General features: G+C 66.6%; 56 protein-coding genes, 2 tRNA genes and 2 pseudogenes (1 of these 60 cut by a window edge). 33 read left to right on the plus strand and 27 right to left on the minus strand.

The annotated features are described in order from the left end of the window. Positions 1–76: 76 nt before the first annotated feature. Positions 77–367: pseudogene (locus tag ACTHQV_RS14075) on the minus strand (LysR family transcriptional regulator); the annotation flags it as partial. Positions 368–466: 99 nt separating this feature from the next. Between ACTHQV_RS14075 and ACTHQV_RS14080 the strand changes: the two are divergent. From ACTHQV_RS14080 to ACTHQV_RS14110, 7 genes and pseudogenes are all read left to right on the plus strand, one after another. Then, complete coding sequence (locus ACTHQV_RS14080) at positions 467–784, plus strand: nuclear transport factor 2 family protein (RefSeq protein WP_440491374.1); 318 nt, start codon at positions 467–469, stop codon at positions 782–784. 74 nt (positions 785–858) lie between these two features. Continuing rightward, positions 859–1,569 (plus strand): annotated as a pseudogene (locus ACTHQV_RS14085) (SDR family oxidoreductase); the annotation flags it as partial. Positions 1,570–1,860: 291 nt separating this feature from the next. After that, the gene (locus ACTHQV_RS14090) at positions 1,861–2,196 is read left to right on the plus strand and encodes a hypothetical protein (protein ID WP_440491131.1); all 336 of its coding nucleotides are present in this window, start codon (positions 1,861–1,863) and stop codon (positions 2,194–2,196) included. Then, positions 2,178–2,306 carry a hypothetical protein gene (locus ACTHQV_RS14095; protein ID WP_440491133.1) on the plus strand — a complete coding sequence of 43 codons (129 nt, stop codon included), beginning with the start codon at positions 2,178–2,180 and terminating at the stop codon, positions 2,304–2,306. Before ACTHQV_RS14090 ends, ACTHQV_RS14095 begins: the two co-directional genes overlap by 19 nt. Then, on the plus strand, positions 2,307–2,843 hold the full coding sequence (locus ACTHQV_RS14100) for a DNA-methyltransferase (RefSeq protein WP_440491135.1): 537 nt from the start codon (positions 2,307–2,309) through the stop codon (positions 2,841–2,843). It begins immediately after the preceding gene. Next, entirely contained in the window at positions 2,840–3,181 is a 342-nt protein-coding gene (locus tag ACTHQV_RS14105; RefSeq protein WP_440491137.1) for a DUF5681 domain-containing protein, read from the plus strand. The genes ACTHQV_RS14100 and ACTHQV_RS14105 overlap by 4 nt, the downstream gene beginning before the upstream one ends. Next, positions 3,178–3,630, plus strand: a complete 453-nt coding sequence (locus ACTHQV_RS14110) for a hypothetical protein (RefSeq protein WP_440491138.1) — start codon at positions 3,178–3,180, stop codon at positions 3,628–3,630. The genes ACTHQV_RS14105 and ACTHQV_RS14110 overlap by 4 nt, the downstream gene beginning before the upstream one ends. A gap of 485 nt (positions 3,631–4,115) precedes the next feature. Here the strand turns inward: ACTHQV_RS14110 and ACTHQV_RS14115 are convergent. After that, positions 4,116–4,206 (minus strand) — tRNA-Ser (locus tag ACTHQV_RS14115). Positions 4,207–4,296: 90 nt separating this feature from the next. Here ACTHQV_RS14115 and ACTHQV_RS14120 point away from each other — a divergent pair. Then, the gene (locus ACTHQV_RS14120; protein ID WP_440491140.1) at positions 4,297–5,160 is read left to right on the plus strand and encodes a peptidylprolyl isomerase; all 864 of its coding nucleotides are present in this window, start codon (positions 4,297–4,299) and stop codon (positions 5,158–5,160) included. A gap of 3 nt (positions 5,161–5,163) precedes the next feature. On the opposite strand, the gene ACTHQV_RS14125 is transcribed toward ACTHQV_RS14120, so the two are convergent. Genes ACTHQV_RS14125 through ACTHQV_RS14145 form a run of 5 tightly spaced genes read right to left on the minus strand, consistent with a single transcriptional unit; the run spans position 5,164 to position 9,309 of the window. Then, positions 5,164–5,778: a LysE family translocator gene (locus ACTHQV_RS14125; RefSeq protein WP_440491142.1), complete on the minus strand. Its 615-nt coding sequence runs from the start codon at positions 5,776–5,778 to the stop codon at positions 5,164–5,166. A 12-nt stretch (positions 5,779–5,790) separates the two neighbouring features. Continuing rightward, the gene (locus ACTHQV_RS14130; protein WP_242119013.1) at positions 5,791–6,369 is read right to left on the minus strand and encodes an ABC-type transport auxiliary lipoprotein family protein; all 579 of its coding nucleotides are present in this window, start codon (positions 6,367–6,369) and stop codon (positions 5,791–5,793) included. A 23-nt stretch (positions 6,370–6,392) separates the two neighbouring features. After that, positions 6,393–7,358: an MlaD family protein gene (locus ACTHQV_RS14135; protein ID WP_440491143.1), complete on the minus strand. Its 966-nt coding sequence runs from the start codon at positions 7,356–7,358 to the stop codon at positions 6,393–6,395. Beyond that, positions 7,358–8,203, minus strand: coding sequence for an ABC transporter ATP-binding protein (locus ACTHQV_RS14140; protein ID WP_440491145.1), 846 nt, complete (start codon positions 8,201–8,203; stop codon positions 7,358–7,360). Before ACTHQV_RS14140 ends, ACTHQV_RS14135 begins: the two co-directional genes overlap by 1 nt. After that, on the minus strand, positions 8,200–9,309 hold the full coding sequence (locus ACTHQV_RS14145; RefSeq protein WP_440491147.1) for an ABC transporter permease: 1,110 nt from the start codon (positions 9,307–9,309) through the stop codon (positions 8,200–8,202). The genes ACTHQV_RS14140 and ACTHQV_RS14145 overlap by 4 nt, the downstream gene beginning before the upstream one ends. Before the next feature lie 56 nt (positions 9,310–9,365). Between ACTHQV_RS14145 and ACTHQV_RS14150 the strand changes: the two genes are divergently transcribed. Then, positions 9,366–10,046: an HAD family hydrolase gene (locus ACTHQV_RS14150; RefSeq protein ID WP_440491149.1), complete on the plus strand. Its 681-nt coding sequence runs from the start codon at positions 9,366–9,368 to the stop codon at positions 10,044–10,046. A 103-nt stretch (positions 10,047–10,149) separates the two neighbouring features. Here the strand turns inward: ACTHQV_RS14150 and ACTHQV_RS14155 are convergent, their stop codons facing one another. Then, complete coding sequence (locus tag ACTHQV_RS14155) at positions 10,150–10,593, minus strand: hypothetical protein (protein WP_440491150.1); 444 nt, start codon at positions 10,591–10,593, stop codon at positions 10,150–10,152. A gap of 128 nt (positions 10,594–10,721) precedes the next feature. Here ACTHQV_RS14155 and ppc point away from each other — a divergent pair, with 128 nt between their 5' ends. After that, positions 10,722–13,397, plus strand: a complete 2,676-nt coding sequence (gene ppc, locus ACTHQV_RS14160; RefSeq protein ID WP_440491151.1) for a phosphoenolpyruvate carboxylase — start codon at positions 10,722–10,724, stop codon at positions 13,395–13,397. A 296-nt stretch (positions 13,398–13,693) separates the two neighbouring features. After that, entirely contained in the window at positions 13,694–14,428 is a 735-nt protein-coding gene (locus tag ACTHQV_RS14165; protein ID WP_440491153.1) for a MauE/DoxX family redox-associated membrane protein, read from the plus strand. Between the two features lie 209 nt (positions 14,429–14,637). Here ACTHQV_RS14165 and panC read toward each other — a convergent pair whose 3' ends face one another. Beyond that, complete coding sequence (panC, locus tag ACTHQV_RS14170) at positions 14,638–15,477, minus strand: pantoate--beta-alanine ligase (protein WP_440491155.1); 840 nt, start codon at positions 15,475–15,477, stop codon at positions 14,638–14,640. Positions 15,478–15,559: 82 nt separating this feature from the next. Here panC and ACTHQV_RS14175 point away from each other — a divergent pair, with 82 nt between their 5' ends. From ACTHQV_RS14175 to ACTHQV_RS14195, 5 genes are all read left to right on the plus strand, one after another. Further along, a complete protein-coding gene (locus ACTHQV_RS14175) occupies positions 15,560–16,357 on the plus strand; it encodes a division plane positioning ATPase MipZ (protein WP_440491157.1) in 798 nt (265 codons plus the stop codon). Between the two features lie 14 nt (positions 16,358–16,371). Then, positions 16,372–16,626, plus strand: coding sequence for a J domain-containing protein (locus tag ACTHQV_RS14180; protein WP_440491158.1), 255 nt, complete (start codon positions 16,372–16,374; stop codon positions 16,624–16,626). 233 nt (positions 16,627–16,859) lie between these two features. Further along, on the plus strand, positions 16,860–18,227 hold the full coding sequence (pgmG, locus tag ACTHQV_RS14185) for a phosphoglucomutase/phosphomannomutase PgmG (protein ID WP_440491160.1): 1,368 nt from the start codon (positions 16,860–16,862) through the stop codon (positions 18,225–18,227). A gap of 85 nt (positions 18,228–18,312) precedes the next feature. Next, the gene (locus ACTHQV_RS14190) at positions 18,313–19,071 is read left to right on the plus strand and encodes an exonuclease domain-containing protein (protein WP_440491161.1); all 759 of its coding nucleotides are present in this window, start codon (positions 18,313–18,315) and stop codon (positions 19,069–19,071) included. After that, entirely contained in the window at positions 19,068–19,463 is a 396-nt protein-coding gene (locus ACTHQV_RS14195) for a hypothetical protein (RefSeq protein WP_440491162.1), read from the plus strand. Before ACTHQV_RS14190 ends, ACTHQV_RS14195 begins: the two co-directional genes overlap by 4 nt. 173 nt (positions 19,464–19,636) lie before the next feature. Here the strand turns inward: ACTHQV_RS14195 and ACTHQV_RS14200 are convergent, their stop codons facing one another. The 4 genes from ACTHQV_RS14200 to ACTHQV_RS14215 all read right to left on the minus strand — a co-directional run bounded on the left by ACTHQV_RS14200 (position 19,637) and on the right by ACTHQV_RS14215 (position 23,397). Then, positions 19,637–20,119 (minus strand): DUF1440 domain-containing protein, encoded by a 483-nt coding sequence (locus ACTHQV_RS14200; RefSeq protein ID WP_440491163.1) that lies wholly within the window; start codon positions 20,117–20,119, stop codon positions 19,637–19,639. 202 nt (positions 20,120–20,321) lie between these two features. Beyond that, on the minus strand, positions 20,322–20,960 hold the full coding sequence (locus tag ACTHQV_RS14205; RefSeq protein ID WP_440491165.1) for a 2-dehydro-3-deoxy-6-phosphogalactonate aldolase: 639 nt from the start codon (positions 20,958–20,960) through the stop codon (positions 20,322–20,324). Beyond that, on the minus strand, positions 20,957–21,826 hold the full coding sequence (locus ACTHQV_RS14210) for a 2-dehydro-3-deoxygalactonokinase (protein ID WP_440491167.1): 870 nt from the start codon (positions 21,824–21,826) through the stop codon (positions 20,957–20,959). Before ACTHQV_RS14210 ends, ACTHQV_RS14205 begins: the two co-directional genes overlap by 4 nt. Beyond that, positions 21,817–23,397, minus strand: a complete 1,581-nt coding sequence (locus tag ACTHQV_RS14215) for a sodium/sugar symporter (RefSeq protein WP_440491169.1) — start codon at positions 23,395–23,397, stop codon at positions 21,817–21,819. Before ACTHQV_RS14215 ends, ACTHQV_RS14210 begins: the two co-directional genes overlap by 10 nt. Positions 23,398–23,497: 100 nt before the next feature. Here ACTHQV_RS14215 and ACTHQV_RS14220 point away from each other — a divergent pair, with 100 nt between their 5' ends. Next, a complete protein-coding gene (locus ACTHQV_RS14220; protein ID WP_440491171.1) occupies positions 23,498–24,208 on the plus strand; it encodes a FadR/GntR family transcriptional regulator in 711 nt (236 codons plus the stop codon). Here ACTHQV_RS14220 and fghA read toward each other — a convergent pair whose 3' ends face one another. Continuing rightward, the gene (fghA, locus tag ACTHQV_RS14225) at positions 24,209–25,048 is read right to left on the minus strand and encodes an S-formylglutathione hydrolase (protein ID WP_440491172.1); all 840 of its coding nucleotides are present in this window, start codon (positions 25,046–25,048) and stop codon (positions 24,209–24,211) included. A 105-nt stretch (positions 25,049–25,153) separates the two neighbouring features. Between fghA and ACTHQV_RS14230 the strand changes: the two genes are divergently transcribed. Further along, complete coding sequence (locus tag ACTHQV_RS14230; protein ID WP_440491173.1) at positions 25,154–25,702, plus strand: pseudouridine synthase; 549 nt, start codon at positions 25,154–25,156, stop codon at positions 25,700–25,702. Between the two features lie 102 nt (positions 25,703–25,804). On the opposite strand, the gene ACTHQV_RS14235 is transcribed toward ACTHQV_RS14230, so the two are convergent. After that, complete coding sequence (locus ACTHQV_RS14235; protein ID WP_440491174.1) at positions 25,805–27,235, minus strand: sigma-54-dependent transcriptional regulator; 1,431 nt, start codon at positions 27,233–27,235, stop codon at positions 25,805–25,807. Positions 27,236–27,401: 166 nt separating this feature from the next. Here ACTHQV_RS14235 and ACTHQV_RS14240 point away from each other — a divergent pair, with 166 nt between their 5' ends. From ACTHQV_RS14240 to ACTHQV_RS14270, 7 genes are all read left to right on the plus strand, one after another. Then, positions 27,402–27,527, plus strand: a complete 126-nt coding sequence (locus tag ACTHQV_RS14240; RefSeq protein ID WP_440491176.1) for an aa3-type cytochrome c oxidase subunit IV — start codon at positions 27,402–27,404, stop codon at positions 27,525–27,527. A 1-nt stretch (position 27,528) separates the two neighbouring features. Next, positions 27,529–28,656: a Re/Si-specific NAD(P)(+) transhydrogenase subunit alpha gene (locus ACTHQV_RS14245; RefSeq protein ID WP_440491177.1), complete on the plus strand. Its 1,128-nt coding sequence runs from the start codon at positions 27,529–27,531 to the stop codon at positions 28,654–28,656. A gap of 19 nt (positions 28,657–28,675) precedes the next feature. Continuing rightward, positions 28,676–29,044 (plus strand): PH domain-containing protein, encoded by a 369-nt coding sequence (locus tag ACTHQV_RS14250; protein WP_056452913.1) that lies wholly within the window; start codon positions 28,676–28,678, stop codon positions 29,042–29,044. Between the two features lie 125 nt (positions 29,045–29,169). Then, positions 29,170–29,604, plus strand: a complete 435-nt coding sequence (locus ACTHQV_RS14255) for an endonuclease domain-containing protein (RefSeq protein WP_440491376.1) — start codon at positions 29,170–29,172, stop codon at positions 29,602–29,604. 3 nt (positions 29,605–29,607) lie between these two features. Continuing rightward, on the plus strand, positions 29,608–29,886 hold the full coding sequence (locus ACTHQV_RS14260; RefSeq protein ID WP_055757824.1) for an NAD(P) transhydrogenase subunit alpha: 279 nt from the start codon (positions 29,608–29,610) through the stop codon (positions 29,884–29,886). 5 nt (positions 29,887–29,891) lie between these two features. Next, entirely contained in the window at positions 29,892–31,373 is a 1,482-nt protein-coding gene (locus tag ACTHQV_RS14265; protein ID WP_440491178.1) for an NAD(P)(+) transhydrogenase (Re/Si-specific) subunit beta, read from the plus strand. 9 nt (positions 31,374–31,382) lie between these two features. Beyond that, a complete protein-coding gene (locus tag ACTHQV_RS14270) occupies positions 31,383–32,369 on the plus strand; it encodes a winged helix DNA-binding protein (protein ID WP_440491180.1) in 987 nt (328 codons plus the stop codon). Here ACTHQV_RS14270 and ACTHQV_RS14275 read toward each other — a convergent pair. The 8 genes from ACTHQV_RS14275 to ACTHQV_RS14310 form a co-directional block, all read right to left on the minus strand. After that, positions 32,327–33,964: a methyl-accepting chemotaxis protein gene (locus tag ACTHQV_RS14275; protein WP_440491181.1), complete on the minus strand. Its 1,638-nt coding sequence runs from the start codon at positions 33,962–33,964 to the stop codon at positions 32,327–32,329. The two genes, ACTHQV_RS14270 and ACTHQV_RS14275, sit on opposite strands and share 43 nt — an antisense overlap. Further along, a complete protein-coding gene (locus tag ACTHQV_RS14280) occupies positions 33,954–34,238 on the minus strand; it encodes a hypothetical protein (protein ID WP_440491183.1) in 285 nt (94 codons plus the stop codon). Before ACTHQV_RS14280 ends, ACTHQV_RS14275 begins: the two co-directional genes overlap by 11 nt. Before the next feature lie 327 nt (positions 34,239–34,565). Continuing rightward, positions 34,566–35,099 carry a translation initiation factor IF-3 gene (gene infC / locus ACTHQV_RS14285; protein WP_242119809.1) on the minus strand — a complete coding sequence of 178 codons (534 nt, stop codon included), beginning with the start codon at positions 35,097–35,099 and terminating at the stop codon, positions 34,566–34,568. Positions 35,100–35,162: 63 nt separating this feature from the next. Next, positions 35,163–37,175 carry a threonine--tRNA ligase gene (gene thrS / locus ACTHQV_RS14290; protein ID WP_440491184.1) on the minus strand — a complete coding sequence of 671 codons (2,013 nt, stop codon included), beginning with the start codon at positions 37,173–37,175 and terminating at the stop codon, positions 35,163–35,165. An 82-nt stretch (positions 37,176–37,257) separates the two neighbouring features. Next, a complete protein-coding gene (locus ACTHQV_RS14295; protein WP_440491185.1) occupies positions 37,258–38,055 on the minus strand; it encodes a hypothetical protein in 798 nt (265 codons plus the stop codon). A 111-nt stretch (positions 38,056–38,166) separates the two neighbouring features. Further along, positions 38,167–39,276: an acyltransferase family protein gene (locus tag ACTHQV_RS14300; RefSeq protein ID WP_440491187.1), complete on the minus strand. Its 1,110-nt coding sequence runs from the start codon at positions 39,274–39,276 to the stop codon at positions 38,167–38,169. A gap of 220 nt (positions 39,277–39,496) precedes the next feature. Continuing rightward, positions 39,497–39,682, minus strand: a complete 186-nt coding sequence (locus ACTHQV_RS14305) for a hypothetical protein (RefSeq protein ID WP_440491188.1) — start codon at positions 39,680–39,682, stop codon at positions 39,497–39,499. A gap of 502 nt (positions 39,683–40,184) precedes the next feature. After that, positions 40,185–40,259 (minus strand) — tRNA-Gly (locus ACTHQV_RS14310). 146 nt (positions 40,260–40,405) lie between these two features. On the opposite strand from ACTHQV_RS14310, the gene ACTHQV_RS14315 reads away from it, so the two are divergent. Genes ACTHQV_RS14315 through ACTHQV_RS14335 form a run of 5 tightly spaced genes read left to right on the plus strand, consistent with a single transcriptional unit; the run spans position 40,406 to position 42,989 of the window. Further along, a complete protein-coding gene (locus ACTHQV_RS14315) occupies positions 40,406–41,314 on the plus strand; it encodes a tetratricopeptide repeat protein (RefSeq protein WP_440491189.1) in 909 nt (302 codons plus the stop codon). After that, a complete protein-coding gene (locus ACTHQV_RS14320) occupies positions 41,311–41,928 on the plus strand; it encodes an LON peptidase substrate-binding domain-containing protein (RefSeq protein WP_440491191.1) in 618 nt (205 codons plus the stop codon). Before ACTHQV_RS14315 ends, ACTHQV_RS14320 begins: the two co-directional genes overlap by 4 nt. After that, positions 41,925–42,119, plus strand: a complete 195-nt coding sequence (locus ACTHQV_RS14325; RefSeq protein ID WP_440491193.1) for a Trm112 family protein — start codon at positions 41,925–41,927, stop codon at positions 42,117–42,119. The genes ACTHQV_RS14320 and ACTHQV_RS14325 overlap by 4 nt, the downstream gene beginning before the upstream one ends. Then, entirely contained in the window at positions 42,116–42,523 is a 408-nt protein-coding gene (locus ACTHQV_RS14330; protein ID WP_440491194.1) for a hypothetical protein, read from the plus strand. Before ACTHQV_RS14325 ends, ACTHQV_RS14330 begins: the two co-directional genes overlap by 4 nt. Before the next feature lies 1 nt (position 42,524). Further along, entirely contained in the window at positions 42,525–42,989 is a 465-nt protein-coding gene (locus tag ACTHQV_RS14335) for an NUDIX domain-containing protein (protein ID WP_440491195.1), read from the plus strand. 148 nt (positions 42,990–43,137) lie between these two features. Here the strand turns inward: ACTHQV_RS14335 and ACTHQV_RS14340 are convergent, their stop codons facing one another. Continuing rightward, complete coding sequence (locus tag ACTHQV_RS14340; RefSeq protein ID WP_440491378.1) at positions 43,138–44,355, minus strand: UbiH/UbiF/VisC/COQ6 family ubiquinone biosynthesis hydroxylase; 1,218 nt, start codon at positions 44,353–44,355, stop codon at positions 43,138–43,140. Positions 44,356–44,483: 128 nt separating this feature from the next. On the opposite strand from ACTHQV_RS14340, the gene ACTHQV_RS14345 reads away from it, so the two are divergent. The 3 genes from ACTHQV_RS14345 to hrpB all read left to right on the plus strand — a co-directional run bounded on the left by ACTHQV_RS14345 (position 44,484) and on the right by hrpB (position 50,636). Beyond that, entirely contained in the window at positions 44,484–46,853 is a 2,370-nt protein-coding gene (locus tag ACTHQV_RS14345; RefSeq protein ID WP_440491197.1) for a DNA translocase FtsK, read from the plus strand. Between the two features lie 414 nt (positions 46,854–47,267). Further along, positions 47,268–48,062, plus strand: coding sequence for an aldo/keto reductase (locus tag ACTHQV_RS14350; protein ID WP_440491199.1), 795 nt, complete (start codon positions 47,268–47,270; stop codon positions 48,060–48,062). 150 nt (positions 48,063–48,212) lie between these two features. Continuing rightward, positions 48,213–50,636 carry an ATP-dependent helicase HrpB gene (gene hrpB, locus ACTHQV_RS14355; protein ID WP_440491201.1) on the plus strand — a complete coding sequence of 808 codons (2,424 nt, stop codon included), beginning with the start codon at positions 48,213–48,215 and terminating at the stop codon, positions 50,634–50,636. Positions 50,637–50,794: 158 nt separating this feature from the next. Here the strand turns inward: hrpB and zapE are convergent, their stop codons facing one another. The 3 genes from zapE to ACTHQV_RS14370 form a co-directional block, all read right to left on the minus strand. After that, positions 50,795–51,898 carry a cell division protein ZapE gene (gene zapE, locus ACTHQV_RS14360; protein WP_440491203.1) on the minus strand — a complete coding sequence of 368 codons (1,104 nt, stop codon included), beginning with the start codon at positions 51,896–51,898 and terminating at the stop codon, positions 50,795–50,797. A gap of 185 nt (positions 51,899–52,083) precedes the next feature. Beyond that, positions 52,084–52,863, minus strand: coding sequence for a succinate dehydrogenase iron-sulfur subunit (locus ACTHQV_RS14365; RefSeq protein ID WP_440491204.1), 780 nt, complete (start codon positions 52,861–52,863; stop codon positions 52,084–52,086). A 228-nt stretch (positions 52,864–53,091) separates the two neighbouring features. Next, a protein-coding gene (locus tag ACTHQV_RS14370; RefSeq protein WP_440491206.1) for a molybdopterin cofactor-binding domain-containing protein crosses the window boundary here: on the minus strand, positions 53,092–55,042 show its 3' portion. It continues 269 nt past the right edge of the window; the window shows 1,951 of its 2,220 coding nt (coding positions 270–2,220); its start codon lies off the right edge, out of view — the gene reads right to left on this strand; the stop codon is at positions 53,092–53,094.

Raw genomic sequence — 55,042 nt, forward strand, 5'->3', positions numbered from 1 at the left:
GGATGCTGTCGCCCGTCGCGTTCGAACAGCAGCAGGTTTTGAAGGCGGAAGGCGTCTAGAAAACTAGGGGCTACTCAATGCGCAAGGTGCCGGATGGCGTTTGCTGTTGCGCGCGGGCGATGTTCATCGCCTTTTGAATGTCTTCGAGCGCCGGCTTGATCTGGGCGACGAAGATGCGCCCCGCGTAGGTCAACGAGACGCTGCGCGTGGTGCGGTTGAACAGGCGAACCGAAAGCTCCCGCTCCAGCTTGCCGACCGCATTGCTGATGGCGGTGGTCGACATGCCCAGATCGAGCGCCGCCGCGCGGAACGAGCCGCACCGGACGATGGCAAGAACGGCTTCAAGCTCGATGAGGGAATGACGCATGATTGTCCCGGTTGTCGTGATACTGCATGCCGCTTTGTCTCGATTATCACGGCATTAGTCCATCGCTAGATCGGCCTCATCAACGTCGAGGAGATGACCATGCCGATGGACCTGCCCAAACCGATTGCCGACTATGTCGAGGCGAATGCCCGCCTCGATCTCGACGGCATGTTGAAGCCGTTCCGGCCCGACGCGGTCTTCATCGACAACGGCAAGCCCTTTGAGGGGCAGGTGGCGATCCGCCGGCTGATCGAGGAAGAGGTGATGCCGGTGAAGGCGATCTTCACGCCGGACACGGTCCGAAACGACGGCGGCGATATCATCCTCGAAGGCCCCGCACACGGCGACTTTCCCGGCAGCCCGCTGCGCTTCACGCTGGTCGACGGCGCGATCAAGACGCTGGAGACGACGATATGAGCATCGTGGCCGATCCCAACGAATTCACGGGCAAGCGCGTGCTCGTCAGCGGTGGCACCTAGGGCCTAGGCCGTGCCACGGTCGAGCGTTTCCTTGCTGGTGGGGCGCGGGTCATCACCGCCGCCCGTACGATCAGGGATCCAATCGAGGGCGTCGCGTATGTCGAGGCGGACCTGACCACGACCGGGGGAGGCGAGACGCTGGTGACGGCAGCGATGGAGCGGCTGGGCGGCATCGACATCCTCGCGCATGTGATTGGCGGCTCCGCGATGCCGCCGGGTGGCTTTGCAGGCCTGACCGACGACATCTGGCTGTCGGAATTGAACCTGAACCCCCTGGCGACTGTGCGCCTCGACCGCCTTCTGATCCCGCAAATGATCGACCGCGGCAGTGGCGCGGTGGTGCATGTTACGTCGACCCAATCGGTGCTGCCTTTGCCGGATTCCACCGCCGCCTACGCTGCGGCGAAGGCGGCGCTGAGGACCTACAGCAAATCCATCTTCAAGGAGCTCGGTCCGAAGGGCATCCGGGTCAACATCGTGTGTCCCGGCTGGATCATGACCGAGGGTGCGGTAGATCTCGTGAAGGGCATGCAGGCTAGCAACGGCGGCACGTATGAGGACGCACGGCAAGCCGTTATGGCGTGGATCGGCGGGATCCCGATCGACCGTGGCGCCGAGCCATGGGAGGTGGCGGACCTGATTGCCTTCCTAGCCTCGGATCGTGCTGCCGCCATCCACGGTGCCGAGTTCGTCATCGATGGCGGCACAATTCCGACAGTGTGAATAGGCACGGGCTGAGTGGCTTCTTTAGCTTACCGGCACGAAGCGGCCCGTCGGCAGACGGTTGTAGCAGGTCGGCATCGGCCTGAACGAATGTCTGCTTTCGGGAGCTGGATGTGTTGGGATGAACGTCCTCTTGTGGGTCACATTGCACTCGACTTCGCTGGCCAGCAGAGCGACAGCACGGGCAGGGGCGTTGCCGAATCGTTTGAGCCCCTCGCCCCGCCGAGGTTCGTGACGGGGCTTTGGCTGGTGGGAGGAGCATGATGCTGCCCACCAGCAAGGACCACCCACATGACCCGTCTCAGCGACACCCAGCGCATTCTCCTATCCAGCGCATCACAGCGCTGCAACGGCAGCTTGTTGCCGCTGCCAACGACACTTCGTCCGGGTCCCGGTACCGCCAGCGCGATCGCCGCGCTGCTGCGGCACGGACTGGCGGTCGAGCGCGAAACTCTCGAGGTGTCAGCAGCGCGCCGCTCGGAAGGGGATTTGCACTATGGGGTCTTTATAACCCCCGCCGGTGCCGCGGCGATCGGTGTCGAGTCGGACAAGTTGGATGCAATCGCAGCGGACGCCGGTGCGGCCAGACGAAGCATGAGGAGTTCGCCATGGGCAGCGGCGAGATGAGCCGGGTGGAGTTCACGGCTTTCCTGCACACCGTGTTCTCGAATGCCGCAGCAGTCAGTCAGGACGGTGCCATCCACTATCAGTGTATGGACTGGCGGCACATGGGCTAGATGCCGGAGGCCGGGCACGGCATATACTCAGGTCTGCAGAACCTGTGCATCTGGGCCAAGGACAATGGCGGCATGGGCAGCTTTTACCGTTCGCAGCATGAACTGGTATTCGTCTGGAAGGTTGGCGAAGCCCCGCACCTGAATACCGTTCAGCTGGGCAAGAACGGTCGCTACCGGACCAACGTCTGGAACTACCGGGGCGCGACTAAAACCGGCGCGGACGCAGAGCTCGCAATGCATCCGACCGTCAAGCCCGTGACCATGATCATGGACGCGATCAAGGATACCTCGAGGCGCGGAGAGATCGTCCTTGATCCGTTTGGTGATTCGAGCTCGACGCTGATCGCGGCGCACAAGACCGGCCGGCATGCCCGGCTGATTGAGTACGAACCCAAATACTGCGCGGTCACGATAAGGCGCTGGCAGAAGCTGGCAAAGGCAAAGGCAGTTCTCGCTGCAACCGGCGAGACGTTTGAGGCGGTCCATACGCGCCGCACGGATGAGCTCGAACGGATGGCCGAGGAGGCACTGGCATGACCGATGACGTGAAAAGGACGCGTGCTAGCCAGTTCGCGCCCGGCCAGTCCGGCAATGCTGCCGGAGTGCGCAGCCGCAAGCCAAAGCCGCTGTTGGGACTGGCCGATCTTAACCGGACCATTCTCAAGATCGCTGCAAGCGAGACCACGCTGACGCGTGGCGACAGGTCGCGGACGGTCAATATGCTCGAGCGCAACGCATGGGCTCTGGCTTCGGGCAAGGGCAATCGTCTCGCCGCGAAGGATTTCCTCGATCTGGTCAGAACTGCAGGGTACTATTTTGAGCGCCGTGACCCTGATGCAATCCGGCAAGGGCAAGACCGGAGCGCTGCCCTGTGAACGGATCTTCCATCGTCGGCGGGGTCGAACTTCGCGACGCTGAAGAACGGGAAGAGGAACAGCCGCTGCATATCAACGTGGCAGAGAGCCGTGAGGCGTTCAACAATACCGTAATGGCAATAGCCAACGCACCAATCCGGGTCAGTCGCACTGGGGAACGTCTGCGAACGCTGCCGCTGTTCGAGGTGCTGGTACGCAGACTGGCAACGGGACAGACCAGCCGTCGGGTCTCGGCTCTCCCTTTCATCCGGCTTGCCATCCAGTGCGCGGAAAGTCGTGCAGCCACACCGGGTGAGGCGTCAGTGACGCACGATGGCTCGGTCGCCGCTCCTCACCCGGGAGATCCCTTCGGACAGGTACTCCGCTCCGACAGTGACGCGGATATCGAACAGCTGATAGCGACTGTCCTCGGGATTACTGATGCCGCGACGCCGCCAGCGCAGGTTTAACTGCATAGTCCATCCGTCTCCGTGCAATCGCTACGGAATCTGCCACTTTCTGCATGTAATGCAACCTTTGCCCGAATCAGTCCGGCAGGCCTGTATGGTATCGAAATCGGCCTGCAGTTTGCCGTGCTGATGCCCTGTTCTGCTCCTGCAATGTCACCTGCAAAACGGACGTGGGTATCGGCACCGATGGCAAAATATTCTGATCTTTCTGAATGACTTGGGTGGCCTCCGATTGCTGAATCCAGCTTGGCAATGCGGCAGAAAAAATTACGGCCATTGCAAACGCAGGAGAGGGATCGTCCTACAGACGCTTTGCGGCGAACCAGAATGCGTACTGCGTCTTCGACTGACGGAGAATCGAGGCGAGAAACGGCGTTCTCTAGTCGCCTCAGCGCGTCTCCGTGGTACGGATCAAGTCAAACGGACTGCAGATCTGCGCCCATTGTCGGTCCTTTCGCCGCTAAAGCGAATGTCAGGCGACTAAGTGGCGGAGCGGGAGGGATTCGAACCCTCGATACGGTTTTGCCGTATACTCACTTTCCAGGCGAGCGCCTTCGACCACTCGGCCACCGCTCCGCATTGCCGGAAGGTGGGTTCCCTAGGGCGCGGCGGGGTTTCGTGCAAGCGGGAGTTGCGGCGGCGGCGTGGAGCGTGGCAGGATGCGTCATGCCCTTCGTCACGCTGATCGCAGCACTGCTTCAGGCCGCCGCTCCCGCCGCCCCGCCGACCCCGGCGGATCCGATCGAGAGCGACTGGCGAGCGATCCCCGACGACGAACTGCTGGTGATGACGCTGGCGGGGGACAAGCGGGTCGTGATCCGCCTCGCGCCGCGCTATGCGCCGATCCATGTCGACAATCTGCGCAAGCTGGCGCGGGCGCATTGGTGGGACGGCACGTCGGTCTACCGCGTGCAGGACAATTATGTCGCGCAATGGGGCGACGTGACCGAGAAGAAGCCGTTGCCCGCCGGCGTCGTCGCCAATCCGCCCGCCGAATATGTCAACGGTCGCTACGATGCGGTGACGGAGATGACCCGGCGCGATCCCTATGCGGCGAAGAGCGGCCACAGCGCCGATGGCTGGCCGGTGGCGAGCGACGGCAAGGGCGCGTGGCTGACGCACTGCTATGCGATGGTCGGCGTCGGGCGCGACATGGCGCCGAGCACCGGCAGCGGTGCCGAACTTTACGCCGTGATCGGCCATGGTCCCCGCCATCTCGACCGCAATATCGCGCTGGTCGGTCGCGTCGTGGAGGGGATCGAGTATCTGTCGTCCTTGCCGCGCGGTACCGGCACGATGGGCTTCTATGCGTCCGATCAGACGCCCACCCCGATCCTGTCGGTGCGGCTGGCGAGCGAGATCCCCGCGGCCGAACGACCGCATTTTCAGGTGCGGGCGGCGGATAATGCCCGCTATGCCGCATGGGTGAAGGGGCGCGAGAATCGCGAGCCGCCCTTTTTCGAAGTGCCGGCGGGCGGCGCGGATATTTGCAACGCCATGCCGCCGGTCCGGCGGACGCCCGCAAAGTAAGGATCAGGTCCGCGAGACGAGCAGCGCCGCACCGAAGCCGATGAAGATGCCGCCGGTCGCGCGGTCGAACCAGCGGCGGACGCGCGGGCGGGTCAGATGGCGGGCAAGCGACCGTCCGCCGATCGCATAGGCGGCGTACCACAGGCATTCGACCAGCGCGAAGGTCGCGACGAGGATCGCGAACTGCACCGGCTGCGACCCGTTCGGATCGACGAATTGCGGCAGGAAGGCGGTAGCGAACAGCAGCAGCTTGGGGTTGCTGATCCCGACCAGAAAGCCGCCGCGGAACAGGTGGCGCGATGGCACGACGTCGGTCGACACGTCGATCGGTGCCGACCGGACGGCGATCGCGCGAAGACCCAGCCACGCCAGATAGGCGGCACCGGCATAGCGCAGCACGTCGAAGAGCCCCGGCACCGCGGTCAGCAGCGCTGCCAGGCCCGCCGCCGATGCGGTCAGTACCCCCACCAGTGCGGTCAGGCATCCCGCCATTGCGGGAAGGGCGCCGCGCCAGCCAAGCGTCACGCTACGGGTCAGGACGTGCAACATGTTTGGGCCGGGGGTGCCGCACAGGACGACCACCGCCGCGACGAACAACAGCCAGCTATGCAGCGCCATGGCGGTGCGGGATCAGCCCCGGACCCAGTCGGCGACGGCGGTGGCGACAGTGTTCGCGGCTTGGTTGATCGCCGGGCCGACGCTGTTCGCGTCGATCGTCGCGACCGGCGCGCGTGCTTCGAAGCGGCGCTTCTCGAAGGCGGTCGATCCGGCACGTTGCAAGGTCGCGTCATAGACGACGACGGCTTCGCTGCGACCGGCGTCGATGCCGAATTCGCGCAGCTCACCGGTCAGCTGGGCACCCGGATCGGCAAAGCCCTGCCGCGTGCTGAGCACCACCATGTTCGCCCGCGACGTCAACGTATCCGATAGCAACCGGGCGAAGAGGCGCGCAGGCGGTTCGACCCATTGCGCTTCCTTGACATAGGCGATGCTGGTCGCGCTCGATTGCACCGGCACGCGGGTCACCGCCAGTTCCTGCGGCACGACCGGCACCTGCACGGTGATCGAACGCGCCTGCGCCGAGCTTTGCGTCGCACCGGCGGCGATCGGGGCGGCGGGGGCCAGCGTCAGCAGCGCGGGCGGCGGTTCGGCGCCGAAGCGGATACACCCGGCGAGCGGCAGGAGCAGCAGAACCGACAGCTTCTTCATGGGGCGCATCCTCGTCTTCCGCATCACTTCTTGGGGTCGTAGTCGGGCAGCTTCGAGCGGCCGACCAGCGCGGTTGCGCCACCTTGATCGACCTTTTCCGCGACCGAGGCGAGCGCGCCGGTCATCGCGCGCAGATCGCCGACCAGCTGGTTCACCTGCGGGATGGTCTGCTTGCTGAACGCCTGCAGCCCCGGCTTCGCATCACCAATCGCCTCGTTGAGCGTATCGGCACTCTTCTGCGCACTGGCGATGGTGCGGTTCAATTGCTGGATCGTCGGCTGGATGTCGTTGGCCAGCACGCCGTTGGTCGTCGCCGCCAACTCGCCAATCTGTTGCGAGGCGATGCCGGCGCGCTGGATCGCAACCCGCGTTTCGGCGAGCGTCGCGGCAATTTCCGGCCCGCGATCGGCGAGCGCGTCGGTCAGCCGGTTGGTGCTGTCCAGGATCGCCGCGATCGAATTCTGGTTGCGGTCCGACAGGACGTCGGCCAGCCGCTCGGTCAGCGTCGTGACGCGTTCGAGCAGCTGCGGGGCCGAGCTGAGCAGCGCGGCGACGCCGCCCGCCTTGGGCGGGATCACCGGCACGCCCATCGGGCACGACTGTTCGGGATTGACCTCGGGACAGGCGATCGGGGGCGCGCCCTTGACCGCGCCGTCGAGGGTGATCGTCGACACGCCGGTGAAGCTGCCTACGATCGTCGCGGTCGTGCCGAGCAGGACCGGGGTCTCGTCCTTCACCTTGATGCGCACGCGAACGAACTGCGGGTCCTTCGGCCACAGCGCGATATCCTCGACCTGCCCCGACGGGACGCCCGAAAACGATACCGGCGACCCCTTCGCCAGGCCGTCGACGGCCTGTTTGAAGAAGACGTCATATTCCTTTTCGCGACCGCCGCCGACGCGGGCCAGCCACACGGTGAACAGCGCCAGCATCACCAGCAGGATCAGCACCACCGCGCCGACAAGGACATGGTTCGACCGGGTTTCCATCAGCGCCTCTGGGCTTGCAGCGAGGCCGGTTCGTCGCCGGCGTCGCGGTCGTGGGCGTGGGCGGCGATGCGTTCCTGCGCATCGGTCGCGGCGCGGCCACGGGGTCCGTTGAAATATTCCTGGATCCACGGATGGTCCAGCGCGAGCAGTTCGTCGATCGTGCCGACGGCGATGACCTTCTTGTCCGCCAACACCGCCACCCGGTCGCAGATGGCGTACAGCGTGTCGAGGTCGTGGGTGATGATGAAGACGGTCAGCCCCAGCGTCTTTTGCAGCGACGCGGTAAGGTCGTCGAACGCCGCCGCGCCGATCGGATCGAGGCCGGCGGTCGGTTCGTCGAGGAACAGCAGTTGTGGGTCGAGCGCGAGGGCACGGGCGAGGCCGGCGCGCTTCTTCATACCGCCCGACAATTCGCTGGGATATTTGGGGCCGGCATTGGCGGGGAGGCCGGTCATCACGACCTTGTACCCGGCGATCTCGTCGAGCAGCGCGGGTTTGAGCTTCGGGTAGAATTCCTTCAGCGGCACCTGCACATTCTCGGCGACGGTCAGCGTCGAGAACAGTGCCCCGCCCTGGAACAGCACGCCCCATTTCTTGCGGATCTCGGTCGCCTCGGTCTCTTCGCGACCGATCGTGTTCTCGCCGAACACCTCGATCGTGCCGGCCGCTGGAGTCTGGAGGCCGATGATCGAGCGCATCAGCACCGACTTGCCGGTACCCGACCCGCCAACCACGCCGAGGATTTCGCCCCGCCGCACGTCGAGGTCGAGATTCTCGTGGATGACCTGATCGCCGAACTGGTTCTTCAGGCCGCGGACGCGGATGATCGATTCGGGCTCGCTCATATCCATCCGATCCAAGCGAAGAAGATCGCGAAGAAGGCGTCGAGCACGATCACGAGGAAGATCGCCTGCACCACCGCCGCCGTCGTGCGCCCGCCGACCTGTTCGGCGTCGCCCTCGACCTGCATGCCGTGGAAGCAGCCGGCGATGCCGATGATCGCGCCGAACACCGGCGCCTTGATGAGGCCGATATAGAGGTCGGTGATCGGCACGACTTCGCGGATGCGGGTGACGAAGGTGATTGGCGGGATGCCGAGCTGTGCCCAGCTGAGCAGCCCCCCCCCGATGATCGCGATGATCGAGGCATAGAAGCCGAGCAGCAGCATCATCACGATCGCGGCGATGACGCGCGGCAGGACCAGCGCCTCCATCGGCGACACGCCGATGGTGCGCATCGCGTCGATCTCCTCGGTCAGCTTCATCGTGCCGAGCTGCGCGGCGAAGGCCGAACCTGAGCGCCCCGCGACCATGATCGCGGTCATCAGCACGCCCAATTCGCGGAAGGTGAGGCGCCCGATCAGGTTGATCGTGAACACCTCCGCACCGAACTGGCGCAGCTGGACCGCGCCCTGTTGTGCGATGACCATACCGATAAGGAAGCTCATCAGCCCGATGATGCCGAGCGCGGAGACGCCGACGACCTCGAAGCGCTGCACCGTCGCGTTGAAGCGGAAGCGTTTGGGGTGACGCAGGACGTTAAGGAAGGCGAGGACCGTCGCGCCCATGAAGCCGAGCAGGCCGAGCAACTGCCGTGCGCTGCCGCTGACTGCGTCGCCGATCTCCTCGAGCACGCGCAGCGGCGGGCTGAGCGCCTTGCCCTTGCGCACCACGGGGTCGTCGGCAGCGGCGACCTGATCGAACAGATGCTGGCTGTCGGGGTTCAGCCCCTCGATCGTGACGTCGCGGTCGCGGGCGAAGCGGTGGACCAACCATGCGCCGACCGTATCGATGCGATCGACCTGCGACAGATCGATCCGGCTGACCGGTCCGTCGAACGCACCGAGCCGTTCGGGCAGGTCGCCGACATGGGCGAGCGACAGATTGCCGGTGAAGCGCAGCACGTCGCCGCCATCGGCCCGGTCGTGCGAAAAATCGGCGGAAGCGCTCATCGCCACCATCCATCGGCGATTTGCCGCGCCGCGGCAAGGTGGTACGCGCCTGTGCCATGCGTCACCGCGATCTCGCCATCTACGACATGGACAAGACCATCACCCGCGTTGCGACCTGGACGCCGTTCCTGCGCCATGCGCTGAAGGAGCGGGGGCGCGGCGCGTTGTGGCTGCTTCCAATCGCGGGCATCGCCGTCACCGGCTATGTCCTGCGCCTCTATGGCCGCGACCGGTTGAAGGAGATGACCCACCGGCTGGTGCTGGGTCGTGCGGTGCCGGGTGAGCGGCTGGCCGATACGGCGCGCGCCTTTGCCCGGGCGACGGTCGCGACCGGGCTGCTCGACGGCGCGCGGGCGCGGATCGAGGCGGACCGGGCCGAGGGGCGGATGCTGGTGCTCGCCACCGCATCCTACCGCTTCTATGCGCAGGAGATTGCCGCACTGCTCGGCTTCGATGCGGTCATTGCCACCAATTGCGCCGAGGAGACCGGCGGTAACGTGCTGGCGCGGATCGACGGCGAGAATTGCTATGGCGCGGCCAAGCTGCGTGCAATCGAGGCATGGGTCGCCGAACAGGGGATCGTGCGCAGCGACGTCGCTGTGCGCTTCTACAGCGACCATGTCTCCGACGCGCCCGTGTTCGACTGGGCCGACGAACCGTTTCCGGTCAACGCCCATGCCCCGCTGAAGGCGCTGGCGCGCAGGCGGGGCTGGCCGGTGCTCGACTGGCGCGATTGACGCGGGGGCGGGCTGGATCAAGATGGCGGCGCAGGTCCTGAAAGACGGTTCGCCGGGATAAACGTTACGCGCGGCGAACGGTTCAACGCCGAAACGTACCGGACTATCTTTTCGGGCCGCGGAGCCGCTTGGCGTTGGCGGTCGCCTTCGCATGGATCGGGGTCAGCGCCCGCCCGCCCGCGCCGATCATGCCCGCCGTCAGCCGCATCGCCCGATCCTGTCCGGCGGCGATCCGGCGTGCGGAGGGCACGCGGCCGGCGGTGCCGAGCGACCATGCGTCCTGCATCGCCTGCATCCACAGCCCCTGCATCGCCGCCATGTCCTTCGCCAGCGAATCGCCGGCCTTCGAAAAGGCTTGCGCCTTTTCGGTGACCATGCCGGTCAGTTCGACATGATCGGCGGTCCATGGATTGCGCATCCCGGCATCGATCATCGGCATGCGCCGGTCGATCACCACGGCGGAGGCGGCCATCGTTTCCCACAGGCGCAGGCTGGTCTGCGCGGCGTCGGTCCACATCTGCCACCATAAGGTCATCGGCGTCGTCATCGGTAATCCTTCGAACGGTCCGCCGCGGATCGACTGCAGCGTGGCTGCTCTACGCCATGTCCGATCTTTATACCACGCCACGCATCGTACCTTGACCAGCATCCTGCCGCATTGCAGCAAGTGTGCCCATGACGACTCTGCCCCCGATCACGAACAATCCCGACATCCGCTTTCTCGGCCGACTGCTCGGGGACGTCATCCGCACCTATGGCGGGGAGGCGCTGTTCAAGCGGATCGAGCATATCCGATCGACCTCGGTCGATCGCCATCGCGGGGTGGCGGGGGCCGACATGATCGACCTTGGGCTCGACAGCCTCAGTCTCGACGACACCATCGCCTTCGTGCGCGGGTTCATGATGTTCTCGATGCTCGCCAATCTGGCCGAGGACCGGCAGGGCATCGCCGCCGAACCCGGCGCCGACGTCGCCACCGCGATCGAGAAGCTGGCGGGCGAAGGCATCGGCCGCGACGCGGTGCTGGCGTTGCTCGACCATGCGCTGATCGCGCCAGTACTGACCGCGCACCCGACCGAGGTGCGGCGCAAGTCGATGATCGATCACAAGAACCGCATCGCCAATCTGATGCTGCTGAAGGATCAGGGCGCCGATGAGACGCCGGAGGGCGACCGGGTCGACGAAGCGATCCTGCGTCAGATCGCGCTGCTGTGGCAGACCCGCGTCCTGCGCCGCGAGCGGCTGTACGTCGCCGACGAGGTCGAGACCGCTTTGAGCTATCTGCGCGACGTGTTCCTGCCGACGCTGCCCGCGCTCTACGCCCGGTGGGAGCGGGTGCTGGGCCAGCGCCCGCCATCGTTCCTGAAGCCCGGCAGCTGGATCGGTGGCGACCGCGACGGCAATCCGTTCGTCGATGCCGACGCGATGCGGCTGGCGCTGGCCAAGGCGGCCGAGGCGGTGCTCGGCTATTATCTCGACCAGCTCCACAGCCTGGGCGCCGAACTGTCGATCTCGACCGAGCATGTCGCCGTCGACGACGCGATCGCCGCTCTGGCCGAGCAGAGCGGCGACAATGCGCCCAGCCGCGCCGACGAACCGTTCCGCCGGGCGATCAGCGGCATCTATGCGCGTCTTGCCGCTACCTATCAGAAGCTGACCGGCAAGGTCGCACCGCGCCCCGGCAATCTGACCGGCGAACCCTATGCCGATCCGGCGGCGTTCCGTGCCGATCTGGCGGCATTGGCGCGCGGGCTGGTGCAGGAGGGCAATGGCCCGCTATCGACCGGTGGCGCGCTCGGACGACTGATCCGCGCGGTCGAGACGTTCGGCTTCCACCTCGCCACGCTCGACATGCGCCAGAACAGCGTGATCCATGAGAGCGTCGTCGCCGAACTGCTCAAGGTCGCAGGCGTCGAAGCCGACTACAAGGCGCTGGACGAGGATGCGCGCGTCGACCTGCTGCGCCGCGAGCTGCAAAGCCCGCGCCCGCTGACCAGCCCCTATGCCGATTATTCGGAACAGACCGCGTCCGAACTGGCGATCCTGCGCGCCGCCGCCGACGCTCATGCCCGTTACGGTCGCGAATGCATCCGCCACTATATCGTGTCGATGGCGCAGTCGGTGTCCGACCTGCTCGAAGTGCATCTGCTGCTGAAGGAATCGGGGCTGTACGTCCCGGGCGAGCCGCCGCAGGCGCATATCATGGCGATCCCGCTGTTCGAGACGGTCGCCGATCTGGAGGCGGCCCCTGCGATCATGACCCGCTGGCTGGCGCTGCCCGAGGTTGCGGCCATCGCCCGCAAGCGCGGCCATCAGGAAGTGATGATCGGCTATTCCGATTCGAACAAGGACGGCGGCTACCTGACCTCGACATGGCAATTGTCGAAGGGGTCGACGGCGCTGGCGCCGGTGTTCGAGGAAGCGGGCATCGGCATGCAGCTGTTCCACGGCCGCGGTGGCGCGGTCGGGCGCGGCGGCGGGTCGTCCTTCGCCGCGATCCGGGCGCAGCCGCACGACACGGTGCAGGGCCGTATCCGCATCACCGAACAGGGGGAGGTGATCGCCGCCAAATACGGCACGCGCGACAGTGCGGTGACGAATCTGGAAGCGATGACCTCGGCGACGTTGCTCGCCAGCCTCGAACCCGATTCGCTGAACCCGGCCGATGCGGCGCGCTTCGCCGCGGCGATGGACGCGCTGTCGGATACCGCGTTCAAGACCTATCGCGGGCTCGTCTACGGCACCGACGGCTTCACCACCTTCTTTAGACAGGCGACGCCGATCGCCGAGATCGCGGGCCTCAAGATCGGGTCGCGCCCGGCGAGCCGGAAGAAGTCCGACGCGATCGAGGATTTACGGGCGATCCCGTGGGTGTTCAGCTGGGCACAGGCGCGGATCATGCTGCCGGGCTGGTACGGGGTCGGCGCGGCGCTGCAATCGTTCGAGGACAAGGGGTTGCTGCGCGAGATGGCGAGCGCATGGCCGCTGTTCGCCGCGACGCTCGCCAATATGGAGATGGTGCTCGCCAAATCCGACATGGACGTGGCCGCGCGCTATGCCGGTCTGGTCGAGGACAAGGCGCTGTCGGAGGCGATCTTCGGCCGCATCCGGGACGGCTGGCAGGCGACGCATGACGGGCTGTTGTCGGTCACCCGCCAGACGCGGCTCTTGGAAAAGAGCCCGGCCCTGGAAGCGTCGATCCGGCTGCGCACCCCCTATATCGAGCCGCTCAATCTGCTCCAGATCGAACTGCTCAAGCGCCACCGCGCGGGCGAGGCCGATGCGCGGATCGGCGAGGGAATCCTGTTGTCGATCAATGCGATAGCAACCGCGCTGCGCAACAGCGGCTAGGCCAAAGTTCACGAAGTTCACACTCGTGCGCGGTTTGTGCGGTCTCGGTTTCTGCCGGTCCGTACCTCCGCAGCGCCGTGTCCCCGCGAAGGCGGGGACCCAGGGTCAGAGGCGCAGACTTTGTTTTGCCTCGCACTAGATTCCCGGCTGCGCGGGGGTACGGCTGTTATCGGCGACGTCCCACCGGCCAGACCATGGCAAAGAAGCTGCCGAGCATGGCATCCGCCCTCGCTGTAGGAAAGCCGGACGTGCAGCCGCGGTCGCACCTCCCCATATAGCGGTCGAAAGGAGCCGCGATGGCCAAGACCGCTACCCTCTACCGCATGGTAATGCCCGATCATGTTTGCCCGTTCGGACGGCGGGCGCTCGATCTGTTGCGACGGCATGGTTACCGCGTCGATGACCGGCATCTGACCACGCGCGCCGAGGTCGATGCGTTCAAGGCCGAGCATGGCGTCAAGACGACGCCGCAGACCTTTATCGACGGGCAGCGGATCGGCGGGCATGACGATCTGCGGCGCTTCTTCGGGCTGCGCGTCCGCGATCCCAAAGCGACGACCTATGCGCCCGTCGCCGCGATCTTCGGCATGGCAGCGGCGATCGCGCTGGCGGCGAGCTATTCGGCGTTCGGCGATGCGCTGACCATGCGCGCCGGGGAATGGTTCGTCGGCATCGCCATGTGTCTATTATCGTTGCAGAAGCTGCGTGATATCGACGGGTTCGCCAACGGTTTTCTGGGCTATGACCTGCTGGCGCAGCGGGTGGTGCGCTATGCGTGGGTCTATCCGTGGGCGGAGGGACTGGCGGGCGTGCTGATGATCGCCAGCGCGCTGCTGTGGATCGCGATTCCGGTCGCGCTGGTGATCGGCACGGTCGGCGCGGTGTCGGTGGTGAAGGCGGTCTATATCGACAAACGCTCGCTCAAATGCGCGTGCGTGGGCGGTAACAGCAATGTGCCGCTGGGGTTCGTGTCGCTGACCGAGAATTTGCTGATGGTCGCGATGGCGGTGTGGATGCTGGTTCGGGTTTAGGGTCGAATGACCTGACCCTGACCCGTTCGTCCTGAGTAGCCATTGAGCCTGTCGAAAGGGCGTATCGAAGGACCGTCGCGAGCATGTGCTTCGATACGGGTCATCGACAAGCTTAGCCCCTACTCAGCACGAACGGTTCTGCTTGCTATAATCACGTTATAGGAGAGGGGGCGCGTCCAGAACCCCCTGCGGGTGAACCCCTCTCCCTATTACTCGAACGTCACCGCGATATTGTCGATCAACCGCGTCGTGCCGATCCGTGCCGCCGCCAGCAGCCGCGCCGGACGGCCGCGGACCGGGGCGGTCAGCGTTTCGGCGTCGACCAGCGTGACGTAATCGGTGTCGAAGCCGGCGCGGGTCAGCGTCGCGATCGCCGCCGCCAGCGCGGTCGCCGGGTCGTCGCCGCGCTCGATGCCGCGCTTCGCCTCGCCCAGCGCACGCGGCAGGGCGACGGCGCGGGCGCGTTCGGTTTCGTCGAGATAGATGTTGCGCGACGACAGCGCCAACCCGTCGTCCTCGCGCTGGGTCGGCACGCCGACGATTTCGGGCGTCAGGTGCAGGTCGGCGGTCATGCGACGGATGACGGCGAGTTGCTGGAAATCCTTTTCGCCGAACAGCGCGACCGCCGGGCGGACCTGTCCGAACAACTTGCTGACCACGGTCGCAACGCCGTCGAAATGGCCGGGGCGGTGTGCGCCGTCGAGGACCTCGCTGACGCCCGCCACGCTGACATTGGTGGCAAAGCCCGCCGGGTACATTTCCTCGACCTCGGGTGCCCAGAGGATGTCGACGCCGGCCTCCGACAGCATCTGCGCATCGGCGGCCTCGCGCCTGGGATAGCGCGCCAGATCCTCGTTCGGGCCGAACTGTTTGGGATTGACGAAGATCGACACGACGACGCGGGCCGCGCGGCGCCGGGCGGCATCGACCAATGCCATGTGCCCGGCGTGGAGCGCGCCCATGGTCGGGACCAGCGCGACGCTTTCCCCGGCACGGGTAAACTGGTCGAGCGCTCCGCGAAGCACCTCCAACCGACGTATAATTTGCACGGCCGATGGCCCTTCGATATGGGTGGGGGAGGCGGCTTTACTGGATCAGGCCGCCCGGGATCAACAAGGTTGGGTTGCGCGCTTGGACGAAGGTTCGGATCGGTTGCACGTCATCGTGTTCGCCAACGAGAAGGGCGGCACCGGCAAGTCGACGACGGCAGTGCATGTCGCCATCGCATTGGCGGCAAAGGGCGCGCGCGTCGCGTGCTTCGACCTCGACCATCGCCAACGGACGCTGGGCCGCTATCTCGACAACCGGGCGGAGACGATCAAGCGCACCGGTCGCAACTTGCCGATGCCGGTCTATGACACGCATGACGGCGAGAGCATGACGCGCTTCAACGACGCGCTCGGACGCCTCGGCGAACATGCCGAATTTCTGGTGATCGACACGCCGGGCCGCGACGATCGCTTCGCCCGGATCGCGGTGACCAACGCCGACACGCTGGTCACGCCGATGAACGACAGCTTCGTCGATTTCGACCTGATCGGACAGGTCGATCCCGACACGTTCAAGGTGACGCGGCCGAGCTTCTATTCCGAACTGATCTGGGAAACGCGCAAGCACCGCGCGAAGATCGACGGGTCGACGATCGACTGGGTCGTGCTGCGCAACCGGTTGCAGCATATCGAGGCACGCAACATGCGCCGCGTGTCGGAAGCGATCAACCAACTGTCGAAGCGCGTCGGTTTCCGCGTGACGCCGGGCCTGTCCGAACGCGTCGTCTATCGCGAGCTGTTCCCGTCGGGGCTGACCATGCTCGACCGCAACGAATTCGGTGAGATGGGCCTGGCGCATGTCGCCGCGCGGCAGGAGCTGCGCGAGATGATGGGCGGGCTGCAACTGCCCGAACCGCTCGGCGCACCGACCGCGATCTGACCTGACCGGCGGCAATGCTCAAGCTGGTCCTGATCGTCGCGCTGATCCTGGCGTTCTGGCTATGGCTGCGCGCCAAGCCGAAAAAGGTCGGCAGCGAGGCGGAGGCGCGCGCGATCCTGGGCGTGGCCAAGGATGCGAAGGCGGGTGAAATCCGCGCGGCGCACCGGCGGCTGATGCAGGCGGTGCACCCCGATCGCGGCGGATCGGCCGATCTGGCGCGGCGGATCAACGCGGCACGCGACGTGCTGTTGGGGCGGTTGCGGCATTGAAGTCGGGAAGAAGATAGGGGTTCACGCGAAGACGCGAAGGGGTTGCGTTCTGCGCGACGCCCCCCGCGCCAGCGGCCTCATTTTCGGTTGCAGTTAGGGAATAGGTTTCCCGTTTGCGGGCGTTCCGCCAAGCCCGTGCCTCCTCCGCGCCTTCGCGCCTCCGCGTGAACCCCTTTTTCTTCTATGCCGCTTCGCCTTAGGATCGGCCGCTCTGTAGCGGCGAGGATTCCGGCATGACCCACCACTTCCACCCCAGTTCGCTGCGCGAATATGACATTCGCGGCGTCGTCGGGCGGACGCTGGGCAGCGCCGATGCACATGCGATCGGGCGCGGTTTTGCGACGCTGGTGCGGCGCGCGGGCGGTACGCGGGTCGTGGTCGGGCGCGACGGGCGGTTGTCGTCGCCCGAGCTGGAGGCGGCGCTGGTCGCCGGGCTGACCGCCAGCGGGGTGGACGTGGTGCGCATCGGCCTTGGCCCCACGCCGATGCTCTATCATGCCGAAGCGATGCTGGAGGTCGATGGCGGCATCCAGATCACCGGCAGCCACAATCCAGCCGATTACAACGGCTTCAAGATGGTGCTGCAGCATCGCCCGTTCTTCGGGGACGATATCCAGCGGCTGGGCGCGATCGCGGCGGCGGGCGATTGGGACGAAGGTGCTGGCACGGTGACCGACCACGACCATGTCGACGCCTATGTCGGGCGGCTGATGGCGGGCTATGCCGGCGGCAGCTATCGCATCGGCTGGGACACCGGCAGCGGGGCGGCGGGCCCGGTGATCGAGCGGCTGGTCGCGCTGTTGCCCGGCGAGCATCACCTGCTGTTCACCGAGGTCGATGGCCGCTTCCCCCATCATCATCCCGACCCGACCGAGGAAGCCAATCTGGTCGACCTGAAACGGCTCGTCGTCGACAAGGGGCTGGATTTCGGGCTGGCGTTCGACGGCGATGGCGACCGGATCGGCGCGGTCGACGGCCGGGGGCGGACGTTGTGGGGCGACCAGCTGCTGATGCTGCTGGCCGAGCCGCAACTGCGCGAGACGCCGGGCGCGACGATCATCGCGGACGTAAAGGCCAGCCAGCTGCTGTTCGACCGCATCGCCGAACTGGGCGGCAAACCGCTGATGTGGAAGACCGGGCACAGCCCGGTGAAGACCAAGCTGCTCGAGACTGGCGCGCCGCTTGCCGCCGAAATGTCGGGACACGTGTTTTTCGGCGGCGACGATTACGGGTTCGACGATGCGCCCTATGCGGCGGTGCGGCTGATCCGCGCGATTCACATGAGCGGACGGTCGCTGACCGAATTGCGCGATGCCATGCCCGAAATGGCGACCACCCCCGAACTGCGCTTCAAGGTCGACGAGGCGCGCAAGTTCGCGGTGGTCGACGAGGTGCTGGCGCGGCTGGCGGCTTCGGGGGCGGACGTCAACACCACCGACGGCGCGCGGGTGACGACGGCGGACGGATGGTGGCTGCTGCGCGCATCGAACACGCAGGACGTATTGACCGCGCGGGCCGAGGCGCGGGATGCGGACGGCTTGGCGCGGTTGTTGGCGGAGGTCGACGCGCAGTTGGCGGCGTCGGGGGTGGTGCGAGGGTAGCTTTGGTTCGCGCGAACCATCCTTCCTGCCGTACGGTCCGGCTCGAAGGGTGGCTTTTCCGGCCCCGAAGCGCCATCTGTTATCGATGGCGCAACCGCAGATCATCCGTGTCGTCGACCTCGAAACCACCGGGCAGGCTCCACCCGCGCATGGCGTGTGCGAGGTCGGCTGGCAGGACGTGGCGCTGGGCGAGGATGGCCGCTGGGAGCTGACGGGCGAGGGCGGGCAGCATTTCGTCAATCCCGGCCGCCCGATCCCGCCGGTGACGCAGGCGGTGCACCATATCCTCGACGAACAGGTGGCGGACGCGCCATGGTGGCAGGATATCGCACGCCGCGTGCTCGACCCCTATCCGCGCCGGATCGCGCTGGCGGCGCATCGTGCCGATTTCGAACAGAAATTCTGTACCGCGCAGCTGACGCACGGGGCCGACTGGATCTGTACGTGGAAATGCGCGCTGCGGCTGTGGCCGGACAGCCCGGGCTTTTCGAACCAGATGCTGCGCTATTGGCGCAAACCGCAGGGCATGGAGCATGAACGTGGGCTGCCGGCACACCGGGCGTTTCCCGATGCCTATGTCACGGCCTTCCACCTGCGCGACATGCTGAACGAGGCGTCGATCGCGCAGCTGCTCGAATGGTCGCGGCTGCCCGGGTTGTTGCCGCGGGTGCGCTATGGTCCCGATCGCGGGCGGGCCTGGACCGAGATCGACGACGATTCGCTCGACGGCTTCCTGACCGATCGCGACGAGGATGTCCGCTATACCGCGGAGACCGAATTGGCGCGGCGGCAGGGCGGCGGCGAGATCAAGCCGCGCAGCCGCAACGACTGGCTGCTGCTGTGACGCGGACGGGGGTGCAGGTGGTGCGGGTGCATTGTCCGGTGTCGGGCAATGTGCTGGCCCGGTTGCAGGCGGGCGAGGCGGCGGCGCTGGCCGACGATCCGGTGCTGGCGGGCGTGGTCGGCGTGATCCGGGGCAGCGACGTTCTCGGCGCGATCGGGCCATATCGCGGGGTGTTCGAACTGGGGTTCGGGCTGGAGAGCTTCGTGCCGGGCGCGGACGCGGTGCCTACGACCGGGCGGGCCGGCGAGGCCGAAGTGGTGTCGACGGTGGTGGTGAAGAGCTATGCGGCCGTCGGGGCCGATATTGCGGAAGCGCTGGCAGCGATCGTCGCGGTGCATCCGTGGGAGGTGCCGGTGATCGAGGTTGCTGCGGTGGAGTTGGTCGGGCGGTAGGCTGCCGCTACTTTACCCTCACTTCCTCCGTTCGCTTCGAGCGCAGGTTCGAGCCTGTCGAGAACCGTAGTCGAGAAGGGCTGCCCCAAACGGGTTCTCGACGGACGCTTCTCGACAAGCTCGAAGCTGCTCGGACCGAACGGATGGGGCGGATAGGCTGAGGGGAGGCAAGCCTACCCCTGCCGACCTCCCAGCAGCGACCTCGCCCCTTCCAGCGATACGCCGAACACCAGATGCGCCAGCGCGCCATAGGCGTGGGTCGCGGCGGACGTATCCCATGGCGCCGATCCCAGCCCCGCTGCCGGCACCGCCGCTTCGTCGAGCAGGGCCGAGGTCGCGATGCCGTACAGGCTGCCGAAGCCGCTCGCCGCGCCCGGCCGATATTCGGTGAGCACGCCGTACAGCCCGCCCAGTGCCGCGCCGGTCAGATAATGCACCGCCTGTCCCGCCTGCGGGCGATAGGCGTCGGGTACGCGGGTGCCGGTAGTGGCAAGCGCGACCTTGTCGGCGGCCTTGACCGTCGCGGGATCGTCATCGCTCTGGTCCTGTCCCATCGGCTTGGCGGCGACCGACTGGAACGCAGCCATCGCGGCGGATGCGATCAGGCCGGCGGCGATGCCAGCGAACAGGCCGAGGACGGGACGGGGGTGCGACATGGGCGGTGCTCCGGCTTGGGGGGAGCAGGGGGAACGGTTGGAGCGGGTCGGGTTTCCGTCGGTTCGTTCGGGGGTACGGCAACGCGTCTACCCAGGGCCGAAAACGTCACCCCAGCGAAGGCTGGGGTCTCGCGGTTATCGGTCGCGACAGAGTCGCTTGAGACCCCAGCCTTCGCTGGGGTGACGTTTGTCAGCGTGCAGCTTACTTCTCCAGCGCGTTCCATGCCGCGACGAACGCCCGTGCGCGTTCGCCGACCGTGTCCGCGTCCATGCCGGGCACGTACAGCGCCGACCCCAGACCGTACCCGGCCGCGCCCGCCTTGTGCCAATCGGCCAGCACCGACGGCACGATCCCGCCGACCGGCAGCATCCGCACGTCGCGCGGGAGCACGGCGCGCATCGCCTTCATCACCGCCGGGCTGGCGGCTTCGGCGGGGAAGAGTTTGAGTGCGGCGGCACCGGCTTCCAATGCGGCAAAGGCTTCGGTCGGGGTCGCGATGCCCGGCATCGCCACCAGCCCGCGTGTCGCCGCGGCCGAGATCACCGCGGTATTGGCGTTGGGCGAGATGATGAGCGTGCCGCCGGCTGCCTCGACCCGTTCGACCTGTTCAACGGTGAGTACGGTGCCCGCGCCTACTGCCGCATACCCCTCCAGCTTCTTCGACAGGCGGGTGATGCTTTCATAGGGATCGGGCGAGTTGAGCGGCACTTCGACGATGGTGAAGCCGGCATCGATCAGCGCGTCGCCGATCGCTTCCACCTCATTCGGCTGGACCCCGCGCAGGATCGCGACCAGCGGGCAGCGGGCGAAGGCGGCGTCGAAGGCGGACAAATGGCTCATGCGGACAACTTTCGGATATGGGTGATACCGGCGATAAAGGCATGCTCGCACCCGCTGACAATGGCGCGGCCGTCCAGCGTCTCGATCGCGGTGGCGTAGAGGGTGGCGAGATCGCCATCGGCGACGAGGTGTACGTCGCGACCGTCGCCGATGCGCGCGGCGACGTCGCTGCCGATCAGCACGCCGCTGGCATATGATGCTGCCTGCGCTTCGTCGCGGAGACCGAGGACGTGCGACGCGCGGATGCCGAACAGGCTGGCGGCGAGGTCGCGTTTCGCGCCTTCGCGCACGCCTTCGCGATACGCGTCGCCGGCGGTGACCGGTGCGGCAAGCTGCGGGGCGAGCACGCCGCCGCCCTTCAGCAGCGCGAACAATTCGCCGGTCATCGCGGTGGTGAAGGCGGTGACCTTGCCCCCGGTCAGCTCGACCCATTTGCAGTGCGTGCCGGGCTGGCAGAGCAGCGCGTCCGCCGGTACCTGTCCGGCCAGCGCCGCGCCGAGCAACTGCACTTCCTCGCCCCGCATCACGTCGCCGTGACTGCCGTCGGTGAAGGACAGGCCGGGGACGATCGCGGTCCGATCGTCGATCCAGGTGAGGTGCGCGGCGATGTCGGCGATATCGGCTGGGACCGCGACATAGGGGGCGACCCGCCAGCCGATCGTCGATCCGACCATCCCGGCCATCAGCACCGGCAGGTCGCCCAGTTCCGCCCGGATCGCCGCCATTTCTTGCGGGTATTCGTCCGCCGCCATCGCCGACACGCCCTTCGGCGACTTGACGGTCGCGGCGATGCGCCCGTCTTCGATGCGATAGGCGCGGCGGTTGGTGGTGCCCCAGTCGAGGGCGATGAACGGGCTCACCACCATGTCGCGTACAGCGCGATGAGGATCAGGATGACGCCGAGGCCGGCGACGTTGAAGCCGGTCGACGTGCCGAACGACACGCCCTGCATGGTGATGCGGTTGGCGTCGCCACGCCCCTTCACCGCCAGCGACAACAGGATGGCGAGGCCGAGGCTGAGCAGGAACACGATGCCCATCCGGTCCATGAACGGGATGCCGGGCGCGAAGCTGCGGAACAGATAGGACAGCACGACCGAGGCGATCGCAGCGCCGATCGCGCCGGCTTCGGTCGCACGTTTCCAGAACAGGCCCAGCAGGAAGATCACGGTGATCCCCGGCGTAAAGAAGCCGGAGAATTCCTGAATGAACTGGAACGCCTGATCTGCGCCGCCCAGCAATGGACGCGCGGCGACGATCGCGATCAGGATGGCGATGGTAGCGGCGATCCGACCGATGCGGACCAGCTTGCGTTCCTGCCCGGCATCCATCTGCCCGCTCTCGCTGGTGCGCTTGGCATAGAGGTCGAGGGTGAAGATCGTCGCGATCGAATTGATCTTCGACGCGGTCGAGGCGATGATCGCGGCGATCAGCGCGGCGAAGACGAGGCCGAGCAGCCCCGAGGGCAGCAGCCGCATCATCGTCGGATAGGCTTCGTCGGGCTTGGCGAGATCGGGCGCGAGCAGCACCGCCGCCATGCCCGGCACGACGATCACCAACGGCATCAGCAGCTTCAGGAACGCCGCGAACACGATGCCCTTCTGCGCTTCGGGCAGCGACTTGGCGGCGAGTGCGCGCTGGATGATGTACTGGTTAAAGCCCCAATAGCTGAGGTTTGCGATCCACATGCCGCCGATCAGCACCGACAGGCCCGGCAGATCCTTGTAGAAAGGATTGTCGGGGGTCAGGATCATCTGGAATTTTTCGGGCGCGCGGCGGGTCAGTTCGTGGAAGCCGCCGACGACCCCGGCATCGCCACCGATCTGCGACAGCGTCAGATAGGAGATGGTGAGACCGCCGAACACCAGCAGCGTGACCTGCACGATATCGGTCAGCGCCACCGCCTTCAGCCCGCCGCGCAACTGGTACAGCAGCGCGAACAGGCCGAGTCCGATCAGCGCCACCGTCTGGTCGACGCCCGCGACCTGCGTCACCGCGATCGAGCCGAGCCAGATGATGCTCGTCAGGTTCACGAACACGTACAGTGCCAGCCAGAACACCGCCATCAGCGTGCGGATCGACGGGCCGTAGCGCTGCTCGAGGAACTGCGGCATCGTGTAGATTTCGTTGCGCAGGAAGATCGGCAGGAAGAATTTGCCGACGATCAGCAGCGTCAGCGCCGCCATCCATTCGTACGAGGCAATGGCGAGACCGATCGCATAGCCAGAGCCCGCCATGCCGACGATCTGTTCGGCCGAGATGTTGGCCGCGATCAGCGACGCGCCGATCGCCCACCAAGGGAGCGATTTGGACGCAAGGAAGTAATCGGAGCTGTCCTTCTGATGCCCCCCCTTGTCGCGGCTCACCCATTGCGCGAGGCCGAAAATGCCAATCGCATAGATGACCACGACGATCAGATCGATCGTCGACAGACGCATGGTTTCCTCCCCGGCCCACTGGCTTTTGGAGGCGGACAATTATACGACGAATACATCGTGTCCAGTGCCAAGCGCGATGGACGAACCGAAAGGAGACGGGATGGCGGCGCGGATGAGCGGAATGCCCGGCGGCAATTTGACCCGCGCGACGCTCGATACGCTCGGCCGCGCGATCGTGACCGGCGAATATGACGAACGGCCGTTCCCGACCGAAGCGGAAATCGGCAAGGCGCACGGCATCAGCCGGTCGGTGACGCGCGAGGCGGTGAAGATGCTCACCGCCAAGGGGCTGGTCAGCGCCCGCCCGCGCCAGGGGACGGTGGTGCGCCCGGCGGCGGCATGGAACCTGTTCGACCCCGATGTGCTGCACTGGCTGCTGGATCGTAAATTCTCGGTCGATCTGCTGCGCCAGTTCAACCAGCTGCGCGTCGCGATCGAGCCGGAGGCGGCGGCGCTGGCGGCGGTCGCGGCCGATGATGCCGATCAGGCGCGGATCGCCGATGGTCTGGCGCGGATGGCAGCGGCGGAACGCGGCGAGGACGATCCGCTCGACGCCGATATCGATTTCCACGTCGCGATCCTGCTGGCGGCGAAGAACCCGTTCTACGCGCAGTTCCGCGAGATGGTGGCGACCGCGCTCAACACCTCGATCCGCTTCACCAACACCATCGTCGGCCGCTCGGCGAGCGTCGAGCAGCATGCGGCGGTCGCAGAGGCGATCGCCGCGCGCGACCCGATCGCGGCACGCGCGGCGATGCGTGCGTTGATCGGCGACGTGCTCGACCTGATCGACGCGCGGGGCGTGGCCTGATTACCGGAGACGCTCGCCATGCCAGCGGACGTGATCGGCCATGAAGGTCGAGATGAAATGATAGCTGTGGTCATAGCCCGGCTGCATCCTGAGCGTGCAGTCGATCCCGGCATCGGCACATGCCTTTGCCAGCAAGTCGGGGCGTAGCTGTTCGGACAGGAAAGTGTCGGCATCCCCCTGATCGACCAGAATTTCCTGCACCCGCGCGCCGTCCTCGATCAGCGCGACCGCGTCCGCCGCGCGCCATGCCGAGCGGTCGTTGCCGAGATAGCCGCCCAGCGCCTTTTCCCCCCATGGCACCTGCGACGGCGCGACGATCGGCGCGAAGGCGGAGACGGAACGGAACCGGTCGGGATTGCGAAGCGCGATGGTCAGCGCGCCATGCCCGCCCATCGAATGGCCGGTGATCGACTGGCGGCTGCAATCGAGCATCGGAAATTCGGCGGCGATCAGCGCGGGCAGCTCGTCCTCGACATAGGAACGCATGCGATAGTGTTGCGCCCACGGATCCTCGGTCGCATCGACATAGAAACCGGCGCCCAGTCCGAAATCCCAATCGGCCTCCGGATCGTCGGGCACGCCGTCGCCGCGCGGCGAGGTATCGGGCGCGATGAAGGTGATACCCGCCGCAGCACAGGCGGCGCGATACTCGCCCTTGTCGGTGACATTGGCATGGGTGCAGGTCAGTCCCGACAGATACCACAGCACCGGCGCACGCTGTCCGGGTTCCAGCGGCGGCACGAACACGGAAAAGGTCATCGTCGTGCCGGTCACGGTCGATTCGTGGGAATAGACGCTCTGCGTGCCGCCATGGGCGCGGGCGGTCGAAACGGTCTTCATGGGGCTTCTCCACCGATGGTCGTAAACGGCTATAGGGGGAGGGACGGTTCGCGGCGATAGTCGGTTCCTTGTCGACAGCGCGGGGCGAATCGCCGACAGGGCGGCATGGCGCGGCTGATCCTGCTCAACAAACCGTACGGCGTGCTGTCGCAATTCACCGATCGCGGGACCGAGGGGGCGCGCGAGACGCTGTCGGACCATGTCGCGCTGCCCGGCGTCTATCCAGCCGGACGGCTCGACCGCGACAGCGAGGGGTTGCTGCTGCTGACCGATGACGGCCGCCTGCAGGCGCGCATCGCCGATCCGCGGTTCAAGCTGGCCAAGACCTATTTCGTGCAGGTCGAGGGGGCGCACGACGATGCGGCGCTCGACCGGCTGCGGCGCGGAGTGACGCTGAACGACGGACCGACCCGCCCGGCGGAGGTCGCCGCGATCGATCCGCCCGCATTATGGGAGCGGGTGCCGCCGGTGCGCTTTCGCAAGACCGTGCCCGATCACTGGCTGTCGATCACCATCCGCGAAGGCCGCAACCGGCAGGTGCGGCGGATGACCGCAGCGGTCGGCCTGCCGACGCTGCGGCTGGTCCGGTGGCAGGTCGGCGGGTGGACGGTCGAGGGACTGGCGCCGGGGGAATGGCGGGAGGTCGTCGCCTGATCGTATCCCCGCGCAGGCGGGGATCCCGGGTTGTCAAGCGCAACGCCCTTGGCTCTGGATCCCCGCCTGCGCGGGGATACGGTTCAGCGCACGCCAAGCCCCTTACGCCGCGCTCTGGTCGATCCCCAGTTCGCCCAGCTTGCGGTACAGCGTCGAGCGGCCGATCCCCAGCCGCCGGGCGACCTCGGTCATGCGGCCGCGATAATGGCCGATGGCGAGGCGGATGACGTCAGCCTCGATCTCCTCCAGCATGCGCAGATTGCCGTCGGGGCGGAACAGCGTCACTCCGCCCGCCATGTCGTGGCGCGGAACGAGGCTGACCGGCGGGGGCGCCTCGCCCTGTGCGATCTGCGCGATCTGCGGGAAATCGCCGCGGGTCAGCGCGTCGCCCTCGCACAGCACCGCCGCACGGAACAGCGCGTTCTGCAACTGTCGGACATTGCCCGGCCAGCCATAGCTGTCGAGCAGCGCGACCGCATCGTCGGTGATGCCCAGCTGCCGCAAGCCCGGCTGTTGCGCGATCCGCGTCAGTAGATGGCGGGCCAGCGCCGGAATGTCGCCGCGCCGGTCGCGCAGCGGCGGGATCGTCACCTGCACGACGTTCAGCCGGTAATACAGGTCCTCGCGGAATCGACCGGCCTCGACCTCGGCCATCAGCGTCTTGTTGGTCGCGGCGATCACCCGGACATCGACCTCGCGCGTGGTACGCGCGCCGACCGACTGGATCTCGCCCGATTGCAGCACGCGCAGCAGCTTCACCTGCGTCTCGAACGGCATCTCGCCGATCTCGTCGAGGAAGATGGTGCCGCCGTCCGCCTCCTGGAACCGGCCGGCCTTGCGTTCGAACGCGCCGGTGAACGCGCCCTTTTCATGGCCGAACAGCTCGCTTTCGACCAGATTGGCGGCGATCGCGCCGCAATTGACGCGGACCATCGGCTTGCGCGCGCGCGGCGAGGCGGCGTGGATCGCTTCGGCGACGACTTCCTTGCCGACGCCGCTCTCGCCCTCGATCAGCACCGGCACGCGGGCGCGCGCCGCCTTGGCCGCGATCGCCAGCGCGGCGCGGAATTGCGGGGCCGATCCGACGATCTCGTCGAAGGCCAGCGTCATCGACAGTTTTTCGGTCAGCGGGCGCAGTTCGCCGTCGCCGCTTGCCCCCGCTGCGGCCTCCAGCGCGGCGAGCAGCCGTTCGGCGGCCAGCGGCTTGACCAGGAAATCGCTTGCGCCCGCGCGCATCGCCGCAACCGCGCCCGCGACCGATTCATTGGCGGTCAGCATCAGGATCGGCAGCATCGGTCGCGCCCTGCGCAGATCGGCGATCAGCGCCAGCGCATCGGCATCGGGCGACCAATGGTCGAGCAGCACCGCATCGAGCGCCAGCCCGTCGGGCGTGTTCAGCATGGCAATCGCCGTCGCCGCATCGCTCGCGAACACCGTCCGCCAGCCGCGCCGCCCCGCGATCGCGGCGACCAACCGGCGCTGGGCCGGTTCGTCGTCGATCACCATCAGCACTCGCTGTCCGTCTCGCGTCATTGCTGTTTCCACGTCCCTGCCGTCCCGGATCGACACCGTCTTGCGCCAGCGGGCGTAAAGTTCGCCTTAAGACGGTCGAGAAAACCGTCCGGGGCGGCGCGGGGCTTGTTCTTGGTCCAACCTGCGTTAGAGTTGCCTGAACAAGGCAGTATGGAGAGGTTCATCAATGGCGAGCGACGGCCACACCCCCGCCCATGCCGGGACGTACAGCAGCTTCATTCGCTGGTTCACCTGGGGCACGATCATCTGCGCCCTGATCGCCGCGTTCGTCATCTGGCTGATCGCGGGCTGAGATGCGCATCGCGGTCCTCGCCGAACAGGCCGCCGGCGAGCGCCGGGTCGCCGCGACCCCCGAAACCGTCAAGAAGCTGATCGCACTGGGCGCGACGGTCGCGATCGAACAGGGGGCGGGGGCCAGTGCGTCGATCGACGATGCTGCCTATGCCGCCGCCGGCGCGACCGTCGGTTCGCGGGCCGAGACGATCGCCGATGCCGATATCCTGCTCGGCGTGGCGCCGCCGGCCCCGGAATCGCTGGCGGGGGCGAAGCGGGGGGCGTGGCTGGTCGCCGGGCTGAACCCCTTTGCCGACCGCGCGCGGATCGCGGGCTATGCGGCGCTGGGGCTGGAGTCGCTGGCGATGGAATGGATGCCGCGCATCACCCGTGCCCAGTCGATGGACATATTGTCGTCGCAAGCCAATCTGGCGGGGTATAAGGCGGTGCTCGATGCCGCGTCCGAATATGGCCGCGCCTTTCCGATGATGATGACCGCCGCCGGCACGGTCAGCGCGGCGCGCGTGTTCGTGATGGGCGTGGGCGTCGCCGGGTTGCAGGCGATCGCGACTGCCCGTCGGCTGGGCGCGCAGGTCAGCGCCACCGACGTCCGCTCCGCGACGAAGGAACAGATCCAGTCGCTCGGTGCCAAGCCGATCTTCGTCGAGAAGGTGGCGGGGATCGAGGGCGAGGGCGCGGGCGGCTATGCCGGTGAGATGAGCGCCGAATATCAGGCGGCCCAGGCCGAACTGGTCTCCGGTCACATCGCCAAACAGGACATCGTCATTACCACCGCGCTGATCCCCGGCAAACCCGCCCCGCGCCTCGTCAGCGATGCGCAGGTCGCGTCGATGCGGCCGGGCAGCGTCATCGTCGATCTCGCGGTCGAACAGGGCGGCAATGTCGAGGGATCGGTCGCGGGCGAGGTCGTGCAGCGTCACGGTGTCACCATCGTCGGCCATCGCAACGTGGCGAGCCGGCTGGCCGCGGACGCATCGGCATTGTTTGCGCGTAACCTTTACAACTTTCTGTCGGCCTATTGGGACAAGGACGCCGGCCGGCCCGTCCTGCCGCCCGATGACGAAGTGACCCAGGCGATCGTGCTGACCCGCGACGGCCAGATCGTAAGTCCGCGCCTGACCGACTGATTCTACAGAGGGAAACGCCATGGGTTTGTTCAGCAGCCACGAAGTCGACCCGGCGGAAATCCGCGAGAAATACGGCCATGCGCTGATCGGCGGCGAAGAGGTGCTCGCCGCGTTCCGCTCGCTGCGCGACACCGCGTTCCTGACCAATTACCGTTTCGTGCTGGTCGACGTGCAGGGGCTTACCGGCTCGAAAATCTCGTTCCGCAGCGTACCCTATCGCTCGATCCAGAGCTTTTCGGTCGAAAGCGCGGGGACCTTCGACCTCGACAGCGACCTGAAGCTGTGGGTGACCGGCGAGGCGATGCCGCTGTCGCTGAAGGTCAGCCGCAACGCCGATCCGGCGGCGATCCAGCGGCTGCTCGCGGAACTTGTGCTGGCCAAGCGGTGAGGGGGGAGTCGCCTCCAAATCCTCCCCGTGCTGCGCATGGGGAGGGGGACCGCGCGAAGCGTGGTGGAGGGGCCTCGACAGTCCGGCACGCGCGTCGGCTACGTCGGGGAATGAGCTTGCCGGAAGTGCTGCTGTGGCAACGCCTCCGCCTCGAACCGCATGGACTGAAGTTTCGTCGGCAGCATCCGGTGCTGACCTATGTCCTCGACTTCTACTGCGCGCGGGCGCGGTTGGTGGTCGAGATTGACGGAGAAGCACATAACCGCGGTGACCGGCCTGCCCGCGACGTCGAGCGGGATGCGGCGCTTGCCTCATATGGGTTGACCGTTCGGCGCATTCCAGCCCGCGACGTGTTGGCCGATGCCGACGCCGCAGCCGCAGCGATCGTGGAAACCGCGCTGCCCCTCCACCCCCGGCTGCGCCGGCGGTCCCCCTCCCCAAGCACACTTGGGGAGGATTTGAGTACCGTCCTGTCTACGGCTGCTGATCCTTCCCGTGCCGGGGAGGATTTGCATGCCGATCTACCTTCGGCCCATTATCCGGCCCATCCAACGGAGTAACCGATGGACTTCCTCTCGATCCTGTCGATCTTCGTCCTCGCCTGTTTCGTCGGCTATTATGTCGTGTGGTCGGTGACGCCGGCGCTGCACACGCCGTTGATGGCGGTCACCAACGCCATTTCGTCGGTCATCATCGTCGGCGCGCTGATCGCGGCCGCGGCCGCCGGAGTGCCGGGGGCGAAATGGCTGGGGCTGCTGGGCGTGGTGCTGGCCAGCATCAACATCTTCGGCGGGTTTGCCGTCACCGAACGCATGCTCGCCATGTACAAGAAGAAGGGGTGAGGGGCATGCACGAGGCCGCGCCGGTCAATCCATGGGTCGCCCTCGCCTATCTGGTGGCGGGGGTGTGCTTCATCCTTGCGCTGCGCGGCCTGTCATCGCCCGCGACCAGCCGGCGGGGCAATCGCCTCGGCATGATCGGCATGGGGATCGCGGTGCTGACGACGATCTTTACGCATCTGCCGGTGCGCCCCGATGGGATCGGGCGCACTGTGCTGGAACTCGAAACGGCAACGCTGCTAGAAATCCTTGCCGCCATCGGCATCGGCGCGGTCATCGGCCTGACCACCGCCAAACGCATCGCGATGACCGCGATGCCCCAACTGGTAGCTGCCTTTCACAGCCTCGTCGGCTTGGCGGCGGTGCTGGTCGGGATCGCCGCCTACCTCAACCCGGGCGCGTTCGGCATCTCGTCGCTGGTCGTGCCGATGATCGGGCAACCGTTCCAGGTCATCAATCCGGTCAGCAAGGTCGAGATGGGGCTGGGCGTCGCGATCGGTGCGATCACCTTTTCCGGCTCCGTCATCGCCTTCCTGAAGCTCAACGGCAATATGGGCGGAAAGCCGATCCTGCTGCCCGGTCGCCATGCCATCAACCTGGGCGTGCTCGCGGCGATCCTGCTGTTCGTCGCGATATTCGCGCATGGACAGGCGGCGTGGCCGTTCTGGACGATCCTCGTGCTGTCGTTCGCGATCGGCTTCCTGCTCATCATTCCGATCGGCGGCGCGGACATGCCGGTCGTGGTTTCGATGCTCAACAGCTATTCGGGCTGGGCGGCGGCGGCGATGGGCTTCACGCTCGGCAACAGCGCGATGATCATCACCGGCGCGCTGGTCGGGTCGTCGGGCGCGATCCTCAGCTACATCATGTGCCGGGCAATGAACCGCAGCTTCATCAGCGTGATCGCTGGGGGCTTCGGCGCGACCGACAGCGGCGGGGGCGGGGCGGCAGCGGTCGACAGGCCGTGGAAACGCGGCAGCGCCGAGGACGCCGCCTTCCTGATGCAACAGGCCGAACAGGTCATCATCGTGCCCGGCTACGGCATGGCGGTGGCGCAGGCGCAGCATGCGCTGCGCGAAATGGGCGACAAGCTGAAGGAGCATGGCGTCCGCGTGAAATATGCGATCCATCCGGTCGCCGGGCGGATGCCGGGGCATATGAACGTGCTGCTCGCCGAAGCGAACGTGCCCTATGACGATGTGTTCGAGCTGGAGGACATCAACTCCGAATTTGCGCAGACTGATGTCGCCTTCGTCATCGGTGCCAATGACGTGACCAACCCGGCGGCCAAGACCGACAAGACTTCGCCGATCTACGGCATGCCGGTGCTCGATGTCGAAAAGGCGAAGACGGTGCTGTTCATCAAGCGGTCGATGGGCGGCGTCGGCTATGCCGGGGTCGATAACGAAGTTTTCTACCGCGATAACACCATGATGTTGTTGGCCGATGCCAAGAAGATGGTCGAGGAGATCGTCAAGGCGATGGACTGACGCGGTTCGTTGCTCCATCGCAACGGTTGCGGTGCGATCGGCGCCGTGATCGTAAAGGGGCAGGCGGTGACCGATTTTGACGGATTCGAGCAGCAATCGGCGGCGGCGCGGCGGGCGGTGATCGTCGCCGACGACGCGCTGGCGATGGCGGATGCACAGGCGACGCTCCGCCATGCCGGGGTCGCGGTTGCGGCAGCGATCGGCTTTGCCGGGCTGGCGCAGGCGCTGGACGACGTCACCCATGCCGACCTGCTGCTGGTCGATGCGACCGGGGTCGCGATCGAGACGCTCGACGCTGCGCTACCGATCCTTGCCGCGAGGGCCGAGCGCGATCGGGCGCAGCTGGTGGTCAGTTTCGGCGTCGAGGCGATCGACATGGTGTCGCTGCACCTGCTGGGCGGTCCCGCGACGCTGCTGTGCGAGGCGCGGCCCGAGGAGCGGATCGCCGCGATCGTGCTGGGCGCCGGGAGCGGTGCCGGGTTTAGCGCGGTCGAGCGTGACGCCGAGCGGCTGCGGCGGCTGAATGCCGAGGTGGCGCGCATCGCCGAGGCGCTGGCACGGCTGGCTCGCGACGGCGATACGGGGGAGGGCGTGCGCGACCGCACCGACGATTTCGCCGCACCCGATGCCGGCGACGCGCCGGTGGCGGCGATATCAGCGGCGACCGTGCGCGGCGCGATCCGCGCGCGACGGCTGCGCGACCAGTTCTTCGCACCCGAACTGTTCGCCGATCCGGCATGGGACATGCTGCTCGACCTGTTCGCCGCGCGGCTGGAGGAGGGCAATGTCTCGGTGTCGAGCCTGTGCATCGCCTCCGCCGTGCCGCCGACCACCGCGCTGCGCTGGATCACGACGCTGACCGATGCCGGGCTGGTCGCGCGGCAGGAGGACCCGGCCGACAAGCGCCGCGCGTTCATCGTGCTGACGGCGCGCGGCGTCGCCGGGATGCGGGGCTATGCCGAGGCGGTGGCACGGGCCGGGCTGGGCTGGGCCTGATCGGTGCGAAGGAACGCGACGAACTGATCGGTCGACTGGCGCAGGTCGCCCGCGCTGCCGGCCAGCTGGCCGATACTGGCCCGCACCGCCGCGGACAGCGATGACGCGGCGCTGGCGGCGGTGGCGACGGTTTCAAGCTGCTGTCCGGCCGCCGCCGCCGCCGCCGCGACGCGGGCGGCGCCATCGTCGACCTCGCGCGAACTGACGCTCTGGTCGCGCACCGCGGCGGCGATGCCTGCGGCGGCAGCAGCGACCTCCTCGATCGATTGGTGCACCGAGCGCAGCTTGTCGCTGGTATCGGCGACGCCACCGCGAATGCCGCCGATCAGCGCGCTGATCCGGTCGCTGGCCCGGCGGGTATCGGACGACAACGCCTTCACTTCGCTAGCGACGACCGCAAAGCCGCGACCGGCTTCGCCGGCGCGGGCAGCCTCGATGGTAGCGTTCAGTGCCAGCAGGTTCGTCTTCGACGCGATGGCACGGATATCGGCGAGGAATCCTTCGATCTGGACCGCCTGTTCCTCCAGCATTTCGACGGTCCGCACGCTGCGCGCTGCTTGTCCACTGGCAGTGCCAGTCAGATCGTTCTGCTGTTCCGCTGCCGCGGCGATGGTCCAGATCGACGCCGACAGATCGCGGATCGATGCGGCGACCGAAGCAAGATCGTCGGTCGCGCGGTGGGCGCCGGCCGACGCCTCGACCGCTTCCGACCGGGCAAGTCCGGTCACGTCCTCCAGCGTTTCGGCCGCACCCTCCAGCCGGTCGGTCGTGTCGCTGATGCTGCGGACGACGGTCGTCACCGATCGTTCGAATTGCCGGGCCAGTTCGATGAGCTCGCGGTGGCGGTCGCCGGCAATGCGCGCCGCCTGTTCCTCGCGGCGGCGGCGCTGTTCGGCGGCGTCCTGTTCGGCGGCGCGTGCGAGCCGCATCGCGTCCTCGGTCCGGCGCTGCCCCTCGGCCGCCGCCCCGGCCAGTTCGCGCGCGCGGCGCACGGCGCGGTCCTGCGTCTCGAACAGGCGGCACAGCTGGATGGTCAGCACCGTCAGCGTCCCGAATTGCAGCCCGACCGCGACGACGTGAAACGCGATGCGTCCGATATTGCCGTCGCCGGTAAAGACATAATCGGGCGCGAGCCATTCGAGCAGGATGTGATGCAGCGCCGTCAGCACCGTCGTCACCGCGATCGGCCGCCAGTCGGCCAGCACGACCAGCGCCGCCATCCCGACGAAGAAATACATATGCGCGTCCATCTGCCACGCATGGCCGCGCAACAGGAAGACGAGCATCGCCGGGATCGTCGCGGCGAGCGTCCCCATCAGCGCGCGCGCGGTCGCATCATAGCGGCCCTGCAACGCAACCACCGTCGGCGCGAGGTTCAGCACGACGCCGATCGCGAACAGCGGCACCCCGATCCCGCTGTCCATCATCGCATTGCCGATCAGCAGCAGGATCAGCGACACCCAGCCGAGCAGCGCCCAGGCCTTGATCCCATGATAGCGCAGCCGGTCGAGCGAGCCGAGGGTCCCGGCCGGTTCGTGCAGGACCAATGCCTTCATCCGTGCCAGCATCGTCTGGGGCCCCGTCCTATTCGCCACGATCGCCGCTCCCGCAGGTGATGCCGGCGGCGGCGAGGATCAGGATCGCGCGCCCGCGACGCTGCACCGCGATGTCGGCGCGGTTGCCCGACACCACCATCGATCCGGGCAGGCTGCCGGCGCGCAGCAGCGCGGCCCCACCCGCCAGCGCGACCCTGGCGACATCGTTGCGGCTGGACCCGTCGAGCGACACCAGCAGCATCCGCCCGGTGGCAGGCGGCCAGAGGCTGAACAGCACGAAGGCCGTCGCGACGGCGCAACTCTGTAAAATCATTGGAATTTGTTTGGATGAAAACCGCATTGGCCATCGATATGAGCCAATAGTTAACGCGTTATGCGAACCGATTGCGTCATTTCGGACAAATCGTGCCGTTGGTACGAAAGCGCCGTTAAGGATTGGATACCGTATCGATCGCAACCATCGTGCGGCGACTAGTCAAGCCGGCGGCGCGGGACCGCCGGTCTGGCATGCGACAATGATGATCAGGTCATTGGCAAACCCGATGCCGACCATCCGTATGCCAGCGTTTAAACATAACAAAGCCGCCATGTCCGGCCCGGACATGGCGGCTTGTTCAGGTCGTAGGACCGACGGCGGCGCTTATTTGGGCGCCAGCACCATCAGCATCTGCCGGCCTTCCATGCGCGGATAGGCTTCGACCTTGGCGATTTCCTGGGTCGCCTCGGCGACGCGCTGCAACACCGCCATGCCGAGCTGGCCGTGGCTCAGTTCGCGACCGCGGAAGCGCATCGTGACCTTCACCTTGTCGCCCTCGGTGATGAATTCCTCGACCTTCTTCATCTTCGTATCATAATCATGATCGTCGATGTTCGGACGCATTTTGATCTCCTTGATCTCCTGCGTCTTCTGGGTCTTGCGGGCGAGGTTCGCCTTCTTCTGCGCCTCGTACTTGAACTTGCCCACGTCGAGGAACTTCGCGACGGGCGGATCGGCGTTCGGCGACACCTCGACCAGATCGAGCCCGACCTCGGCCGCCTGCGCGATCGCTTCGCGCGTGTACATCACACCCAGATTCTCGCCCTCATGGTCGATCACGCGGACCTTTGGCGACTGGATGAACTCGTTGAATCGGGGGCCGTTCATCGGCGGCGGCGCATTCGGGCGACGCATCATGGGCGGACGGATAGGTGCTGCTCCTTCAGTGTTCGAAAGTCCTATATAGTCAATCTTGCGCGATTACGAAAGGTTCCGCGCAAGATCGGGCGCCAGCGATTCGTTCGACAGCATCGCGACCAGTTCGTCGAGCGCGATGACCGACTGCCCCTGACTGCCCAGCCGCCGTAGCGCGACGGTGCGTTCCTCCGCCTCGCGCTTGCCGACCACGACCAGCGCCGGAACCTTGGCGAGCGAGTGTTCGCGGACCTTGTAGTTGATCTTCTCGTTGCGCAGGTCGGTTTCGACGCGGATGCCCGCTGCCTTAAGCGCCGCCGCGACCTCGTTCGCATAGTCGTCGGCATCCGATACGATCGTCGCGACCACCGCCTGTACCGGCGACAGCCACATCGGCATGCGCCCGGCATGATGTTCGATCAGGATGCCGAGGAAACGTTCGAACGTGCCGAGGATCGCGCGGTGGAGCATCACCGGGCGGTGGCGATTGCCGTCCTCGCCCACATAGGTCGCGTCGAGTCGTTCGGGCAGCACCCGGTCCGACTGGATCGTGCCGACCTGCCATGTCCGCCCGATCGCGTCGGTCAGGTGGAACTCCAGCTTGGGGGCATAGAAGGCGCCTTCGCCCGGCAGTTCCTCGAACTTCGCCTTGATGTCGTCCGACAGGTTCGACGACAGCACCGCCTCGCGCAGCTCCGCCTCGGCCTTGTCCCACATCTCGTCCGATCCGAAGCGCTTGTCGGGGCGCAGCGCCAGCTTCACCGCATAATCGGTGAAGCCCAGATCCCGATAGACCGAGTCGAGCAGTTCGCAGAAGTCGCGGACTTCCTCGATCAACTGATCCTCGCGGCAGAAGATATGCGCGTCGTCCTGCGTGAACTGGCGCACGCGCATGATGCCGTGCAGCGCGCCATGCGGTTCGTTGCGGTGGCAGCAGCCGAATTCCGCCATGCGGATCGGCAGGTCGCGATACGACTTGATCCCCTGTCGAAAGATCAGGACGTGCGCCGGGCAGTTCATCGGCTTCAATGCCATCATGTCGGCATCGGCGCTGACGATCGCGCCCTCGTCCTCGGTATTGGGGATTTCGTCGGGCACCACGAACATATTCTCGCGATACTTGCCCCAATGGCCCGACTGTTCCCATTGCCGCGCGTCCATCAGCTGCGGCGTCTTCACTTCCTGATAGTCGTGCGCGTCGAGCCGGCGGCGCATATACGCCTCCAGCTGCCGCCACATCATATAGCCCTTGGGATGCCAGAAGACCGACCCCTGTGCTTCGGACTGGAGGTGGAACAGGTCCATCTCCGCGCCCAGCTTGCGATGGTCGCGCTTGGCGGCTTCCTCCAGCCGCGTCAGATGCGCGTCGAGCTGCTTCTTCGACAGCCAGCCGGTGCCGTAGATGCGGCTGAGCATCGCGTTCTTCTGGTCGCCGCGCCAATAGGCGCCCGACACGCGCGTCAGCTTGAACGCCGCCGGATCGAGCTTGGCGGTCGATTCGAGGTGCGGGCCGCGGCACATGTCGAGCCACTCGCCCTGGCGATAGATGGTCAGTTCCTCGCCCTCGGGCAGTTCGGCGGCCCATTCGGCCTTGAACGTCTCGCCTTGGCTGTTCCAGCGGTCGATCAGCTGCTGGCGGGTGACCACTTCGCGCTCGAACTTCTCGCCACGCGCGATGATCTTGCGCATCTCCGCCTCGATCAGCGGCAGATCCTCGTCGGTGAACGGCCCACGACCCGGGGCGGGCGCGAAGTCGTAATAGAAGCCGTCCTCGGTCGCGGGGCCGAAGGTGATCTGCGTGCCCGGATACAGCGTCTGCACCGCTTCGGCCATGACGTGCGCGAAGTCGTGGCGATGCAGTTCGAGCGCATCCGTTTCGTCCTTGACGGTCACCAGCGCCAGCGATGCGTCGCCGTCGAACGGGCGGTTCAGGTCGCGCACCTGCCCGTCGACCCGCGCCGCGATCGCCGCCTTGCGCAGACCCGGCGAGATCGCAGCGGCAATGTCGGCAGGGGTAGTGCCCGGCGTCACCTCACGGACGGCACCGTCGGGGAGGGTGATGCGGAACAATGCGGACATGCGAAGCGACCTGAAATGCGAGGGAGATAAACGCCCGTCGGTTAGCCGCTGGGGGAGGGAAGGGCAAGGATGCGTCGCCTCGTCACTCCACCGCCGCACCGGCATCGGTATAGGTGATGCGAATCCGAACCCAACTGCCTACCAACGGCCGACCACCGACCCGCGGCGGCAAAATGCGAAACTGCCACGCCGCCTGCCGCACCGCGCGCGCTAGGCCCGATCCGCTCGCCGACTGGCCGATCTCGCGGCAATCGGTCACCTGGTTGTTGGGGATCGTCCGGCACGCGACCTCGCCCCAGCCCGGTTGCGAGCGCCGCGGCAGATAGGTCGACAGCTCGGCATGGGTCGGGCGGCGATACCAGTCGGCGGCGTAGAGCCGCTCGCCGCCGCCGCTGCCGCCGCCGGCATCGGCCTCCGCATCGCCATCGCCGCTGTCGCCTGCCGCGTTGCCGGTGCCGACGCCCTCGGTACCGCGCGTGCCCGGCGTGATTGCGGCGCGGGCGAATTCACGGCCGGTCATCGGAATGACCTTCGACCAGGCGTCGGAGGGGCGCTCGGCCGGGACCGGCGGCGGCGGAATGTCGGGGGGCGGCGCGACCGTCGCGGTCGGCGGCGCGGTCGCGGTGCTGCCGGCGGCGGCCTTGCGCTGGACCTGCTTGGCCGGGGCGGCGGCAGGGGCAACGCGATCGGCGGGCAGCATGTCGACGACCAGCGGCGATTTCTCGCCGGGCGGCGGCGACATCATCGTCGGCGCGATCCGCAGCAACAGCCACAGGATCAGCGCATGGATCGCCACGACCAGCGCGAGCGTCGTCAGGCGGCGCGACAGCGGCGGCGGGCTCTGTGCGGAAAACCGTTGCTGAAGTGCCTGCGTCGCCACCCGCCAGCCCCTAGCGCAGCCGGCGCAGCAGGGCGACGGGAAAGTACGGGATTAACCGTCCGTTCGACTTGGGTCCGTCTGCGAGCGGTTCGGTTCGCGGCTTGTCGCCGGTCAGCTGGTCTTCGGGCTCAACGCGGTGCGCACCAGCCGTGCGCCGTACGGTTCGACCGTCCTGTAGCTTACCATCGCCAGCAGCAGGGTAAGGAACAGTCCGGCGGCGACGAACAGCAGGGCGCCGACCGGATTGGCCTCGCCAAAGGCGATGTTCGCCGTGCCGACGATCTTCGGCGACAATTGCTGGAACAGGATCGTGGCGATGATGCTGTGGATCAGGTAGATTCCGAACGAATAGGTTGCGATACTCCGCAACAACCTCATGTGGAGAGGCGTCTTGATGCCCGCTGCGTCGATCGCGACCACGGACGATACCAGAATATAGACCAGCAATAGTCGCTCGACGCCATGAACGGGCGTGCCCCTCCCGAACAGCATGGCGAGCGCGATCAGCAATGCCGCGATTGCTGCGCTCTTCGGAACGTTCAGGCCGCGATTGCGCGATAAGAGCACGCCGAAGATGAAGGACGGAATGCACCGGATGATCCCGAGCGATTCTTGCTGGATCAGGGTTATGCCGGTCGCATATTGTTCCGACGTATAGGAGCAGGCGAACAGCGCGACGATCAGTACGCCGAGCAGAACGAGATTTCGTGACGACGAACGTCGAACCAGCCGGAGCGTGGGAAGCAGCAGGCAACAGCCGAAGATCGCACTTACCGCCCAGCTGGGGTAATTGAACGTCGCGAACTCACCAAATCCCCAGCCGTGCGTCAGCGTGACATGGGGCAGCAGTGACGTCGGATCATATCGATCCGGGTTCTTCGGCTGAACCAGTCCCATGGCCAGCGCCGCCGCCACTACCGCATAGAAGCCGAGCGTCGCGATATGCAGCGGATACAGCCTGGCCAGCCGATCGACGATGAACTGACGATACAGGTTCAGGCTATAGTCTTTGCGTTCAATCACGTTGCCGACGAAGAAGCCGCCAAACACGAAAAATATGTCCGTGAAACACGCAAAGTAGCGCGAGATATCATAGGGCGCATCGCCGTCGGTGAAATAATATGGTAAATAATGGTAAAGTGCGATGCCGATGCACATCAAACCTCGAAGTCCATCCAGCCCATATAGCCTTATGGTCGGTGATGCATTCCGCGCCGTCATGGTTTACCGTTCCTCCATCTGGCAGGAGGTGGACTTGTCATCATGTTGCACCGCTGATGGTTGCATGGTCTTCTGCGACAATTACCGACGATACTCTTACGATTTCACTACGGGGGGTGGCGCGAATTTGGGGCGCGAGCTGCCAGGCATCGGTAGAGCCTGGCGTTGCGCGTCGTTACCTTCTGCATTCCGGCAAAGGCCGGAACGGCGTCGCGCGGTGCTATTGCGATTTTTGCACGCGGCCGAGTTCGGCAAGGGCGTCCTGCAGCATCCGCAGCTTTTCGTGGACCGATTTTTCCAGTGGCATGGCGATGCCGGTCTGGCCATGCGGTCCGAAGAAATAGTCGGACCAGATATTTTGATCGGTTTCACGATCGGTGCGAAAAGCCTCCAGCGCCGCGGTCATTCGATCAGTTGTAAAGGCCATGTTTTACCCCCCGGTGAACATGGCCCTGTCGTACCGGTTCCACTATAGGAATCCTATAGTATTTTTAGGTGATTGTCCCATCCCCAATCGCGGTCGGCGGTTTCCGGCATATTGCGGACATATGGTGTGTCCGCATGCGCCGTTGCCTCCGGTTCGGTCGTGGCGTAGCTTTTTCAGACAGGACGTCCGGCGTGCGATCGGTCCGCGCCAACCCATGATCGCCCGCGACTGCGCACGTTACCCGGCGCCGCTGCACCATTGGCGACGTGGCCCTGCGAATGCGCGTTGCGCACGATCGGCAAAGCTATTCCGGGGCTGTCCGATTTTCGAGAGAAGATGAGCGGGTGATCGTATCGGACGCAACGGACCGGCAAAGATCAATGCACGGCGGTTTTTGCCAACCGAGCGTACGACCCGCTAATCCCTGTGTCAGATTTTCTAATCCGCATCCGCGGCACGGCCGTCAAGTCTTTGAGAAGACTGGAGCGGGCGAAGGGATTCGAACCCTCGACCCCAACCTTGGCAAGGTTGTGCTCTACCCCTGAGCTACGCCCGCTCTGGCGTTCCGAACCGGGTGACCGGCTGGGGTGAGGCGGGCTATTAGATGGGGGTTTCGGATCGCGCAACCCCCTAAATCACTCTTTTCTGAATCATCGGGCGTGCCCACATAGGGTAGACGCTTTCAGGATAAGGAATCGCCGCTTGGCCACGCTAGGATTGACCGCCCCGGAAAAGGAAGCCGTGGAGGCGTTCCGTCGCGATGTCGTCGAACCGTCGATGACGAGCCTCGTCGTCATCGATTTCTGGGCGGAATGGTGCGGGCCGTGCAAGGCGCTGACCCCGATCCTCGAAAAGGTGACGGCGGCCTATGCCGACAAGGGCGTGGTGCTGGCCAAGATCGATACCGACAAGAACCAGTTCATCGCGTCGCAATTCCAGATCCGCTCGATCCCGACCGTCTATGCGATGTTCCAGGGGCAGCTGGTCGCCGACCTGACCTCGGCGCGGACCGAGAGCCAGTTGAAGCAGATGCTCGACCAGTTGCTGCGCCAGTTGCCGGTGCAGCCGGGCGCGGCAGCGGGCCCCGACATCGAGCCGCTGATCGCGATGGGCGAGGAGGCGCTGGCCGAGGGCGATGCGGCACGGGCGCTGTCGATCTTCGACCAGATCGCCGACATCGCGCCCGATAGCGGCTCGGTCGCGGTCGGCCGGCTCCGCGCGCTGATGGCACTGGGCGAGCATGATGCGGCACAGGCGGCGCTCGACGCGCTGTCTGAGGATGCGGCGAAGCTGCCCGCGGTCGAGCAGGTCCGTGCGGCATTGGCGCTGGCACGCGATGCGCAGCCGGTCGACGATTTGGCCGGGCTGAAGGCCGAAGTCGAGGCGAACCCTGACGACCATGACGCGCGCTTCCGACTGGCCGGCGGGCAGATGGCGGCGGGCGATCGCGACGGTGCCGCCGAATCGCTGCTGAAGATCGTCGCCGCCGATCGGTCGTGGAACGACGATGCCGCGCGGCAGCAGTTGCTGAAGCTGTTCGAGGCAGTCGGGCTCGAGGACCCGTGGGTGTCGCAGCAGCGCCGCAAGCTGTCGGCGATCCTGTTCGGATGAGCGCGCGCGTCTCCGTCTTCCCGCTGGCGGGGGCGCTGCTGTTTCCGAACATGCACTTGCCGCTGCATATCTTCGAGCCGCGCTACCGCTCGATGGTGTCCGATGCGCTGGCCCGCGACCGGCGCATCGGCATGATTCAGCCGCGCCCGGTCGGCGGCGAGACGGACCGGCCGCCGCTGTTCGATATCGGCTGTGTCGGGCAGATCGTCGATGTCGAGGCGCAGGCCGATGGCCGCTACGACATCGTGCTGCGCGGGGTGTCGCGGTTCCGCGTGCTGCGCGAACTCGATGTGACCACCCCGTTCCGCCAGGTCGAGGCCGAGCTGCTGCCGGTCGTCGGCGATACCACGCTGGCACTGGCCGAGCGCGCGTCGCTGGAGATGGAGGCGCGGCGCTTCGCCGACCGGCTAGGCTATGCGGTCGACTGGGAATCGGTCGGGCGGCTCGACGACGAAAGCCTCGTCAACGGCATCGCCCAGATCGCCCCGTTCGATGTGGCGGCCAAGCAGGCGCTGCTCGAAGTCGACGCTCTTTCCGATCGCGCGGAACTGATCGTACAGCTCATGCAATTCTTCGGCAGGCATGGCGATGACGAAGAGGCGACGCTGCAATGACCGCACAAACCGCGCGCGAAGGGGTGACGATCGATCCCTGGCTGTTGTCGATCCTCGTCTGTCCGGTCACCCGGACGCCACTCGATTATGACGAAGGCGGGCAAGAGCTGATCTCGACTGCCGCCGGCCTTGCCTTTCCGATCCGCCGGGGGGTGCCGGTCCTGCTGGTCGAAGCGGCGCGGGCGTTGTGAGCCGGGATCTGAGCGGCAAGTGGAGCGGGATATTCAATTATCCGCACACCAACCCGCCGACCGCGTTCGAGGCCGATATCGCCGATCTGGGCGGGTCGATCGTCGGCACGATCCACGAACCCGACCTGTATTCGCAGCCGCCCGGCGCGCTGATCGCCGCGGCGATCGACGGCCACATCGAAGGTGCGCGGATCAGCTTCAGCAAATTCTACGACGACAGCGTCGGCTATGCCGATATGGTCGTGTACTCCGGCATGCTGAGCGAGGATGGCTGCGAGATCAGCGGACGCTGGGACATTCCGGGCGTCTGGTCGGGCAGCTTCCTGATGATCCGCCCGGCGAGCGAACCGGCCGCCGCCGATGCGGAGACGGTCGCCGAGAAAGGCGGACCGACGCGGCGATAGCATGGCGCTGCTCCACCGATGGCTGGCCAAGGCGGCGCGACTGATATGGCGCGTCACCCGCCCGCGGACCATCGGCGTCCGCGCGGTGCTACTGGATGCGGACGACCGGATCGCGCTGGTCCGCCATACCTATATCGACGGCTGGTACTTGCCCGGCGGCGGCGTGAAGAAGGGCGAGGGCATCGCCGACGCGCTTCACCGCGAACTGGCCGAGGAGGTCGCGATCGAAGGGGCTGTGGTCGAGCGGGTGCTCGGCGTCTATCACAGCCGGCGCGAAGGCAAGGACGATCATGTCGTCGTCTATATCGCGCGGGCAGGGGCCGATACGCTGCGCGGCGCCGATGCATTGGAGGTCGCGGGGGCAGGGTGGTTCGCCCTCGACGCGCTGCCGCCGGGGACGACCCCTGCGACGCGCAGACGGATCGCGGAGTATCGGGCGGGGTTGACGGGCGGGGGAACTTGGTAGGGCGCAAGCAGTCGCCTTCTCCGCCACCCTTACCATCAACGTCACCCCAGCGTAGGCTGGGGTCTCCCCGTGGAGGGCGCGCCGTTTCCCAACTGGGAGGCCCCAGCCTGCACTGGGGTGACGTATGGGGCGGGAAGGAAACGGCCTCTTACGCCGTCACCCCCTGCAACAGTTTCGGCAGCTTGCCGGTCTCGCCGCGCGCCTCGGCCATGAACGCGGCTTTGAGCGGCGGGATCGAATCGACCGCCGACAGCCCGAAACGCCGCACCGCGCTCGCCGCCTTGCCCGGAATGCCGAACAGTCGGGTCAAACCATCGGTCGCCAGCGCCACCGCAAAGGTGTCGAGCCCGCGCCACCGCTGATAGCGCTCCAGCAGATAGGGATCGCCGAGGTCGAGGCCGGTGCGCTTGCCCTCGACCAGCACCTCGGTCAGCGCCGCGACGTCGCGCAGGCCCAGGTTCAGCCCCTGTCCGGCGATCGGGTGGATGCCGTGCGCCGCGTCCCCGACCAGCACCAGCCGATCGGCGGTGATCCGCGCCGCATGGTGGAACCCCAGCGGATAGCTCGACCGTGCCGACAGGTTCGACAAAGTCCCAAGGAACCCGCCCATCTTCTTCGACGCTTCGGCAAGGAAGGCACGGTCGGACAATTTCAGCATCGCCGGCCGGTCCTTCGCATCGACCGTCCACACGATCGCCGAGCGATGGCCATGCTCGTCATCCTTCAGCGGCAGGATCGCGAACGGGCCAGCGGGATAGAAGATTTCATAGGCCACATTCTCATGGGGTTCTTCATGGCCGAGCGTGGTGATGATCGCGGCATGGTCGTAGCTCCAGCGCGCGACGCGGATGCCCGCCGCCTCGCGCGTCGGCGAATTGCGCCCCTCCGCCACGATCAGCAGCGGTGCGGTGAGGGTATCGCCGCCCGCCGTCGTTACCGTCACGCCCTGTGCCTCGCGCCGCACGTCGATCGCATGGTCCCGGTAGCGCAGGTCGACCAGCGGCGATGCAACCGCCGCGTCATAGATCGCCTGCCGCAACCGCTTGTTTTCATACATGACGCCGACCGGATCGTCGGCAGCATCGGGAATGAAGTCGAGCTTGCCCGGTTCCAGCCCGTCGGTCGCGCGGATCGCGGCGATCGGACAGCCTTCGTCGCCCAGTCCCTCGGCGATGCCGATCGCCTCGAACATGCGGTGCGTCGCGCTGGCGATTGCCGAGGCGCGTCCGTCGAACCCTGGCGCCAGCGTCACGGCTGGGTCGGCGGGATCGAGAATGATCGAACTGAGGCCGTGCACCCCCAGCGATACGCCGAGCGTGCTGCCGACCAGCCCGCCGCCGAGGATGATGACGTCCGCCTGTGCCATGAAACCCGTCCCATCCATAACCTGTGTCCTTCGCGACTTAAGGTGTGGTGCGGTTCACCGCAACGCCGCCTTGACGGCACCGCCCGCCACGGCGCACATCGGGGCGGTATCGAACAAGGGTGGAACGAATGGCGACGAACGCGCAGCCGATGTTGTGGCGCGACGCGATGAAGGCGGGCGTGAGGCGCAGCGGCGCGATGATCGGGGCGACGTTGCTGTTCGTCGCCATGCTGCTGATCGCGATCGCGCTGGTCAGCTATTCCTCGGCCGACCCATCGTTCAGCACCGCCGCCGGGGGACCGATCGCCAACAAGCTGGGATCGCCGGGCGCGCATCTGGCCGATCTGTTGCTGACGCTGTTCGGCGTGCCGGTGGCGATGCTGTTGCCGCTGGGCCTGATCGTCAGCGTCCGGCTGTGGCGCGATGTGCCGGTGGGGCCGTGGCCGCGCATGGTGCGCGACTGCCTGATCGGCGTGCTGGCGATGGGCGCGACGCTGGCGTTCGTGTCGGGAGAGGCGATATTGTCGCTGCCCGCCGGCTATGGCGGGGTGATCGGCTGGAGCGTCGCGGCGGCGGTGCAGGGGCTGATCCATATGATCGGCCAGCCCGACATCGAAATTTGGATCATCCGCGTCGTGGCGCTGGCGACCGGGCTGTTCGGCATCTGGCGCTGGGCCAAGGGGCTGACGATCGAGATCCCCGACGGCACCTTCCGCATGCCGAAGTTCGAACGGCGCGCACGGGCGGTCGATGCCGACACCGGCGAGGTCGCCTATGACGACGATGATGCGCCGTTCGATGCCGCGCCCAGCCGCTTCGTCGCCGATACCGAGGAAGATGACGAGGACGACGCGCCCGCCCGGCCGCAGCCGCGCCGCGTCGCCGAACCCGACAACCGCGCCCCGCCGGTCATCGCCGAACGCGCCGCATCCCCGGCGCTCGCCAGCGCACCGCGCCCGGCGAGCAGCGAAGGGCGCGACAATTTTGCGCTGCCCGCGATCGACCTGCTCGCCCCCCCGCCCGAATCGAGCGGTCCGTCGATCGACAAGGCGGCGCTGGAACGCAATTCGCGCCTGCTCGAAAGCGTGCTCGACGATTTCAACGTGAAGGGGCAGGTGGTGAAGGTCGCGCCCGGCCCGGTCGTGACGATGTACGAGCTCGAACCCGAACCCGGCATCCGCGCCAGCCGCGTGATCCAGCTGGCGGACGATATCGCCCGCAACATGTCGGCGATCTCCGCGCGCGTCGCGACCATTCCCGGCCGCACCGTGATCGGCATCGAACTGCCCAACCAGCGGCGCGAGACGGTGTCTTTGCGCGAACTGATCGCCAGCCAGTCGTTCGCCGATCAGAATGCGCAACTGCCCATCGTGCTCGGCAAGAATATTGCCGGCGATCCGGTCGTCGCCGACCTCGCCCCCATGCCGCATCTGCTGGTCGCGGGTACCACCGGATCGGGCAAGTCGGTCGGCCTCAACTGCATGATCCTGTCGCTGCTCTACCGGCTGACCCCCGACCAGTGCCGCATGATCATGATCGACCCGAAGATGCTCGAACTCAGCATGTATCGCGGCATCCCGCACCTGCTGGCCGATGTCGTTACCGACCCGCCCAAGGCGGTGCGTGCGCTGAAATGGGCGGTCGAGCAGATGGAGGACCGCTATCGGATGATGGCGTCGATCAACGTCCGCTCCCTCGCCAGCTTCAACGAAAAGGTCCGCGCTGCGATCGCCAAGGGGCAGAAGCTCGGCCGCAAGGTGCAGACCGGCTATGACGCTGAAAACGGCACGCCGATCTATGAGGAAGAGACGCTCGACCTGACGCCGCTGCCGCAGATCGTGGTGATTGTCGACGAACTGGCCGACCTGATGATGACCGCGGGCAAGGAAGTCGAATTCCTGATCCAGCGCCTCGCGCAAAAGGCGCGTGCGGCGGGCATCCACCTCATCATGGCGACGCAACGCCCCTCGGTCGACGTCATTACCGGCGTCATCAAGGCGAATTTGCCGACGCGCATCAGCTTCCACGTCACGTCGAAGATCGATTCGCGCACCATCCTCGGCGAACAGGGTGCCGAGCAACTGCTGGGCCGCGGCGACATGCTCTACATGCCCGGCGGCAAGGCGCTGGCCCGCGTCCACGGTCCGTTCGTGAGCGACGACGAGGTGCAGGCGGTGTCCGACTTCTGGCGCTCGCAGGGCGCCCCCGACTATATCGACGCGGTGGTCAACGAGCCCGAGGGCGACGCCGGCTTCAGCCTCGACGGCGCACCGACCGGCGACGACAGCCCCGAGGAACAGACCTTCCGCCAGGCGTGTCAGCTGGTGGCGGAGAGCCAGAAGGCGTCGACCAGCTGGCTCCAGCGCCAGTTGCGCGTCGGCTATAATTCGGCGGCCCGGCTGATCGAGCGGATGGAAAAGGAAGGGCTGGTGTCGCGGCCCGACCATGTCGGCCGGCGCGAGGTGCTGATGGATTCGGACGGGCGGCCGACGGGGTAACGGGGGCCGGGGCGGCCTCGCTTCCGCCCTCCGCTCTCCACGCCTACATCCACACGCATATCCGCTCCCTTCCGCTCGCCCTGCCGTTCGGTTCGAGCAGCTTCGAGCTTGTCGAGAAGCGCCCGTCGAGAACGGCCCGCTTGGGGCACCCCCTTCTCGACTGCGGTTCTCGACAGGCTCGAACCTTCGCTCGAAGCGAACGGAGGGCGAGGGGAAGGGTGAAGGCTGAGGAAGAGGCTATGCTCAAGCCCCTCCGGTTGTCCGAGTAGCTCTCGAGCGAGGTCGAGATGGCTACTCAGCACGACCGGTTGGCAACGAGGCGCAGGGAACGGATCGCGCCGTCATCCTTTGGCAGTCAACCGCCTTCAACCGCCTTCAACCGCCTTCAACCGCCTTCAACCGCACGGAAATCGCATGACCGACCTGCCCCTCAACGACGGCCGCTCCATCCCCGCGATCGGATACGGCACCTACAAGGTCCCCCCGCAAGATTCCGCCCGCCTGTCGCGCGAGGCGATCGATGCCGGCTACCGCCTGATCGACACCGCCGCCTTCTACGCCAACGAAGCCGGTGTCGGCGAAGCGACCAGCGGCAGCGACGTCTTCGTCACCACCAAATTGTGGCGCGACGCGATGGGCTATGACGGTGCCCTGAAAGCGTTCGATGCGAGCGCCGCGCTGCTGCCGCGCATCGACCTGTTCCTGATCCACTGGCCGATGCCGTCGGAGGACCGCTATGTCGATACGTGGAAGGCGCTGGTGCGGTTGCGCGAGGAGGGGCGGGTCGGCTCGATCGGCGTGTCGAACTTCTCGCCCGACCATCTCGACCGGATCGTCGATGCGACCTGCGTGGTGCCTGCGCTCAACCAGATCGAACTGCATCCGCATTTCCAGCAGCGCGCGGCGCGGGCGGCGCATGAACGGCTGGGTATCGTCACGCAAAGCTGGTCGCCGTTGGGACAGGGCACGCTGCTGACCGATCCGGCAATCGTCGCGATCGCCGACGCGGTGGACGCGACCCCGGCGCAGGTGATCCTCGCCTGGCATCTGCAGGCCGGGCTGGGCGTGATCCCCAAGGCGTCGTCGCGAGCGCGGATCGAGGAAAATCTGGCGGCGGATAAGGTGAAGCTGACGGCGGAGCAGATCGCGCAAATCGACGCGATGGACCGCGAGGATGGGCGCCTCGGCCCCGACCCCGACACCCTCTAAATCCTCCCCACCCCGTGGGGAGGGGGACCATCCGAAGGATGGTGGAGGGGGGCATCCGCAGACGCAACAGCAGCGTATGTGGCGATCCCCCTCCACCAGCTTCGCCGGTCCCCCTCCCCGCAGGCGGGGAGGATTGCTAGAGCCTCCCACATGCTCCCCATCCACGCCGTCCTGCCCGATCTGCTCCAGACGTTGCGCGACCGTACCTCCGCCGTCCTCGTCGCCCCGCCGGGCGCGGGCAAGACCACCGCCGTCGCCCCGGCACTGCTCGCCGAGCCATGGGTCACCGGCGAGATCCTGCTCCTGTCCCCCCGCCGCATCGCCGCGCGCGCCGCCGCCGAGCGCATGGCCGCGACCGCGAACGAACCCGTCGGCCAGACCTTCGGCTATGCCACCCGCATGGACAGCAAGCGGTCGGCGGCGACCCGGGTCACGGTGATGACCGAAGGCATCTTCGTCGCCCGCATCCAGGCCGATCCTGAACTGGCCGGCGTGTCGGCAGTGCTGTTCGACGAGGTCCATGAACGCAGCCTCGACAGCGATTTCGGCCTTGCTCTCGCGCTCGATGCGCAGGCGGCATTGCGCCCCGACCTGCGCATCCTCGCCATGTCGGCGACTTTGGACGGCGAACGCTTCGCTGCGCTGATGGACGACGCGCCGGTGATCGAGAGCGAAGGGAGGTCCTACCCATTGGAACTGCGCCATATCGGGCGCAATGCCGGGGCGCGCATCGAGGATTCGGTCGCCGCCGCGATCCGCACCGCGCTCATGCAAGCAGAGGGCGGCATCCTCGCCTTCCTGCCCGGTGTCGCCGAGATTGAGCGCACCGCCGAGCGCGTCGTCGTGCCCGACGGCGCGGTGCTGCACCGGCTGCACGGCACGCTGCTGCCGGCCGAACAGCGCGCCGCGATCGCCCCCGATCCGCAGGGACGGCGCAAGATCGTGCTGGCGACCAGCATCGCCGAAACCTCGCTGACCCTCGACGGCATCCGGATCGTCGTCGATTGCGGCCTCGCCCGCCGCCCGCGCTACGACCGCGCGGCGGGGATGACGCGGCTGACCACCGAACGCGCAAGCCAGGCCGCCGTCACCCAGCGCGCCGGCCGTGCCGCGCGACAGGGGCCGGGCGTCGCCTATCGCCTGTGGGAAGCCGCCGCCACCGCCGGGCTGCCGCGCTTCGACCCGGCCGAGATATTGGAAGCCGACCTGTCGGCGCTGGTGCTCGAATGTAGCAAATGGGGCGTTACCGACCCGACGACGCTGCGCTGGCTTGACCCGCCGCCTGTCGCTGCGATCGAGGAGGCGCGCGCGCGTCTCGCGACGCTCGATGCGATCGATTCCGATGGCCGCCCGACGTCACATGGCCTCGCGATCGCCGCGCTGCCGCTGTCGCCGCGGCTGGCGCATATGCTGATCCGCGCGGGCGAACAGGGATTTGCCGGCGCGGCGGCTGAGGTCGCAGTGCTGCTCGGCGAGCGGGGGCTGGGCGGCAACGACACCGATCTCGACCAGCGCCGTCGTCGCTGGCGCAGCGAGCGCGGGCAGCGCGCCGATGCCGCGCGACGGCTGGCGGAACGATGGCGGCGGCTGGTGAAGGGGGTCGAGGATCCCCCCGCCGACGCCATAGCGCGCAGCGTTGCCTTGGCCTTTCCCGACCGGATCGCCCGGCGCCGCGATGCGTCGGGCGAGCGCTGGGCCTCGGTCGGCGGTCGCGGATTCAAGCTGGAAGCCGCCGCGCTCGGATCGGCCGAATGGCTGGCAGTCGCCGAGACGCAGGGGCAGGCGGCCGGCGCGCGCATCCTGTCGGCGGTGGCGATCGATCAGGCGACGGTCGAACAATTGTTCGGCGACCGCATCGAAACGCGGCGCAGCGTGACCTTCGATCCCGCCACGCGCGGGGTGATCGCGTTGCGGGAACGTCGGCTGGGTGCGATCCGACTGTCGTCGGGGCCGGATGCAGCGGCTTCGCCCGATGAGATCGCGGCGGCATTGGTCGAGGCGGTGCGCCGCGACCTGTCGCTACTGTCTTGGGAGGGCGCGGAGACGTTGCGGCGGCGATCGGCCTATGTCGCGGCGATGCTCGGGCAGGACGATCCGCTGGGCGATGCGGCGCTGGTCGCGACCATAGATGACTGGCTGCCACTGCTTCTGACCGGCAAGCGGCGGCTGGATGCGGTGACCGGGCTGTATGACGCGCTGGAGCAGGTGGCGGGCTGGGACTGGATGCAGCAACTGCGCCGCCTTGCCCCGGCCCGGTTCGAAAGTCCGGCGGGGTCGAGCCACGCGATCGACTATGCCGCCGAAGGGGGACCGCGCGTCGAGCTCCGGGTGCAGGCGCTGTTCGGTCTCGCGGCGCATCCGATGGTCGCGGGCCAGCCGCTGACGCTCAGCCTGACGTCACCTGCCGGCCGCCCGATCCAGACGACGCGCGACCTGCCCGGCTTCTGGGCAGGGTCGTGGCGCGACGTGTCGAAGGAAATGCGCGGCCGCTATCCCCGCCATCCCTGGCCCGACGATCCGGCGGCGGCATCGGCGACGCTCAGGACGAAGAAGGCAGATGCGCGGCGGGGGTGAGTCCCGCTGCAACCCCGTTCGGTTCGAGCAGCTTCGAGCGAAGTCGAGAAGCAGCAGTCGAGAACGCCGGTGTTTTGGGCAACCCCTTCTCGACTTCGGTTCTCGACAGGCTCGAACCTCCGCTCGAAGCAAACGGGGGCAGGAAGGAGTAAGAGCGGCTATCCCTCGCCATGCCCCTTGGCGAGATACTCCTCCGACCGCATTTCCTCCAGCCGGCTGATCGTCCGGTCGAATTCGAATCGCCCGTCGCCCGTCGGGTACAGGTCGCCCGGCTGCGCGTCCGCCGCCGCCAGCAGCTTCACTCGATATTCGTAGAGCGCATCGATCAACGTCACGAACCGCGCCGCCTCGTTGCGGTTCTCCGGTCCCAGGATCGGTATCCCAACCAGAATGACGGTGTGGAAGGTCCGCGCGACCTCCAGATAATCGGGCGCACCTCGCGCCTCGCCGCACAGCCGCTTGAAGCTGAACACGGCGACGCCCTTCAGCGCCTTGGGCACGTGCAGCGTCCGCCCACCGATATCGAGATCGCATGACGGCACGTTCGCCGCATCCTCGACCGGATAATCGGTCAGGCGGAAGAACGCCGCCGACAGGGCTTCGGTCGCCGCCGGGCCGTTGGGCACCAGCCACGTATCGACCGCGCCCAGCCGGTCGCGGCGATAATCGGTCGGGCCGTTCAGCGGCAGCACGTCGAGGTTCGTTTCGAGCAGCGCGATGAACGGCAGGAAGCTGTCGCGCTGCAACCCGTCCTTGTACAGGTCGACCGGCGGGCGGTTCGAGGTCGCGATGATGGTCACGCCGTGGGTCATCATCTCGGTGAACAGCCGCGACAGCACCATCGCGTCGGCGGTGTTGTTGATGACCATCTCGTCGAACGCGAGCAGCTTCAGGTCCTTGGCCAGCGCCTCGGCGACCGGCGGCACCGGGTTGCCGGCTTCCTTGGCGCGTTCGGTGGCGAGGCGGGCATGGACCTCGATCATGAAGGCATGGAAATGGACGCGGCGTTTGGCCGGTTCGGCGACGCAGTCGTAGAACAGGTCCATCAGCATCGATTTGCCGCGCCCGACGCCACCCCATAGATAGACGCCGCGTGGAGGCACGGCATCGCGGCCGGTGAGGCGCGCGAACAGACCGCGCTTGGGCGGTGAGTCGAGTTCGGCGGCTAGCCGCGAGAGGCGCTCGGCGGCAGCGCGCTGTTCGGGGTCGGGGCGGAGTTCCCCGGCGGCGACGAGGCTGTCGTAACGGGTGAGGACGGTCATGGCGCGCACCCTATCGCGTCCGCCCGGTCCACTACCTCCCACCCGTTTGCTTCGAGCGCAGGTTCGAGCCTGTCGAGAACCGAAGTCGAGAAGGGGTTGCCCCGAACGGCGAGTTCTCGACAGGCGCTTCTCGACAAGCTCGAAGCTGCTCGAACCGAACGGGGCGGGTTAGACAAAAGCAAGGATCAGATGATCCGTTCGACTTCCATCTTCTTGATCTCGGCGATCGCCTTGGCCGGGTTCAGGCCCTTGGGGCACACATTCGCGCAGTTCATGATCGTGTGGCAACGATACAGGCGGAACGGATCCTCCAGCTCGTCGAGCCGCTCGCCGGTCATCTCGTCACGGCTGTCGGCCAACCAGCGATAGGCCTGCAGCAGGATCGCCGGGCCAAGGAACTTGTCGCTGTTCCACCAATAGCTCGGGCACGAGGTCGAGCAGCAGGCGCACAGGATGCATTCGTACAGCCCGTCGAGCTTGTTGCGGTCCTCCGGCGACTGGAGCCGTTCCTTGCCGGCGGGTTCCGGGGTCACGGTCTGCAGCCACGGCTTGATCGACGCGTACTGCGCGTAGAAGTGCGTGAAGTCCGGCACCAGATCCTTGATGACGTCCATGTGCGGCAGCGGGGTGATGCGGATATCGCCCTTGATATCCTCGATCGCGGTCGTGCAGGCGAGTCCGTTGCGGCCGTCGATGTTCATCGAGCACGACCCGCAAATCCCTTCGCGGCACGAACGGCGGAAAGTGAGCGAGGGGTCCTGCTCCGACTTCATCTTGATGAGCGCATCGAGCACCATCGGGCCGCATTCATCGAGATCGATCTCGAAATCGTCGTAGCGCGGATTCTGGCCCGAATCCGGGTCGTAGCGATAGACCTTGAACTTCTTGATCCGGCCCGACGTCGATGCCTTGTGGGTCGTGCCCTTGGTAATGCGACTATTCTTGGGCAAACGGAATTCGGCCATGGTGCTCGCTCGGTTCGTCTGGGTTTGCGTGCTCGATACATGACAGGTGGGGATGCCGCAAACGCGAACAAGGCTTTTTACCGCCTAAATCCTCCCCGGCACGGGGTGGGGGACCATGCGCAGCATGGTGGAGGGGGCGTGCCGCGGTCGGAACCGCTGCGTTGCGAGGCGAACCCCCTCCACCACCGCCTTCGGAGGCGGTCCCCGTCCCCGCGGAGCGGGGAGGAGTTACACCGCCGGCAATCCCTCCAGCAGCTTGTCCAATGTCGCGGGATAATCGCGCACCCGCACGCCGGTCGCGTTGTAGATCGCGTTGGTCACCGCCGCGCCGGCACCGCCGATGCCCAACTCCCCAATCCCCTTGGCGTGGAGCGGGTTGGCGTGAGGGTCGCGATCGTCGAGGAACACGATGTCCATGTGCGGAATATCGGCATGGACCGGCACATGATATTCGGCGAGGTCGTGGTTGACGATCCGCCCGTCGCGGTCGTCATGGACCGCTTCCTCGGTCAGCGCGGTGCCGATGCCGAACACGATGCCGCCGATGCACTGCGACCGCGCGGTCTGCTGGTTCAGGATGCGCCCGGCCTCGAAGGTCGAATGCCAGCGCGTCACGCGGACCTCGCCGGTGACGGCATGGACCTTCACCTCGCAGAAATGCGCGCCATAGCTTGCCTGCGTCGTTTCCTTTTCCTGCTTGCCCGGCTCGATCGATCCGGTGGCAGTGATGCCGTCACCGACCAGTTCGCCGATCGCGACGCGGCGGTTGCCGGCAATGGCGTGGCCGTCCTTGAGCGTCAGTTCGTCCGCCTCGACGCCCATCGCCTTGGCCAGCTTTTCCCGCAGCGCCTGTGCCGCCAGATAGACCGACGACCCGCTGCTGCCCGCACCCCATGAACCGCCCGATCCGGCACCCGGCGGCGACTTGGTATCGCCGAGATTCACTGCCACCCGCTCGATGGGCAGGCCGAGCATCTCGCCTGCGATCTGCGCCAGGATGGTATAGGTGCCGGTGCCGATATCGGTCATGTCGGTTTCGACCAGCGCGCGGCCGTCGGGACCGATCGATACCTGCGCTTCGCTGGGTTGCAGCATGTTGGTGCGGGTCGTCGCCGCCATGCCGTGCCCGATCAGCCAGTCGCCGTCGCGCTTGGCCCCGGGCGTCTTGTTGCGCTCCTCCCAGCCGAACGCCTTGGCGCCTGCGTCGAGGCAGCGGGTCAGCGAGCGTGTCGAATAGGGAATGTCCTTTTGCGGGTCCTTCGCGGGATCGTTGATGCGGCGCAGTTCGATCGGATCGATGCCGATCTTCTCGGCCAGCTCGTCCATCGCATTTTCCTGCACCAGCAGCCCGACCGCCTCGCCCGGCGCGCGCATCGATCCCGACAGGGTGCGGTTCAGCTCGACCAGATCGTGCTTGATGACCCGGTTCTCGCCGCCATAGAGGAATTGCGTCGCCTGACCCGCCGGCTCGAAATAGCCCTCGCCCGGCAGGTTCGAACACAGCGTCTCATGCCCGATGCCGGTCAGCTTGCCTTCGGCATCGGCGGCAAGGCGGAAGCGTTGCTGCGTGTTCGAGCGGCGAACCGTGGCATCGAACACCTGCTGGCGGGTCATCACCGTCTTGACTGGCCGTCCGACCGCCTTCGCCGCGATCGCGGTCGCCACCGTATCCGGCGAAATGCCCAGCTTCGACCCGAAGCCGCCACCAATATAGCGCGCGACGATCCGCACCTTCGCCTGCCGCTCGCCCAGCGACTTGGCGAGCTGCTGCTTGTCCGACGACGGCATCTGCAGCGAACCGTAGAGGGTCAGCCCGTCCTCGTCCCACAGCGCGATCGAGGCATGCGGCTCCATCGCCGCCGAATTCTGCGACGGCGTCCGCCACACATCGTCGATCGTGAACGCGGCATCGGCCATCGCCGCGTCCAGATCGCCCTGGCTATGATAGGGCGGCATCGATCCTTCGGGTGGCTTCTTGGCGGTGCCGACCTGATCCTCGAAGGTGAACACGCCCTCGGTCGGTTCGTAGCGCACCACGACCAGCTGCGCGGCGTCGCGCGCGATCTCATAGCTTTCGGCGACGACGATCGCGACCGGCTCGCCGAAATAGGCGACGTCCTTGACGCCTTGCGTCGGCGCTTCCGTCTCGCCGCCCTGCTGCGCGTTGCGAATGAAGGTC

The sequence above is a fragment of the Sphingomonas sp. SAFR-052 genome (assembly GCF_051965015.1).
GTDB lineage: Bacteria > Pseudomonadota > Alphaproteobacteria > Sphingomonadales > Sphingomonadaceae > Sphingomonas.

Excerpts from the sequence above, each read along its gene's own strand:
- ACTHQV_RS14080 (WP_440491374.1), top strand. The coding sequence starts at position 467 with ATGCCGATGGACCTGCCCAAACCGATTGCCGACTATGTCGAGGCGAAT.
- ACTHQV_RS14090 (WP_440491131.1), top strand. The coding sequence starts at position 1,861 with ATGACCCGTCTCAGCGACACCCAGCGCATTCTCCTATCCAGCGCATCA.
- ACTHQV_RS14095 (WP_440491133.1), top strand. The coding sequence starts at position 2,178 with ATGGGCAGCGGCGAGATGAGCCGGGTGGAGTTCACGGCTTTCCTGCAC.
- ACTHQV_RS14100 (WP_440491135.1), top strand. The coding sequence starts at position 2,307 with ATGCCGGAGGCCGGGCACGGCATATACTCAGGTCTGCAGAACCTGTGC.
- ACTHQV_RS14105 (WP_440491137.1), top strand. The coding sequence starts at position 2,840 with ATGACCGATGACGTGAAAAGGACGCGTGCTAGCCAGTTCGCGCCCGGC.
- ACTHQV_RS14120 (WP_440491140.1), top strand. The coding sequence starts at position 4,297 with ATGCCCTTCGTCACGCTGATCGCAGCACTGCTTCAGGCCGCCGCTCCC.
- ACTHQV_RS14125 (WP_440491142.1), bottom strand. The coding sequence starts at position 5,778 with ATGGCGCTGCATAGCTGGCTGTTGTTCGTCGCGGCGGTGGTCGTCCTG.
- ACTHQV_RS14130 (WP_242119013.1), bottom strand. The coding sequence starts at position 6,369 with ATGAAGAAGCTGTCGGTTCTGCTGCTCCTGCCGCTCGCCGGGTGTATC.
- ACTHQV_RS14135 (WP_440491143.1), bottom strand. The coding sequence starts at position 7,358 with ATGGAAACCCGGTCGAACCATGTCCTTGTCGGCGCGGTGGTGCTGATC.
- ACTHQV_RS14140 (WP_440491145.1), bottom strand. The coding sequence starts at position 8,203 with ATGAGCGAGCCCGAATCGATCATCCGCGTCCGCGGCCTGAAGAACCAG.
- ACTHQV_RS14145 (WP_440491147.1), bottom strand. The coding sequence starts at position 9,309 with ATGAGCGCTTCCGCCGATTTTTCGCACGACCGGGCCGATGGCGGCGAC.
- ACTHQV_RS14150 (WP_440491149.1), top strand. The coding sequence starts at position 9,366 with ATGCGTCACCGCGATCTCGCCATCTACGACATGGACAAGACCATCACC.
- ACTHQV_RS14155 (WP_440491150.1), bottom strand. The coding sequence starts at position 10,593 with ATGACGACGCCGATGACCTTATGGTGGCAGATGTGGACCGACGCCGCG.
- ppc (WP_440491151.1), top strand. The coding sequence starts at position 10,722 with ATGACGACTCTGCCCCCGATCACGAACAATCCCGACATCCGCTTTCTC.
- ACTHQV_RS14165 (WP_440491153.1), top strand. The coding sequence starts at position 13,694 with ATGGCCAAGACCGCTACCCTCTACCGCATGGTAATGCCCGATCATGTT.
- ACTHQV_RS14180 (WP_440491158.1), top strand. The coding sequence starts at position 16,372 with ATGCTCAAGCTGGTCCTGATCGTCGCGCTGATCCTGGCGTTCTGGCTA.
- pgmG (WP_440491160.1), top strand. The coding sequence starts at position 16,860 with ATGACCCACCACTTCCACCCCAGTTCGCTGCGCGAATATGACATTCGC.
- ACTHQV_RS14190 (WP_440491161.1), top strand. The coding sequence starts at position 18,313 with ATGGCGCAACCGCAGATCATCCGTGTCGTCGACCTCGAAACCACCGGG.
- ACTHQV_RS14200 (WP_440491163.1), bottom strand. The coding sequence starts at position 20,119 with ATGTCGCACCCCCGTCCCGTCCTCGGCCTGTTCGCTGGCATCGCCGCC.
- ACTHQV_RS14205 (WP_440491165.1), bottom strand. The coding sequence starts at position 20,960 with ATGAGCCATTTGTCCGCCTTCGACGCCGCCTTCGCCCGCTGCCCGCTG.
- ACTHQV_RS14210 (WP_440491167.1), bottom strand. The coding sequence starts at position 21,826 with ATGGTGGTGAGCCCGTTCATCGCCCTCGACTGGGGCACCACCAACCGC.
- ACTHQV_RS14215 (WP_440491169.1), bottom strand. The coding sequence starts at position 23,397 with ATGCGTCTGTCGACGATCGATCTGATCGTCGTGGTCATCTATGCGATT.
- ACTHQV_RS14220 (WP_440491171.1), top strand. The coding sequence starts at position 23,498 with ATGGCGGCGCGGATGAGCGGAATGCCCGGCGGCAATTTGACCCGCGCG.
- fghA (WP_440491172.1), bottom strand. The coding sequence starts at position 25,048 with ATGAAGACCGTTTCGACCGCCCGCGCCCATGGCGGCACGCAGAGCGTC.
- ACTHQV_RS14230 (WP_440491173.1), top strand. The coding sequence starts at position 25,154 with ATGGCGCGGCTGATCCTGCTCAACAAACCGTACGGCGTGCTGTCGCAA.
- ACTHQV_RS14235 (WP_440491174.1), bottom strand. The coding sequence starts at position 27,235 with ATGACGCGAGACGGACAGCGAGTGCTGATGGTGATCGACGACGAACCG.
- ACTHQV_RS14240 (WP_440491176.1), top strand. The coding sequence starts at position 27,402 with ATGGCGAGCGACGGCCACACCCCCGCCCATGCCGGGACGTACAGCAGC.
- ACTHQV_RS14245 (WP_440491177.1), top strand. The coding sequence starts at position 27,529 with ATGCGCATCGCGGTCCTCGCCGAACAGGCCGCCGGCGAGCGCCGGGTC.
- ACTHQV_RS14250 (WP_056452913.1), top strand. The coding sequence starts at position 28,676 with ATGGGTTTGTTCAGCAGCCACGAAGTCGACCCGGCGGAAATCCGCGAG.
- ACTHQV_RS14260 (WP_055757824.1), top strand. The coding sequence starts at position 29,608 with ATGGACTTCCTCTCGATCCTGTCGATCTTCGTCCTCGCCTGTTTCGTC.
- ACTHQV_RS14265 (WP_440491178.1), top strand. The coding sequence starts at position 29,892 with ATGCACGAGGCCGCGCCGGTCAATCCATGGGTCGCCCTCGCCTATCTG.
- ACTHQV_RS14280 (WP_440491183.1), bottom strand. The coding sequence starts at position 34,238 with ATGATTTTACAGAGTTGCGCCGTCGCGACGGCCTTCGTGCTGTTCAGC.
- infC (WP_242119809.1), bottom strand. The coding sequence starts at position 35,099 with ATGATGCGTCGCCCGAATGCGCCGCCGCCGATGAACGGCCCCCGATTC.
- thrS (WP_440491184.1), bottom strand. The coding sequence starts at position 37,175 with ATGTCCGCATTGTTCCGCATCACCCTCCCCGACGGTGCCGTCCGTGAG.
- ACTHQV_RS14300 (WP_440491187.1), bottom strand. The coding sequence starts at position 39,276 with ATGACGGCGCGGAATGCATCACCGACCATAAGGCTATATGGGCTGGAT.
- ACTHQV_RS14305 (WP_440491188.1), bottom strand. The coding sequence starts at position 39,682 with ATGACCGCGGCGCTGGAGGCTTTTCGCACCGATCGTGAAACCGATCAA.
- ACTHQV_RS14320 (WP_440491191.1), top strand. The coding sequence starts at position 41,311 with ATGAGCGCGCGCGTCTCCGTCTTCCCGCTGGCGGGGGCGCTGCTGTTT.
- ACTHQV_RS14325 (WP_440491193.1), top strand. The coding sequence starts at position 41,925 with ATGACCGCACAAACCGCGCGCGAAGGGGTGACGATCGATCCCTGGCTG.
- ACTHQV_RS14335 (WP_440491195.1), top strand. The coding sequence starts at position 42,525 with ATGGCGCTGCTCCACCGATGGCTGGCCAAGGCGGCGCGACTGATATGG.
- ACTHQV_RS14340 (WP_440491378.1), bottom strand. The coding sequence starts at position 44,355 with ATGGCACAGGCGGACGTCATCATCCTCGGCGGCGGGCTGGTCGGCAGC.
- ACTHQV_RS14345 (WP_440491197.1), top strand. The coding sequence starts at position 44,484 with ATGGCGACGAACGCGCAGCCGATGTTGTGGCGCGACGCGATGAAGGCG.
- ACTHQV_RS14350 (WP_440491199.1), top strand. The coding sequence starts at position 47,268 with ATGACCGACCTGCCCCTCAACGACGGCCGCTCCATCCCCGCGATCGGA.
- hrpB (WP_440491201.1), top strand. The coding sequence starts at position 48,213 with ATGCTCCCCATCCACGCCGTCCTGCCCGATCTGCTCCAGACGTTGCGC.
- zapE (WP_440491203.1), bottom strand. The coding sequence starts at position 51,898 with ATGACCGTCCTCACCCGTTACGACAGCCTCGTCGCCGCCGGGGAACTC.
- ACTHQV_RS14365 (WP_440491204.1), bottom strand. The coding sequence starts at position 52,863 with ATGGCCGAATTCCGTTTGCCCAAGAATAGTCGCATTACCAAGGGCACG.